52 protein-coding genes, 7 tRNA genes and 1 pseudogene (1 of these 60 running past the window's edge) are annotated in these 57104 nt (G+C 54.3%); 33 read left to right on the forward strand and 27 right to left on the reverse strand.

What is annotated here, in order from left to right; all coding sequences use genetic code 11:
- From APU11_RS28670 to pdxK, 7 genes and pseudogenes are all read left to right on the forward strand, one after another.
- Positions 1–200 (forward strand): annotated as a pseudogene (locus APU11_RS28670) (IS4 family transposase); the annotation flags it as partial.
- Between the two features lie 179 nt (positions 201–379).
- Positions 380–1393, forward strand: a complete 1014-nt coding sequence (locus APU11_RS15705) for a sulfate ABC transporter substrate-binding protein (RefSeq protein WP_058651776.1) — start codon at positions 380–382, stop codon at positions 1391–1393.
- Entirely contained in the window at positions 1393–2226 is an 834-nt protein-coding gene (gene cysT / locus APU11_RS15710) for a sulfate/thiosulfate ABC transporter permease CysT (protein WP_038420316.1), read from the forward strand. The genes APU11_RS15705 and cysT overlap by 1 nt, the downstream gene beginning before the upstream one ends.
- The gene (gene cysW / locus APU11_RS15715; RefSeq protein WP_013098203.1) at positions 2226–3101 is read left to right on the forward strand and encodes a sulfate/thiosulfate ABC transporter permease CysW; all 876 of its coding nucleotides are present in this window, start codon (positions 2226–2228) and stop codon (positions 3099–3101) included. Before cysT ends, cysW begins: the two co-directional genes overlap by 1 nt.
- Positions 3091–4185, forward strand: a complete 1095-nt coding sequence (cysA, locus tag APU11_RS15720; RefSeq protein ID WP_013098202.1) for a sulfate/thiosulfate ABC transporter ATP-binding protein CysA — start codon at positions 3091–3093, stop codon at positions 4183–4185. Before cysW ends, cysA begins: the two co-directional genes overlap by 11 nt.
- A 118-nt stretch (positions 4186–4303) precedes the next feature.
- Positions 4304–5215 (forward strand): cysteine synthase CysM, encoded by a 912-nt coding sequence (cysM, locus tag APU11_RS15725; protein ID WP_038984271.1) that lies wholly within the window; start codon positions 4304–4306, stop codon positions 5213–5215.
- A 5-nt stretch (positions 5216–5220) separates the two neighbouring features.
- Positions 5221–6057, forward strand: coding sequence for a pyridoxine/pyridoxal/pyridoxamine kinase (gene pdxK / locus APU11_RS15730; RefSeq protein ID WP_038420313.1), 837 nt, complete (start codon positions 5221–5223; stop codon positions 6055–6057).
- A 44-nt stretch (positions 6058–6101) separates the two neighbouring features.
- Here the strand turns inward: pdxK and crr are convergent, their stop codons facing one another.
- The 5 genes from crr to cysZ form a co-directional block, all read right to left on the reverse strand.
- On the reverse strand, positions 6102–6611 hold the full coding sequence (gene crr, locus APU11_RS15735) for a PTS glucose transporter subunit IIA (RefSeq protein ID WP_003861316.1): 510 nt from the start codon (positions 6609–6611) through the stop codon (positions 6102–6104).
- Between the two features lie 40 nt (positions 6612–6651).
- Positions 6652–8379, reverse strand: a complete 1728-nt coding sequence (gene ptsI / locus APU11_RS15740; protein ID WP_013098199.1) for a phosphoenolpyruvate-protein phosphotransferase PtsI — start codon at positions 8377–8379, stop codon at positions 6652–6654.
- A gap of 44 nt (positions 8380–8423) precedes the next feature.
- Positions 8424–8681, reverse strand: coding sequence for a phosphocarrier protein Hpr (gene ptsH / locus APU11_RS15745; protein WP_000487600.1), 258 nt, complete (start codon positions 8679–8681; stop codon positions 8424–8426).
- Positions 8682–8998: 317 nt separating this feature from the next.
- Positions 8999–9970, reverse strand: a complete 972-nt coding sequence (gene cysK / locus APU11_RS15750) for a cysteine synthase A (RefSeq protein ID WP_013098198.1) — start codon at positions 9968–9970, stop codon at positions 8999–9001.
- Positions 9971–10133: 163 nt separating this feature from the next.
- Positions 10134–10895 (reverse strand): sulfate transporter CysZ, encoded by a 762-nt coding sequence (gene cysZ, locus APU11_RS15755; RefSeq protein WP_058651775.1) that lies wholly within the window; start codon positions 10893–10895, stop codon positions 10134–10136.
- A gap of 230 nt (positions 10896–11125) precedes the next feature.
- On the opposite strand from cysZ, the gene zipA reads away from it, so the two are divergent.
- The 3 genes from zipA to APU11_RS15770 all read left to right on the forward strand — a co-directional run bounded on the left by zipA (position 11126) and on the right by APU11_RS15770 (position 14414).
- Positions 11126–12112 (forward strand): cell division protein ZipA, encoded by a 987-nt coding sequence (zipA, locus tag APU11_RS15760; RefSeq protein ID WP_040022324.1) that lies wholly within the window; start codon positions 11126–11128, stop codon positions 12110–12112.
- Positions 12113–12181: 69 nt separating this feature from the next.
- The gene (gene ligA / locus APU11_RS15765; RefSeq protein WP_013098195.1) at positions 12182–14197 is read left to right on the forward strand and encodes an NAD-dependent DNA ligase LigA; all 2016 of its coding nucleotides are present in this window, start codon (positions 12182–12184) and stop codon (positions 14195–14197) included.
- Between the two features lies 1 nt (position 14198).
- Positions 14199–14414, forward strand: coding sequence for a DUF3820 family protein (locus APU11_RS15770; protein WP_003861328.1), 216 nt, complete (start codon positions 14199–14201; stop codon positions 14412–14414).
- On the opposite strand, the gene APU11_RS15775 is transcribed toward APU11_RS15770, so the two are convergent.
- Positions 14411–15406, reverse strand: coding sequence for a bile acid:sodium symporter family protein (locus APU11_RS15775; protein ID WP_029883927.1), 996 nt, complete (start codon positions 15404–15406; stop codon positions 14411–14413). The genes APU11_RS15770 and APU11_RS15775 overlap by 4 nt on opposite strands.
- 89 nt (positions 15407–15495) lie before the next feature.
- Between APU11_RS15775 and APU11_RS15780 the strand changes: the two genes are divergently transcribed.
- Positions 15496–16431 (forward strand): LysR family transcriptional regulator, encoded by a 936-nt coding sequence (locus tag APU11_RS15780; protein WP_013098193.1) that lies wholly within the window; start codon positions 15496–15498, stop codon positions 16429–16431.
- Here the strand turns inward: APU11_RS15780 and APU11_RS15785 are convergent.
- The 5 genes from APU11_RS15785 to APU11_RS15805 all read right to left on the reverse strand — a co-directional run bounded on the left by APU11_RS15785 (position 16428) and on the right by APU11_RS15805 (position 17328).
- Positions 16428–16769, reverse strand: coding sequence for a FlxA-like family protein (locus tag APU11_RS15785; RefSeq protein WP_013098192.1), 342 nt, complete (start codon positions 16767–16769; stop codon positions 16428–16430). The genes APU11_RS15780 and APU11_RS15785 overlap by 4 nt on opposite strands.
- A gap of 180 nt (positions 16770–16949) precedes the next feature.
- A tRNA-Lys gene (locus APU11_RS15790) sits at positions 16950–17025 on the reverse strand.
- Between the two features lie 4 nt (positions 17026–17029).
- Positions 17030–17105 (reverse strand) — tRNA-Val (locus APU11_RS15795).
- Positions 17106–17134: 29 nt separating this feature from the next.
- A tRNA-Val gene (locus tag APU11_RS15800) sits at positions 17135–17210 on the reverse strand.
- Between the two features lie 42 nt (positions 17211–17252).
- A tRNA-Val gene (locus APU11_RS15805) sits at positions 17253–17328 on the reverse strand.
- Positions 17329–17586: 258 nt separating this feature from the next.
- Here APU11_RS15805 and gltX point away from each other — a divergent pair.
- Complete coding sequence (gene gltX / locus APU11_RS15810; protein ID WP_038420306.1) at positions 17587–19002, forward strand: glutamate--tRNA ligase; 1416 nt, start codon at positions 17587–17589, stop codon at positions 19000–19002.
- Positions 19003–19045: 43 nt separating this feature from the next.
- Here the strand turns inward: gltX and APU11_RS15815 are convergent, their stop codons facing one another.
- Together APU11_RS15815 and APU11_RS15820 are read right to left on the reverse strand one after the other, a co-directional pair.
- Positions 19046–19441 (reverse strand): YfeC-like transcriptional regulator, encoded by a 396-nt coding sequence (locus APU11_RS15815; RefSeq protein ID WP_013098190.1) that lies wholly within the window; start codon positions 19439–19441, stop codon positions 19046–19048.
- 1 nt (position 19442) lies between these two features.
- Positions 19443–19805 carry a YfeC-like transcriptional regulator gene (locus tag APU11_RS15820; RefSeq protein WP_020690601.1) on the reverse strand — a complete coding sequence of 121 codons (363 nt, stop codon included), beginning with the start codon at positions 19803–19805 and terminating at the stop codon, positions 19443–19445.
- Between the two features lie 217 nt (positions 19806–20022).
- Here APU11_RS15820 and APU11_RS15825 point away from each other — a divergent pair.
- From APU11_RS15825 to APU11_RS15835, 3 genes are all read left to right on the forward strand, one after another.
- A tRNA-Ala gene (locus APU11_RS15825) sits at positions 20023–20098 on the forward strand.
- A gap of 41 nt (positions 20099–20139) precedes the next feature.
- Positions 20140–20215 (forward strand) — tRNA-Ala (locus tag APU11_RS15830).
- A 214-nt stretch (positions 20216–20429) separates the two neighbouring features.
- Complete coding sequence (locus APU11_RS15835) at positions 20430–22619, forward strand: EAL domain-containing protein (RefSeq protein WP_058651774.1); 2190 nt, start codon at positions 20430–20432, stop codon at positions 22617–22619.
- A gap of 45 nt (positions 22620–22664) precedes the next feature.
- Here APU11_RS15835 and APU11_RS15840 read toward each other — a convergent pair whose 3' ends face one another.
- Positions 22665–23852, reverse strand: a complete 1188-nt coding sequence (locus tag APU11_RS15840; protein ID WP_013098187.1) for a NupC/NupG family nucleoside CNT transporter — start codon at positions 23850–23852, stop codon at positions 22665–22667.
- Between the two features lie 349 nt (positions 23853–24201).
- On the opposite strand from APU11_RS15840, the gene APU11_RS15845 reads away from it, so the two are divergent.
- Complete coding sequence (locus APU11_RS15845; RefSeq protein WP_038984362.1) at positions 24202–25440, forward strand: Nramp family divalent metal transporter; 1239 nt, start codon at positions 24202–24204, stop codon at positions 25438–25440.
- A 33-nt stretch (positions 25441–25473) separates the two neighbouring features.
- Here the strand turns inward: APU11_RS15845 and APU11_RS15850 are convergent, their stop codons facing one another.
- Positions 25474–25830, reverse strand: coding sequence for a DUF2502 domain-containing protein (locus APU11_RS15850; RefSeq protein WP_013098185.1), 357 nt, complete (start codon positions 25828–25830; stop codon positions 25474–25476).
- Between the two features lie 125 nt (positions 25831–25955).
- Positions 25956–26954 carry an L-glyceraldehyde 3-phosphate reductase gene (mgrA, locus tag APU11_RS15855; RefSeq protein ID WP_038984364.1) on the reverse strand — a complete coding sequence of 333 codons (999 nt, stop codon included), beginning with the start codon at positions 26952–26954 and terminating at the stop codon, positions 25956–25958.
- 184 nt (positions 26955–27138) lie between these two features.
- On the opposite strand from mgrA, the gene ipdC reads away from it, so the two are divergent.
- Complete coding sequence (gene ipdC, locus APU11_RS15860) at positions 27139–28797, forward strand: indolepyruvate decarboxylase (RefSeq protein ID WP_048972273.1); 1659 nt, start codon at positions 27139–27141, stop codon at positions 28795–28797.
- Here the strand turns inward: ipdC and APU11_RS15865 are convergent, their stop codons facing one another.
- Positions 28798–30033 carry an ion channel protein gene (locus APU11_RS15865; protein ID WP_013098182.1) on the reverse strand — a complete coding sequence of 412 codons (1236 nt, stop codon included), beginning with the start codon at positions 30031–30033 and terminating at the stop codon, positions 28798–28800. It abuts the gene before it with no gap.
- Positions 30034–30238: 205 nt separating this feature from the next.
- Between APU11_RS15865 and glk the strand changes: the two genes are divergently transcribed.
- Positions 30239–31204, forward strand: a complete 966-nt coding sequence (gene glk / locus APU11_RS15870) for a glucokinase (protein WP_038420298.1) — start codon at positions 30239–30241, stop codon at positions 31202–31204.
- A gap of 31 nt (positions 31205–31235) precedes the next feature.
- Here the strand turns inward: glk and APU11_RS15875 are convergent, their stop codons facing one another.
- Both APU11_RS15875 and APU11_RS15880 read right to left on the reverse strand, forming a co-directional pair.
- Complete coding sequence (locus tag APU11_RS15875) at positions 31236–31967, reverse strand: LytTR family DNA-binding domain-containing protein (protein ID WP_013098180.1); 732 nt, start codon at positions 31965–31967, stop codon at positions 31236–31238.
- Between the two features lie 13 nt (positions 31968–31980).
- The gene (locus APU11_RS15880) at positions 31981–33678 is read right to left on the reverse strand and encodes a sensor histidine kinase (RefSeq protein ID WP_032618314.1); all 1698 of its coding nucleotides are present in this window, start codon (positions 33676–33678) and stop codon (positions 31981–31983) included.
- A gap of 387 nt (positions 33679–34065) precedes the next feature.
- Here APU11_RS15880 and alaC point away from each other — a divergent pair, with 387 nt between their 5' ends.
- A complete protein-coding gene (gene alaC, locus APU11_RS15885) occupies positions 34066–35301 on the forward strand; it encodes an alanine transaminase (RefSeq protein ID WP_058651773.1) in 1236 nt (411 codons plus the stop codon).
- A 55-nt stretch (positions 35302–35356) separates the two neighbouring features.
- Here the strand turns inward: alaC and ypdK are convergent, their stop codons facing one another.
- Together ypdK and lpxP are read right to left on the reverse strand one after the other, a co-directional pair.
- Positions 35357–35428: a membrane protein YpdK gene (gene ypdK, locus APU11_RS28105; protein WP_099458937.1), complete on the reverse strand. Its 72-nt coding sequence runs from the start codon at positions 35426–35428 to the stop codon at positions 35357–35359.
- Between the two features lie 357 nt (positions 35429–35785).
- On the reverse strand, positions 35786–36706 hold the full coding sequence (lpxP, locus tag APU11_RS15895) for a kdo(2)-lipid IV(A) palmitoleoyltransferase (protein ID WP_170955155.1): 921 nt from the start codon (positions 36704–36706) through the stop codon (positions 35786–35788).
- A gap of 311 nt (positions 36707–37017) precedes the next feature.
- Between lpxP and APU11_RS15900 the strand changes: the two genes are divergently transcribed.
- On the forward strand, positions 37018–38397 hold the full coding sequence (locus APU11_RS15900; protein WP_013098174.1) for a diguanylate cyclase: 1380 nt from the start codon (positions 37018–37020) through the stop codon (positions 38395–38397).
- A gap of 15 nt (positions 38398–38412) precedes the next feature.
- On the opposite strand, the gene APU11_RS15905 is transcribed toward APU11_RS15900, so the two are convergent.
- Together APU11_RS15905 and APU11_RS15910 are read right to left on the reverse strand one after the other, a co-directional pair.
- A tRNA-Arg gene (locus tag APU11_RS15905) sits at positions 38413–38484 on the reverse strand.
- A 75-nt stretch (positions 38485–38559) separates the two neighbouring features.
- Positions 38560–39489, reverse strand: a complete 930-nt coding sequence (locus tag APU11_RS15910; RefSeq protein ID WP_058651771.1) for a formate/nitrite transporter family protein — start codon at positions 39487–39489, stop codon at positions 38560–38562.
- 315 nt (positions 39490–39804) lie between these two features.
- On the opposite strand from APU11_RS15910, the gene mlaA reads away from it, so the two are divergent.
- Positions 39805–40557 carry a phospholipid-binding lipoprotein MlaA gene (mlaA, locus tag APU11_RS15915; protein ID WP_013098159.1) on the forward strand — a complete coding sequence of 251 codons (753 nt, stop codon included), beginning with the start codon at positions 39805–39807 and terminating at the stop codon, positions 40555–40557.
- Between the two features lie 45 nt (positions 40558–40602).
- Here the strand turns inward: mlaA and fadL are convergent, their stop codons facing one another.
- Positions 40603–41925, reverse strand: a complete 1323-nt coding sequence (fadL, locus tag APU11_RS15920) for a long-chain fatty acid transporter FadL (RefSeq protein ID WP_014832806.1) — start codon at positions 41923–41925, stop codon at positions 40603–40605.
- 372 nt (positions 41926–42297) lie between these two features.
- On the opposite strand from fadL, the gene APU11_RS15925 reads away from it, so the two are divergent.
- From APU11_RS15925 to sixA, 4 genes are all read left to right on the forward strand, one after another.
- Positions 42298–42582, forward strand: a complete 285-nt coding sequence (locus APU11_RS15925) for a YfcZ/YiiS family protein (protein WP_013098157.1) — start codon at positions 42298–42300, stop codon at positions 42580–42582.
- A 226-nt stretch (positions 42583–42808) separates the two neighbouring features.
- Positions 42809–44119: an acetyl-CoA C-acyltransferase FadI gene (gene fadI / locus APU11_RS15930; RefSeq protein ID WP_020690612.1), complete on the forward strand. Its 1311-nt coding sequence runs from the start codon at positions 42809–42811 to the stop codon at positions 44117–44119.
- Positions 44119–46266: a fatty acid oxidation complex subunit alpha FadJ gene (gene fadJ / locus APU11_RS15935; protein WP_060578645.1), complete on the forward strand. Its 2148-nt coding sequence runs from the start codon at positions 44119–44121 to the stop codon at positions 46264–46266. Before fadI ends, fadJ begins: the two co-directional genes overlap by 1 nt.
- A gap of 208 nt (positions 46267–46474) precedes the next feature.
- Positions 46475–46960 carry a phosphohistidine phosphatase SixA gene (gene sixA / locus APU11_RS15940; RefSeq protein WP_014832802.1) on the forward strand — a complete coding sequence of 162 codons (486 nt, stop codon included), beginning with the start codon at positions 46475–46477 and terminating at the stop codon, positions 46958–46960.
- A gap of 46 nt (positions 46961–47006) precedes the next feature.
- Here sixA and smrB read toward each other — a convergent pair whose 3' ends face one another.
- Positions 47007–47558 carry an endonuclease SmrB gene (gene smrB / locus APU11_RS15945; RefSeq protein WP_013098153.1) on the reverse strand — a complete coding sequence of 184 codons (552 nt, stop codon included), beginning with the start codon at positions 47556–47558 and terminating at the stop codon, positions 47007–47009.
- Positions 47559–47703: 145 nt separating this feature from the next.
- On the opposite strand from smrB, the gene prmB reads away from it, so the two are divergent.
- Genes prmB through APU11_RS15975 form a run of 6 tightly spaced genes read left to right on the forward strand, consistent with a single transcriptional unit; the run spans position 47704 to position 52255 of the window.
- On the forward strand, positions 47704–48636 hold the full coding sequence (gene prmB / locus APU11_RS15950; RefSeq protein ID WP_013098152.1) for a 50S ribosomal protein L3 N(5)-glutamine methyltransferase: 933 nt from the start codon (positions 47704–47706) through the stop codon (positions 48634–48636).
- Between the two features lie 60 nt (positions 48637–48696).
- Positions 48697–49782, forward strand: coding sequence for a chorismate synthase (aroC, locus tag APU11_RS15955; RefSeq protein ID WP_023619788.1), 1086 nt, complete (start codon positions 48697–48699; stop codon positions 49780–49782).
- 2 nt (positions 49783–49784) lie between these two features.
- Positions 49785–50609 (forward strand): penicillin-insensitive murein endopeptidase, encoded by an 825-nt coding sequence (gene mepA, locus APU11_RS15960; protein WP_020690615.1) that lies wholly within the window; start codon positions 49785–49787, stop codon positions 50607–50609.
- Positions 50609–51421: a sulfite exporter TauE/SafE family protein gene (locus APU11_RS15965; protein ID WP_057071653.1), complete on the forward strand. Its 813-nt coding sequence runs from the start codon at positions 50609–50611 to the stop codon at positions 51419–51421. Before mepA ends, APU11_RS15965 begins: the two co-directional genes overlap by 1 nt.
- Entirely contained in the window at positions 51418–51963 is a 546-nt protein-coding gene (locus APU11_RS15970; protein ID WP_013098148.1) for an elongation factor P hydroxylase, read from the forward strand. Before APU11_RS15965 ends, APU11_RS15970 begins: the two co-directional genes overlap by 4 nt.
- 13 nt (positions 51964–51976) lie before the next feature.
- Positions 51977–52255, forward strand: a complete 279-nt coding sequence (locus APU11_RS15975; RefSeq protein ID WP_013098147.1) for a YfcL family protein — start codon at positions 51977–51979, stop codon at positions 52253–52255.
- 36 nt (positions 52256–52291) lie between these two features.
- On the opposite strand, the gene mnmC is transcribed toward APU11_RS15975, so the two are convergent.
- The gene (mnmC, locus tag APU11_RS15980; RefSeq protein WP_058651769.1) at positions 52292–54289 is read right to left on the reverse strand and encodes a bifunctional tRNA (5-methylaminomethyl-2-thiouridine)(34)-methyltransferase MnmD/FAD-dependent 5-carboxymethylaminomethyl-2-thiouridine(34) oxidoreductase MnmC; all 1998 of its coding nucleotides are present in this window, start codon (positions 54287–54289) and stop codon (positions 52292–52294) included.
- Between the two features lie 158 nt (positions 54290–54447).
- On the opposite strand from mnmC, the gene fabB reads away from it, so the two are divergent.
- Together fabB and APU11_RS15990 are read left to right on the forward strand one after the other, a co-directional pair.
- On the forward strand, positions 54448–55665 hold the full coding sequence (fabB, locus tag APU11_RS15985; protein ID WP_013098145.1) for a beta-ketoacyl-ACP synthase I: 1218 nt from the start codon (positions 54448–54450) through the stop codon (positions 55663–55665).
- A gap of 68 nt (positions 55666–55733) precedes the next feature.
- Positions 55734–56912, forward strand: a complete 1179-nt coding sequence (locus APU11_RS15990) for an MFS transporter (RefSeq protein ID WP_058651768.1) — start codon at positions 55734–55736, stop codon at positions 56910–56912.
- A gap of 90 nt (positions 56913–57002) precedes the next feature.
- On the opposite strand, the gene flk is transcribed toward APU11_RS15990, so the two are convergent.
- A protein-coding gene (flk, locus tag APU11_RS15995) for a flagella biosynthesis regulator Flk (protein WP_029881743.1) crosses the window boundary here: on the reverse strand, positions 57003–57104 show its 3' portion. 903 nt of this gene lie beyond the right edge of the window; 102 of the gene's 1005 nt are visible here — the last part of the coding sequence; its start codon lies off the right edge, out of view; its stop codon occupies positions 57003–57005.

A 57104-nucleotide genomic window follows, 5' to 3' on the forward strand; every position in this document is an offset into this window, starting at 1 on the left:
TGGCAGGTTACAGGGCAGAAAGGCAGTGTTTACACTGGCACTATCAGGCAAGCAGCATCAGGCACAGACGGGTTCTGTCATACCTGAGTCTGGCAGAAGAAGTCATCCGGCATGAGCCCGGGAAAGTGAGACGGCTGAATATAGTTAACGAGATGAAAAAGCTGGGAAAAGAGTACAGTAATATGGTCATGGTGGCATGACCATATTACTGGGGATCCCTCAGCCCTTTGGGAGAGGGTTGGGGTGAGGACAACAGGCCACACCCTTATTCCCTTTTCTGCTTGTAAATCACCAAACGGTATATAAAACCGTTACTCCTTTCGACCTCGTTATAAATATTATGACAATAAGATAGTCATCACATTTATAAGGGTGCGCAATGGCCGTTACTGTACTGAAAAAAGGATCCCTGGCACTGGCAGGTTTACTGCTGGTGGCACAGGCGCAGGCGACTGAGCTGCTGAACAGTTCATATGACGTCTCCCGCGAGCTGTTTGCCGCCCTTAACCCGCCGTTTGAGCAGCAGTGGGCGAAAGACAATAACGGCGACAAGCTGACCATTAAACAGTCTCACGCCGGTTCGTCCAAACAGGCGCTGGCGATCCTCCAGGGGCTTAAAGCGGACGTGGTGACCTATAACCAGGTGACCGATGTGCAGATCCTGCATGACAAAGGCAAGCTCATCCCGGCCGACTGGCAGAGCCGTCTACCAAACAACAGTTCGCCGTTCTACTCCACCATGGGCTTCCTGGTGCGTAAAGGCAATCCGAAGAATATCCACGACTGGAGCGATCTGGTTCGTTCTGACGTAAAGCTGATTTTCCCGAACCCTAAAACTTCCGGTAATGCGCGTTATACCTGGCTGGCGGCGTGGGGTGCAGCGGACAAAGCAGACGGTAACGATAAAGCCAAAACCGAGCAGTTCATGACCCAGTTCCTGAAAAACGTCGAAGTGTTTGATACCGGCGGTCGCGGAGCAACCACGACTTTCGCAGAACGCGGTCTGGGCGATGTGCTGATTAGCTTTGAATCGGAAGTGAATAACATCCGCAAACAATATGAAGCGCAGGGCTTTGAAGTCGTTATCCCGAAAACCAACATCCTGGCCGAGTTCCCGGTGGCGTGGGTGGATAAAAACGTGCAGGCAAACGGCACTGAGAAAGCGGCAAAAGCCTATCTCAACTACCTGTACAGCCCACAGGCGCAGACCGTCATTACTGATTACTATTATCGCGTGAACAACCCTGACGTGATGAACAAACTGAAAGATAAATTCCCCCAGACCGCGCTGTTCCGCGTGGAGGATCATTTCGGCTCCTGGCCTGAGGTGATGAAAACGCATTTTGCCAGCGGCGGTGAATTAGACAAATTGCTGGCGGCGGGGCGTAAGTAATGTTTGCCCTCTCGACTAAACGCGTGCTGCCGGGGTTTACCTTAAGCCTCGGAACCAGCCTGCTGTTCGTCTGCCTGATTTTGTTGTTGCCGCTCAGCGCGCTGGTGATGCAGCTTGCGCAGATGAGCTGGTCCCAGTACTGGGACGTGGTCACCAACCCACAGGTCGTTGCGGCCTATAAAGTGACGCTGCTGTCGGCGTTTGTGGCCTCGCTTTTTAACGGCGTGTTTGGCCTGCTGATGGCGTGGATTTTAACCCGCTATCGTTTTCCGGGCCGCACGCTGCTCGACGCGTTAATGGATTTACCGTTCGCACTGCCGACGGCCGTTGCCGGTTTAACGCTGGCGTCACTTTTCTCTGTAAACGGTCTGTACGGCGAGTGGCTGGCGAAGTTTGACATCAAAGTGACCTATACCTGGCTCGGTATCGCGGTGGCGATGGCCTTTACCAGTATTCCGTTCGTGGTGCGTACCGTACAGCCGGTGCTGGAAGAGTTAGGCCCGGAATATGAAGAAGCGGCAGAAACGCTGGGGGCTACGCGCTGGCAGAGCTTCCGTAAAGTTGTCCTGCCTGAGCTTTCGCCTGCGCTGATGGCGGGAGTGGCGCTGTCGTTTACCCGTAGCCTCGGCGAGTTCGGTGCGGTCATTTTTATCGCCGGTAATATTGCGTGGAAAACGGAAGTGACGTCGCTGATGATTTTTATCCGTTTGCAGGAGTTTGATTACCCGGCAGCAAGCGCCATTGCCTCGGTCATTCTTGCCGCATCGTTGCTGCTGCTCTACACAATCAACACTCTGCAAAGTCGCTTTGGTCGACGTGTGGTAGGTCACTGATGGCGGAAGTTACTCAATTGAAGCGATACGATGCGCCCCGCATCAACTGGGGTAAATGGTTTTTGATTGGTACGGGCGTGCTGGTTTCTGCTCTCATCCTCGTGGTACCGACAATCTATATTTTCGTGCAGGCGTTCAGCAAAGGGATTATGCCCGCGCTGGAAAACCTGGCGGACCCGGATATGCTACACGCCATTTGGCTGACGGTGCTGATTGCGCTGATCACCGTGCCGGTCAACCTGGTATTCGGTACGCTGCTGGCCTGGCTGGTGACGCGCTTTACCTTCCCGGGGCGTCAGATGCTGCTGACGCTGCTGGATATCCCGTTTGCCGTCTCACCGGTGGTGGCGGGTCTGGTCTATCTGCTCTTTTACGGCTCTAACGGCCCGCTGGGTGGCTGGCTGGATGAGCACAACCTGCAGGTGATGTTTGCCTGGCCGGGTATGGTGCTGGTGACTATCTTTGTAACCTGTCCGTTTGTGGTACGCGAACTGGTACCGGTGATGTTAAGCCAGGGGAGCAACGAAGACGAAGCGGCTGTGCTGCTGGGCGCGTCAGGCTGGCAGATGTTCCGCCGCGTCACGCTGCCGAATATTCGCTGGGCACTGCTCTATGGGGTGGTGCTGACCAACGCCCGCGCAATTGGCGAGTTTGGGGCGGTGTCGGTTGTATCCGGTTCCATTCGAGGTGAAACCCTGTCGCTGCCGTTACAGATTGAACTGCTGCAGCAGGACTATAACACCATCGGCTCCTTTACCGCCGCAGCGTTGCTGACGCTGATGGCTATTTTGACCCTGTTTTTGAAGAGTGTGGTGCAGTGGCGTTTAGAAAATCAGGAAAAACGTCAGCATCAGGAGGGAAATCATGAGCATTGAGATTGCCAATATTAAGAAGTCTTTTGGTCGCACCCAGGTGCTGAATGATATCTCGCTGGATATCCCTTCCGGACAAATGGTGGCGCTGCTGGGGCCGTCTGGCTCGGGTAAAACCACGCTGCTGCGTATCATCGCCGGTCTTGAACATCAGACCAGCGGACATATCCGTTTTCACGGCACCGACGTGAGCCGCCTGCATGCCCGCGATCGTAAAGTCGGCTTCGTGTTCCAGCATTACGCGCTGTTTCGCCACATGACGGTGTTCGACAACATTGCGTTTGGCCTGACCGTGCTGCCGCGTCGCGAACGCCCGGATGCGGCTACCATCAAAGCGAAAGTGACCAAACTGCTGGAAATGGTGCAGCTGGCCCACCTGGCTGACCGTTTCCCGGCGCAGCTTTCGGGCGGCCAGAAACAGCGTGTCGCACTGGCGCGCGCGCTGGCCGTGGAGCCACAAATACTGCTGCTTGATGAGCCGTTTGGCGCGCTGGATGCGCAGGTGCGTAAAGAGCTGCGCCGCTGGCTGCGTCAGCTGCATGAAGAGCTGAAATTCACCAGCGTCTTCGTCACCCACGACCAGGAAGAGGCGATGGAAGTCGCGGACCGCGTGGTGGTCATGAGCCAGGGGAACATCGAACAGGTGGACGAGCCAGAGCAGCTCTGGCGTGAACCTGCCACCCGTTTTGTCCTGGAATTTATGGGCGAAGTTAACCGTCTGCAGGGCACCGTACGCGGCGGACAATTCCACGTTGGCGCACACCGCTGGCCGCTGGGATACACGCCTGCCCATCAGGGGCCAGTGGACCTGTTCCTGCGCCCGTGGGAAGTGGATGTCAGCCGTCGTACCAGCCTGGATTCACCGCTGCCGGTGCAGGTACTGGAAGCTAGCCCTAAAGGTCACTACACACAAATGGTGGTACAACCGCTGGGCTGGTATACCGAGCCGCTGACGGTGGTAATGCGCGATGAAGAGGCGCCACACCGGGGTGAACGCCTGTTTGTGGGGCTGCAGCATGCCCGTATTTATCACGGTAACCAGCGCATCGAGACGCGCGAGGATATTGCTCTGGCGGAGTCAGCCTGATAGGTTATTAGGATGTTTATCGCCCGGTGGCGCTGCGCTGACCGGGCCTACAGCTAAAACTGCGTCTTGTAGGCCGGGTAAGCGAAGCGCCACCCGGCTTTTTTATTGAGTAAAAATCGTGAATACACTCGAACACACCATCGGCAACACTCCACTGGTCAAGCTTCAGCGCATGGGGCCTGACAACGGCAGCGAAATCTGGGTCAAACTCGAAGGCAATAACCCGGCGGGGTCGGTCAAAGACCGCGCGGCGCTGTCGATGATTGTCCAGGCTGAGAAGCGCGGTGAAATTAAGCCAGGCGACGTGCTCATTGAGGCCACAAGCGGGAATACCGGCATTGCGCTGGCGATGATTGCCGCGCTGAAAGGCTACCGCATGAAGCTGCTGATGCCGGACAACATGAGTCAGGAGCGCCGCGCCGCGATGCGCGCTTACGGTGCTGAACTGATACTGGTGACCAAAGAGCAGGGAATGGAAGGGGCGCGCGACCTGGCGCTGGCGATGGCTGAGCGCGGTGAAGGCAAACTGCTGGATCAGTTCAATAATCCGGATAATCCCTACGCCCACTACACGACCACTGGCCCGGAAATCTGGCAACAAACCGACGGGCGTATCACCCATTTTGTCTCCAGCATGGGCACCACCGGCACCATCACCGGCGTGTCGCGTTTTCTGCGCGAGCAGGAAAAACCGGTCGCCATTGTCGGCCTGCAGCCGGAAGAGGGGAGCAGCATTCCGGGTATTCGTCGCTGGCCTGCGGAATACATGCCGGGCATTTTTAATGCTCAGCTGGTGGATCAGGTGCTGGATATTCATCAGCGCGAGGCGGAAAATACCATGCGCGAGCTGGCGGTACGCGAAGGCATCTTCTGCGGGGTTAGCTCGGGTGGCGCGGTAGCAGGTGCGATGCGTGTGGCGCAGGATAATCCTGGTGCAGTGGTGGTGGCGATTATCTGCGATCGCGGCGATCGTTATCTGTCTACCGGCGTCTTTGGCGAAGAGAGTTATTCGCAGGGGGCGGGGATTTAAGCGTCATGGAGATGATTTTATTCCGGGATAAAACCCGGGCGCAGCAAACCGATATTGTCGCGGTGCAGTCGCAGGTGGTGTACGGCAGCGTGGGGAACAGCATTGCGGTACCCAATATTCGTACCCACCGGCTTAACGTGACCGCCGTGCCGACGGTGCTGTTCAGCAACACGCCGCACTATGACACCTTTTACGGCGGGGTGATCCCCGATGAGTGGTTCAGCGGCTACCTGAAGGCGCTGGAAGAGCGCGAGATCCTGCGCGAGCTTAAGGCGGTCACCACTGGCTACATGGGCAGCGCCAGCCAGATCGTTCTGCTGGCGCAGTGGCTGAAGGCGATCAAAGTGCAGCACCCGGAGCTGCTGGTGCTGGTTGACCCGGTGATCGGGGATATCGACAGCGGTATGTACGTTAAACCTGATATTCCTGAGGCGTATCGTGAGCATCTGCTGCCGCTGGCGCAGGGCATTACGCCCAACGTATTCGAACTGGAAGTGTTAAGCGGTAAACCGTGCCGCACGCCAGAGAGCGCCATCGCCGCCGCGCAGGGGCTGCTTTCCGATACGCTGAAATGGGTGGCGATAACCAGTGCGCCAGTGGCCGACGACCCGCAGAATATTCACGTCGTGCTGGTGAGTAAAGAGGGCGTTACCGTAAGCGCGCACCCGCGCGTCGAGACGGATCTGAAAGGAACGGGCGATCTGTTCTGTTCAGAACTGGTCAGCGGTATCGTGGGGGGGAAAACCGTTGCTGACGCCATACGCATGGCAGGCGATCGGGTGACTGACGTCATGATCTATACGCAGTCGAAAGGTTACGACGAGCTTATCCTCCCCGCATAAACAAAAATGGCGCCCGAAGGCGCCATTTTTCTGTGCTGCAAGAATTACTTCTTGATGCGGATAACCGGGGTTTCACCCACGGTGACGCTGCCAGACAGTTTGATCAGCTCTTTGATTTCGTCCATGTTGGAGATAACAACCGGCGTCAGGGTAGACTTGGCTTTTTCTTCCAGCAGTGGCAGATCGAATTCAATCACCGGGTCGCCAACTTTAACACGCTGGCCTTCTTCTGCGATACGTTTGAAGCCTTCGCCTTTCAGTTCAACGGTGTCGATACCGAAGTGAACGAACAGTTCGATACCGCTATCAGATTCGATAGAGAACGCATGGTTGGTTTCAAAAATTTTACCGATGGTGCCGTCAACTGGAGCAACCATTTTGTTGCCAGTTGGTTTGATAGCAATGCCATCACCAACGATTTTCTCAGCAAACACTACATCCGGCACGTCTTCGATGTTGACGATCTCGCCGGAGAGCGGAGCAACAATCTCAATAGTTCCGGAGTCTTTCTTATCATCAGAAACCAGAGATTTCAGTTTATCGAACAAACCCATGATCTTCTCCTAAGCAGTAATTTGGGCCGCATCTCGTGGATTAGCAGATTGTTTTTTCTTCAATGAACTTGTTAACCAGCGTCATTAACTCGTCCGTTGTCGGTTGAGCAAGAGCCTGCTCTGCTAACACCTTCGCATCTTCGAAGTTCGTGTTACGGATAATCTTCTTAATGCGCGGGATGGAAATGGCGCTCATAGAGAATTCGTCCAGACCCATACCCAGCAACAGAAGTGTAGCACGTTCGTCGCCTGCAAGCTCACCACACATGCCAGTCCATTTACCTTCTGCATGAGAAGCATCAATAACTTGCTTGATCAAGTTCAGTACGGACGGTGACATTGGCTGGTAGAGATGTGAAATCATATCATTACCACGGTCAACTGCCAGGGTGTACTGCGTTAAATCATTGGTGCCGATACTAAAGAAATCAACTTCTTTGGCTAAATGACGCGCAATGGTCGCGGCTGCTGGTGTTTCCACCATTACGCCGATCTCAATTGACTCGTCAAATGCTTTACCTTCGTCACGCAGTTCCTGTTTGTAAATCTCGATCTCTTTCTTCAGTGCACGCACTTCTTCAACAGAGATGATCATCGGGAACATAATGCGCAGCTTACCGAAAGCAGAGGCACGCAGAATCGCACGCACCTGGTCACGCAGGATCTCTTTACGATCCATGGCGATACGCACTGCACGCCAGCCCAGGAATGGGTTCTCTTCTTTCGGGAAGTTCATGTACGGCAGCTCTTTGTCGCCACCGATGTCCATGGTACGGACGATAACGGCCTGAGAGCCACAGGCTTCAGCCACCGCTTTGTACGCCGCAAACTGCTCTTCTTCAGTTGGCAGGGCGTCACGGTCCATGAACAGGAATTCAGTACGATACAGACCCACACCTTCCGCGCCGTTGCGCTCAGCGCCATCGACGTCGCGTACGGTACCGATGTTAGCGCACACTTCTACCTGATGGCCGTCCAGCGTGATGGCTGGCAGGTCTTTCAGTTTAGCGAGTTCCGCTTTCTCGGTGGCAACCTGCTCCTGAACGGTACGCAGTTGCTCGATCACATCGTTAGTTGGGTTGACGTAAACCACGTTGTTTACGGCATCCAGAATCAGATAGTCGTCGTTTTTCACCTGAGTGGTGACGTTACCGGTACCCACGATGGCAGGCAGTTCCAGAGAACGCGCCATGATTGAGGTGTGGGAGGTACGGCCACCGGCGTCGGTGATGAAACCCAGCACCTTGTTAAGGTTCAGCTGTGCGGTTTCAGACGGGGTCAGATCAGCGGCAACCAGGATCACTTCGTCCTGAATCGCGCTCAGATCGATGATGGCCAGACCCAGGATGTTGCGCAGCAGGCGCTTACCGATGTCACGTACGTCAGCCGCACGCTCTTTCAGGTATTCATCGTCCAGCTCTTCCAGGGCAGATGCCTGACCTTCGATAACTTCATGCGCAGCCGCGTCGGCCGTCATGCCTTTATCTTTAATCAGGGCTATGATTTCCTGCTCCAGCTCCTCATCTTCGAGCAGCATGATGTGCCCTTCGAAGATAGCTTCTTTTTCTTCACCGAAAGTTTCGCCAGCTTTAGTTTTGATTGCTTCCAGTTGCGCAGATGCCTTGGCACGACCGCTCAGAAAACGTTCAACTTCCTGATCAACCTTGTCGGCAGAAATTTTTTTCCGGTCGATGACGATCTCGTCTTCTTTCAGCAGCAATGCTTTGCCGAAAGCGATACCCGGGGATGCTAAAATGCCTGAAATCATAACCCTACCTTACTTGTGACTGATATTTAAAAGAACCCGGAAACTTACTCGAGCTCAGCCATCAGTTTTACCAGATGCTCAACTGCTTTCTGCTCGTCTTCACCTTCAGCAGAGATAGTGACAACGGTGCCCTGAGTCAGGCCCAGAGTCTGCAGTTTGAACAGGCTTTTTGCGCTAGCGCTTTTGCCGTTGGAAGTCACAGTGATTTCAGAAGTGAAGCCTTTCGCTTCTTTAACAAACTGAGCAGCAGGGCGGGTGTGCAGACCGTTCGGAGCGGTAATGGTAACTTCTTGCTGGAACATTGTATTTCCCCAACTTATAGGTTTAGTGTTGTGGAACTAAAGTCTAGCCTGGCGACTGAACTTTAGCCTGTATTGTTAGCGCTGACGTTTCGATCGTCATTAAACATTATGCAGCGAAAGCAAGACTTGAACCAAATCATAAAATCGATTCAGCAAGGGTATTTCGTTCGCTGATTAATTTCACGCATCAAAATAATTGCTGGTTTAAATACCAGACCCAACGGGGTGAATCAATGCCAGGAGGGGTAAAACTTTGAAGCAGTCCACAAAAAAGCACCTAAAAAGGTGCTTTTTTACGCGTTATTAACATACTGGCATTACTGTTGCAGTTCTTTCTCGGTAAACAGATCGGCAAACAGTGCAGTGCTTAAGTAACGCTCACCTGATGAAGGTAGGATAACCACAATATTCTTGTTGGTAAAGGACTCATCTTCCTGAAGTTTGAGCGCCGCCGCAACGGCCGCGCCGGAAGAGATACCGGCCAGAATACCTTCTTCATCCATCAGGCGGCGTGCCGTCGAGATGGCTTCTTCGTTCGTGATCGTGACGACTTTATCGATAAGCTTCAGATCCAGGTTACCCGGAATAAAGCCTGCGCCGATACCCTGAATCTTGTGCGGGCCCGGCTTGAGCTCTTCACCCGCCAGCGCCTGGGTGATAACCGGCGAGTCGGTCGGCTCAACGGCCACGGTGATCAGGTCTTTTTTACCTTTCGTGCCTTTAATATAGCGTGACACACCGGTCAGCGTACCGCCGGTACCCACGCCGGAGATAAACACATCAACCTGGCCATCGGTATCTTCCCAGATTTCAGGCCCGGTGGTTTTCTCGTGGATTTCCGGGTTTGCCGGGTTGCTGAACTGCTGAAGCAGCAGGTATTTCGCCGGATCGCTGGCAACAATCTCTTCGGCTTTCTGAATGGCACCTTTCATGCCTTTCGCGCCTTCGGTCAACACCAGGTTTGCACCCAGCGCTTTTAGCAGCTTGCGGCGTTCGATGCTCATGGTTTCAGGCATGGTCAGCGTCAGCTTATAGCCACGCGCCGCAGCCACATAGGCCAGCGCAATACCGGTGTTGCCGCTGGTAGGCTCCACCAGCTCAACGCCTGGCTTGAGCACGCCACGTTTTTCGGCATCCCAAATCATATTTGCACCGATACGGCATTTTACGCTGAAGCTCGGGTTGCGGGATTCGACCTTCGCCAGAATGCGTCCATTACCGATACGGTTCAGTCGAACCAGGGGCGTATGACCGATAGTCAGCGAGTTGTCTTCATAAATCTTACTCATGGCCTGTCCTTAACTGTATGAAATTGGGATACCGACCCAGCATACCTGCTAAGCAGGTAGGGGGAAGTAAGGAATTCGCATATCTATATACTGCAAGGAAATAATGGGGATCAGTATGGAATAAGGGATAGCATAAGCCATCCCTTGTTTACACATTTTTGCATTACTTCCATAACGCGTGCTTAGCACGGTAGCAGTCGACCCACATTGCCGTTGCGCCGCACACCGCAACGGGCATGATGAAAAGATTAAGGAAGGGGATCAAGGTGAACAGGCTGGTAAGCGCGCCAAACTGCATATTGGCCACTTTCTGCGTGCGCAGCGCGGTACGCATCTCTTTAAAGGGCACCTTGTGGTTATCAAAAGGGTAGTCGCAGTACTGAATAGCCAGCATCCAGGCGCTGAACAGGAACCACAGCACAGGCGCCACCGTCTGGCCGATACCGGGCACCAGATAAAGGAGAAGCAGTACAATTGCACGGGGGAGATACCAGGCGAATTTTTGCCATTCGCGCTTCATGATGCGCGGAATATCTTTCATGATCCCCAGTACGCCCGTGTCCGGTGGCGTGGCACCTGTCAGACGCGCTTCGAGCTGTTCCGCCAGCAGGCCGTTAAACGGCGCCGCAATCCAGTTGGCGATCGTTGAGAAGAAATAGCCGAACACCAACAGCACAGAAATCACCGCGAGTGGCCACAGCAGATAGCTCAGCCACTGCAGCCAGTCAGGCACATAGCTCATCATGGCCGGGACCCAGCTTTCAAGCTTCGTGAAAAGCCACCAGAAGGCGCCGCCCATAAGAATAATGTTGATCAGCAAGGGCAGAATGACGAAACGTCGAATACCCGGCAGGGAGACCAGTTTCCAGCCCTGAGAAAAATACCAGACGCCGCTGCGTGGGGGAGAAGAAAATGTTGAAACCATAACCAGGCTGTACTCCTTTTTTCACAACCAGTGGAATTGCCCGCCTATATTATCCAGTTACGGACCAATGACCAGTTCGGAAATGTTCGAAAAAACAGCAAAAAGCACGATTTAGTTCATCTTTATGCTGTGAATGCTCTGCACACACTTGCACTTGACGTAAACGGCAAATACTCTTAGTGAGTAAATGTTTGCCGTGGTGGCAAGGTGTTAGAACAACAGAGAATATAATGATGCAGGATTTGCGTCTGATATTAATCATTGTTGGCGCGATCGCCATAATCGCTTTACTGGTACATGGTTTCTGGACCAGCCGTAAAGAGCGTTCTTCTATGTTTCGCGATCGCCCACTGAAGCGCATGAAGTCCAGTCGTGACGACGATGACAGTGAATATGACATCGACGATCGCGATGACGACGGCGTGGGTGAAGTTCGTGTTCATCGGGTCAATACTGCGCCCGGCGCGGCTCATGGGGAGCATGAAGCCCCCCGTACTGCGCAGCACCAGTATCAACCGCCGTATGCTTCTGCACAGCCGCGCCAGCCTGCGCCGCAGCCTGTGGAAGAGCCGGTGCGTCAGCCGCCGCAGCAGCCTGTTCAACAGCGGCCAGCTGCGCCGCAGCCGGTTCCACAGCAACCCGTGCAGCAGCCTGTACAACCGCAGCCTGCTCAGCCGGTACAGCAACCGCCGCAACAGCCTGTTCAGGCGCAGCCTGCACCACAGCCAGCCCCGGCACCGCAGGTTGAGCCAGAGCCCGTTGTAGAGCCAGAACCGGTTGTTGAAAAACCGCAGCGTAAAGAAGCAGTGATCATCATGAACGTGGCCGCCCATCACGGCAGCCATCTGAACGGTGACGTGCTGCTTAACAGTATTCAACAGGCTGGCTTCAAGTTTGGCGACATGAATATTTTCCATCGCCACCTGAGCCCGGACGGTAGCGGCCCGGCGCTGTTTAGCCTGGCCAACATGGTTAACCCTGGCACCTTCGACCCTGAAATGACGGGCGATTTCGTGACGCCGGGCGTGACGATCTTTATGCAGGTTCCGTCATACGGTGATGAACTGCAAAACTTTAAGCTGATGCTGCAGTCCGCTCAGCACATCGCTGACGAAGTCGGTGGTGTGGTGCTCGACGACCAGCGTCGCATGATGACGCCGCAGAAACTGCGCGAGTATCAGGACCGCATCCGCGAAGTTAAGGAAGCCAACGCGTAATCGACGCGTTTTCTTCAACTCCTCCTCAACCCCCGCCTGTCGGGGGTTTTTTCTCATTGATGGTGCGATATGGACTCAATCGAACAACAAATCACTGAACTGCGAACCACGCTTCGCCATCATGAATACCTTTATCATGTGATGGACGCACCGGAAGTGCCGGATGCGGAGTACGATCGCCTGATGCGTGAACTGCGCGATTTAGAGGCGCAGCACCCGGAGTTGATCACCCCGGACTCGCCAACCCAACGTGTCGGCGCTGAACCGCTAGGTGCGTTCAGCCAGGTACGTCATGAAGTGCCGATGCTCTCTCTGGATAACGTCTTCGATGAAGAGAGCTTTCTCGCCTTTAATAAGCGTGTGCAGGATCGACTCAAAAGCAGCGACGCCCTGACCTGGTGCTGTGAGCTGAAGCTGGATGGCCTGGCCGTCAGCATCCTCTACGAAAACGGCGTGCTGGTCCGTGCCGCAACGCGCGGTGATGGCACCACCGGGGAAGACATCACCACCAACGTGCGTACCATCCGCGCGATCCCGCTGAAGTTGCACGGCGACAATATTCCTGCTCGTCTGGAAGTGCGCGGTGAAGTTTTCCTGCCGCAGGCGGGCTTCGAGAAAATCAACGAAGAGGCGCGTCGCACCGGTGGGAAGGTGTTTGCGAACCCGCGCAATGCGGCGGCAGGCTCTTTACGCCAGCTGGACCCGCGTATTACCGCGAAGCGACCGCTTACTTTCTTCTGCTATGGCGTCGGTATTCTGGAAGGAGGGGAGCTGCCGGACACCCACCTCGGGCGTTTGCTGCAGTTTAAAGCGTGGGGCTTGCCGGTCAGCAACCGCGTGCAGCTTTGCGACTCACCGGAGGCGGTTCTTGCGTTTTATCGCAAGGTTGAAGAAGACCGCCCGACGCTCGGTTTTGATATCGATGGTGTGGTGATCAAGGTTAACTCGCTTGCGCTTCAGGAGCAGCTAGGCTTTGTGGCGCGAGCACCGCGCTGGGCTGTGGCGTTTAAATTCCCGGCCCAGGAGCAGATGACCTTTGTCCGCGATGTGGAGTTCCAGGTGGGTCGTACCGGAGCCATCACGCCGGTTGCACGTCTGGAGCCGGTGCACGTGGCCGGTGTGCTGGTGAGCAACGCCACGCTGCATAACGCGGATGAAATCGATCGTCTTGGCCTGCGTATTGGTGACAAAGTGGTGATTCGCCGGGCGGGAGATGTGATCCCGCAGGTCGTCAACGTGGTTCAGTCAGAGCGCCCTGATGATACGCGCGCCATCGTGTTTCCGACGCATTGCCCGGTATGTGGCTCAGACGTAGAGCGTGTGGAAGGCGAAGCGGTGGCTCGCTGTACCGGGGGATTAATCTGTGGCGCGCAGCGTAAAGAGTCACTCAAGCACTTCGTTTCCCGACGGGCAATGGACGTTGACGGCATGGGCGACAAAATTATCGACCAGTTGGTTGAGAAAGAGTATGTCCATACGCCTGCGGATCTTTTCAAACTGACGGCGGGTAAGCTGACCGGTCTTGACCGCATGGGGCCGAAGTCGGCTCAGAATGTAGTGAATGCGCTGGAAGCCGCCAAAGAGACCACGTTTGCCCGTTTCCTCTATGCGCTTGGTATTCGTGAGGTGGGTGAAGCCACCGCAGCAGGTCTGGCGGCGTACTTTGGCACGCTGGACGCGCTGGAGAAAGCGAGCATTGAGGAGCTGCAAAAAGTGCCTGATGTTGGCATTGTGGTGGCCACGCACGTCTTTAACTTCTTTGCCGAAGAGAGCAACCGCGACGTCATCGGAAAACTGCTGGAGCAGGGCATTAAATGGCCTGCGCCGGTCGTCGTCAATGCCGAAGAGATCGACAGCCCGTTTGCCGGTAAAACGGTAGTACTGACCGGCAGTCTCAGCCAGCTTTCACGGGATGATGCGAAGGCGCGTCTGGTGGCACTGGGGGCAAAAGTGGCGGGCAGCGTGTCGAAGAAAACGGATCTGGTGATCGCCGGGGAAGCCGCCGGTTCCAAGCTTGCAAAAGCGCAGGAGCTCGGGATTGAGGTAATCGATGAAGCAGAAATGATGCGTCTGCTGGGAGAGTAACGTGGAAAAAGAGCAGCTCGTCGAGATCGCCAATACAGAGATGCCGTTCGGTAAATATAAGGGCCGCAGGCTGATTGATTTGCCGGAAGAGTACCTTCTGTGGTTTGCCCGAAAGGATGAATTCCCGGCGGGACGACTGGGCGAGCTGATGGCCATCACGCTATTGATTAAAACCGAGGGGCTGACCCAGCTGGTTCAGCCCCTGAAACGTCCTTAAGCCTTCGCGGCGCGGGTCTCTTCCTGCGCCAGTTTTTCCGTCTGACGTTTATAACGACGCGCCAGTACTGCACAGACCATCAGCTGGATCTGATGGAAAATCATCAGCGGCAGTACCATCATCCCAATCACCGAGGTCGGGAACAGAATGTTGGCCATCGGGATGCCGTTTGCCAGGCTTTTCTTCGAGCCGCAGAACACAATGGTGATTTCGTCTGCTTTGTTGAAGCCACATTTGCGTGCCACAAAGACGTTTACCGCAATGACAATCGCCAGCAGGACGATACTGACCACCACGATAAACAGCAGCGAGCCTGCGCCCACCTTATGCCAGATACCATTCACCACGGCTTCGCTGAAGGCGGAGTAAACCACCAGCAGGATCGACGTCTGATCGGTTTTTGAGATCCATTTCTTGTGCTTCGCCACAAACGCCCCCGTCCACGGACGAGAAAGATGACCAAGGACAAATGGCAGAAGCAGCTGCAGACAGATTTTCCCGACCTGCTCCAGATTACCGCCTGCACCGTGCATATTCATCAGTAGGCCAACCAGCAGCGGCGAGACGAAAATCCCTAACAGGCTTGATGCCGATGCCGAGCAAACAGCGGCCGCGACGTTGCCGCCTGCCAGCGAAGTAAAGGCAATCGCGGACTGGACGGTGGCTGGCAAAATACAGAGGTAGAGGAAACCGGTATAGAGCGCCGGGTCAACATTGACCGGAGCCCACCACGCAAACAGCACGCCGAGTATTGGGAAAAGAATAAAGGTGCTGCACATGACCCACAGGTGGAGTCGCCAGTGGCTTCCCCCTGCGATAATGGCTTCGCGGGAGAGTTTGGCGCCGTGCATAAAGAACAGCAGCGCGATGGCCGCGGTAGTGAGTCCTTCAAAGAACGGCACAAAACCGCCGCGCGCGGGGAAGAAGGAGGCCAGTAAAACGGTGACGACCAGGGTAAGTGTAAACGGATCAAGAATACGAAATAGTTTCATAATGACTCCTGAAAACAGATGTCGCTATTGTGCTTTGTTCCCTTTGAGAAATAAAATTGATTTATTGCATCTATTCATGAATTAAACAGATGAATTATTCCTTACGTCAGCTTCGAGTTTTTGTCACCGTGGCCCATGCTCGCAGCTTCAGCCGGGCAGGGGAGATCATTGGCCTGAGCCAGTCGGCCGTCAGCCACAGTGTGAAAGAACTGGAACTCCAGACAGGTGTGCGTCTACTCGACCGCACCACGCGTGAAGTGGTATTAACCGAAGCCGGACAGCAGCTGGCGCTGCGACTGGAGCGGTTACTGGATGAACTGAACAGCACGCTCAGGGATGTCGGGAGACTGGGGCAGCAGCTTTCTGGCACCGTACGGGTGGCAGCAAGCCAGACGATTTCGGCGCATCTTATTCCGCAGTGTATTGCTGAGGGTAACCAGCGCTATCCGGATATCGATTTTGTGCTGCACGACAGGCCGCAACAGTGGGTGCTGGAGAGCATCCGCCAGGGCGATGTGGATTTTGGCATCGTCATCGATCCCGGCCAGGTGAGTGACCTGGAGTGTGAGATTGTGCTTTCTGAGCCTTTTTTGCTGCTCTGTCGGGACGACGATCCGCTGGCAATGCTGCCTCATGTTAGCTGGCAGACGCTGCAGGGCGCGAAACTGGTTTTACAGGATTATGCATCGGGCAGCCGTCCGTTGATTGACTCCGCGCTGAATGCTCAGGGGGTAAAAGCAACCATCGTGCAGGAGATTGGTCATCCGGCTACGCTGTTTCCTATGGTTGAGGCAGGCATTGGGATCAGCGTATTGCCTGCCCTGGCGCTGCCGTTGCCACAGGGGAGCCGGCTGGCTGTAAGACGGTTGACCCCGGTGGTTGACAGAAAGCTGATGCTGGTTCGACGAAAAAATCGTTCTCTTTCGGGGGCGGCACAGGCTATCTGGGAAGTGGTGCGTATCCAGGCGCAACGGTTAACCGAAGCCCGCATACGCGACCCACTGTTTAATGCTGCAGATGATTAGATGTAAATATCGATCTGATTGACATCTGATGGGTTGTTTACGCCTTCCACTTTGCCCTGCTTCTGGTCTTGTTTCTTCTGGGCCTCTTCCGCCTGCTGGCGCAATAGTTGTGCAAGCTGTGTCTGCAGCACTTTAAGCTGTGCCTGAATGAGCTCCTGCTGTTTTTTCTTCTCTTCCGGGCTGCCGGCACTCTCTGGCAGCTCTTTTAGCTGTTGAGTCAGTTTGGTGATTTGCTCCGTAATGCGGCTGATTTGGGCAGCAATATCGTTGCCACTGGAAGCACTCCCACCACTGTTACTGGTTTGAATAGGGTGGGTTGATGTCTGAATGGTCGTCATAGTCTTTCCTCTTACCATAAAACAGAGATATCGGCACCGATGGTGGGAGCTTGAGGAAAACTGCTATATCTGGCAGGGCGTTAGGCTGGCTGGAGCGGCTACAGGAAGTTTCTGTGCAAAAGATTCGAACCGTCCATATCGCAGATAGCAAAAAAGCGCCTTTAGGGCGCTTTTTTACATTGGTGGGTCGTGCAGGATTCGAACCTGCGACCAATTGATTAAAAGTCAACTGCTCTACCAACTGAGCTAACGACCCGAAATGGTGGGCGATGACGGGCTCGAACCGCCGACCCCCTCCGTGTAAAGGAGATGCTCTACCAACTGAGCTAATCGCCCATTTCGGAACTGCTGCGATAAGGTGAGAATGGTGGGCGATGACGGGCTCGAACCGCCGACCCCCTCCGTGTAAAGGAGATGCTCTACCAACTGAGCTAATCGCCCAATCTCAATTCTTATCTACACTGCGAGTCTACGTGAAGTAGATGGTGGGTGATGACGGGCTCGAACCGCCGACCCCCTCCGTGTAAAGGAGATGCTCTACCAACTGAGCTAATCACCCCCGCTGTGTGGAGTCGCATTATAGGGAGAGTTGAAAATGAGTCAACGCATTTTCTAAAGTTTTTATTCGTTCGTCGTAAAATTAAACAAAACGATCGTGAAATGGGCTGTGGCGCATGATTTCTAAACAAAAACAGCAAACTCGGTCACGATAAAGGGATCGACATTGAGGAATCGCCGCACAGTGATAGAATATTGCCCATCGTTTTTTCCCCAGGATTTGCCGATTGCCGGCATCTTTATAACGTAAGGCCATTTCATGAAAATCAAAACTCGCTTCGCGCCCAGCCCGACAGGCTACCTGCACGTCGGTGGTGCACGTACTGCTCTCTATTCCTGGCTTTTTGCACGCCACAACAAAGGTGAGTTCGTGCTGCGTATTGAAGACACCGATCTCGAGCGCTCCACGCCGGAAGCAATTGAAGCCATTATGGATGGGATGAACTGGCTGAATCTGCAGTGGGATGAAGGTCCTTACTTCCAGACCAAACGTTTTGACCGTTATAACGCGGTAATTGACGAGATGCTGGTCGCGGGTACGGCATACAAATGCTATTGCTCTAAAGAGCGCCTGGATGCGCTACGTGAAGAGCAGATGGCGAACGGCGAAAAGCCGCGTTACGACGGCCGCTGCCGCCATGACCACAGCGAGCATGCCGCTGATGAACCTTGCGTGGTGCGTTTTGCTAACCCACAAGACGGCTCTGTTATTTTTGACGACCAGATCCGTGGCCCAATCGAATTCAGCAACCAGGAGCTGGACGATCTGATCATCCGCCGTACCGACGGTTCTCCAACCTATAACTTCTGCGTGGTGGTTGACGACTGGGACATGGAAATCACCCACGTTATCCGTGGCGAAGACCATATCAATAACACCCCGCGCCAGATCAACATTCTGAAAGCGTTAAATGCCCCTGTTCCGGTCTATGCGCACGTTTCAATGATCAACGGTGACGACGGTAAAAAGCTGTCTAAACGTCACGGTGCGGTCAGCGTTATGCAGTATCGCGACGACGGCTATCTGCCGGAAGCGCTGCTGAACTACCTGGTGCGTCTGGGCTGGGCTCATGGTGATCAGGAAATTTTCAGCCGCGAAGAGATGATCGATCTGTTCTCTCTGAACTCTGTGAGCAAATCCGCTAGTGCATTTAACACTGACAAGCTGCTGTGGCTGAACCACCACTACATTAATACCATGCCGCCGGAATATGTGGCGACTTACCTGCAGTGGCACATTGAGCAGGCCAATATTGATACCCGTACTGGCCCTGAGCTGGCGGACCTGGTGAAACTGCTCGGCGAGCGTTGCAAAACGCTGAAAGAGATCGCCGAAAGCTGCCGCTACTTCTATGAAGAGTTTGATGAGTTCGATGCGGATGCCGCGAAGAAACATCTGCGTCCTGTTGCGCGTCAGCCGCTGGAAGTGGTACGTGACAAACTGGCTGCCCTCACTGAGTGGACCGCCGAGAATGTGCATCATGCGATTCAGGCTACCGCTGACGAACTGGAAGTCGGTATGGGTAAAGTAGGTATGCCACTGCGCGTAGCGGTGACCGGTGCGGGTCAGTCTCCGGCGCTGGATGTTACCGTTCACGCGATCGGTAAGTCTCGCAGCGTGGCGCGCATTAACAAGGCTCTGGGATTTATTGCTGAACGCGAAAACCAGCAGTAAAACAGCCTGAGATGCAAAAACGGCAGGGTAACCTGCCGTTTTTTTATGCGTGTAATTCAGCAATACCCAGGCGCGTAAGAAAACCACTGATGCCTTCGCGTTTTAGCAACACGTGCAGTCGTTCCTGTTCCAGCTGCGTCATGTTTTCAAGCGTGTCGACAATCTGCACGAGCAGATTCGACGACGCAGGATCGCCATAGGGCATCGTTGCTTCTGCCAGGTGGTAAACCGCCTGACGGTTGCGAATGGCCGGGAGGTTCATGATATGCTCCTTCACCCGAGCATCAATGTGGATCAGCCGCGCCCGTCCCCCTTTCACGCCATTGATGCCTTCGGTTTTCCAGCCCTGCTGACGAATCCAGCGGTTAACGGTTTGCCGGGCAACACCCAGGCTGTTCGCCAGCTCTTCCGTGGTCATTTTGCTGCGTAATCTTTTCATATCAGTTATGGTCGCGAATCCCTAAACGTTGCAACAATCCGGTAATCCCTTCCCGCAGTAACAGCGATGTCATCTGCTTTTGCTCTTCCGGCGTCATTTCATTCGCCAGCGTCAGAAGTAATGTGTGCAGAGAACCGTTTTGCAACGCATTTTCCGGCATATCTGCGGTTTCCGTTGCCCGGCGCGCGCTGCGGATAAAGTCACGCACTTTCTCGTTCACATGTACCAGGCGCGCTTTCCCGCCCTGAACTCCCGGTTTTGGCGATGTAATCCAACCCTCTTTGCGTACCCATTTATTGATGGTCTGGCGGCTATAGCCAGTGAGGAGGGCTAACTCTTCTGGCGTCATTCGTTCCTTGATCATACAATTTCCTGAATATTTGTGGGGTCAATTAACGGTTCATTTTATAGCACCGTTTTAGGTGAAAACGTGACAGGCTTAACTCCTGACTGCGAGGCGGCTCGCAAAGTGGTTCATTTGCATGATTTTTCGGCGATTGAACGGCAGTGAATGATTTTGCCGTTGACACTCCGCAGCGGAATTCATATTATGCCGCCCGTCAACATGACAGCTTTACGATGGGGCTATAGCTCAGCTGGGAGAGCGCTTGCATGGCATGCAAGAGGTCAGCGGTTCGATCCCGCTTAGCTCCACCAAACTCTGAACCCAACAGAGTAGGGTAAGTAAAGTAACATGTGGGGCTATAGCTCAGCTGGGAGAGCGCTTGCATGGCATGCAAGAGGTCAGCGGTTCGATCCCGCTTAGCTCCACCAAAATTTGAACCCTCGTCGAAAGACGGGGGTTTTTTTATGTCTTTGTAACGACCTTCACCCTCTTTTGTTGCCAAATTAGCAGCGTTCCTATACCTCGCCTCAATCCAAATCAATAAACGAGTCTATAAATGGACTTCAACTTGATTCGAGCAATTAATAAACCTATTATCCGTCCGGCCAATAATTTGCATGGTAAAACAGATTATCCAACTTAATGAATAGAAAAACTTACAATAATGTAAAGATATTTATGATTGCTCTGGCGCTGTGTTTGATTACGGTGCCCTTTTCCCGTTATATCTCTCCACGCGCTATAGTAAATGGTCATGATGTTTATCTGGCATGGCTGCCGTTAAGCGTTATGCTGGCCGTGATTTTGTTATTTGGGCGTCGGGCAATCATTCCCATTCTTTTAAGTTTCACTATTGCTAACATCTACAATATTAATTTAGCACCACTACAATATTTAGTATTATTGATCTGTCAGACGTTTTCTGTTTTTGCTGCCTGTGGCGTCCTGCGCCTTGTGCTGGGCAAGCGCTGGCGTCACTGCGTGCCGAACAAACACATTGGGCAACGTATATTCTGGCTGGGCTTTATGGTGCCGATAGGCATTAAAGGGTTGATGTATCTGGCTGGCTTTTTATTTGATTTTCCCGTGACTATCTCAACATTCTTTGGCGAAGGCACCGTAATTTATAACATCGTTGATATTCAAAGCTTGATATGCGCAGCGTTGATTTTCACCATGATGTTCTATTATCCATTAAGAATGATAATTAATCCCCGCTATGTCAGAACCTTCTGGCTGCGGAGCGTGAAGCCAGTGTTTTTTCATAAAAAATCTTTGTATGTATTCATCTGGCTGGCTTTTTTAATTTTCACCCTTGCCGTGTTATGTGCGCCATTTGAGTCACCGGTTATTGCTGGCTATTTAATGCCAGTCATTTTTATTCTCTTTACGCTAGGCATCAGTCGCCTCAGCTATGCGCTCATCTCTTTACTGTGGGCGGCATCCGCTCTGCTGCTGTTGACCTATAACTACAACTTCCTTAATGGCGTCGAATCTGGGCATTCACTCTCCTTTATCCTGTCTGTGCTGATCTCTTTCGCTATCTGTCTGCTTTACATGTCGCGGCTCTACCAGCGAAGCAACTGGTTGAAGCAGGACTGGCAGGACAGGGCGCTGACCGACCCGCTGACCGGTTTACCGAATATTCGGGCGCTGGAAGAGTTTCTTCAGGTTCACCCGGATGCAAAAATCTGCTGCCTGCGGATGGACAACCTGGAATTTTTAAGTCGCCACTACGGCATTCTCATGCGGGTGCATTGCAAACGTAGGGTAACCACCTCCCTGCAGCCGCTGTTGCAGAAAGATGAGAAGCTCTTCCAGTTGCCAGGCAGCGAGCTGGTCATTGTATTGCTGGGGCCTGAAACCGCTGAACGGCTGCAGCATATGGTCGATCAATTAAACAGCCGAAAAATTTACTGGAATAACACGGGGCTGGATATCGAGTTTGGCGCTTCCTGGGGAATGGTCGAAAACGGCGAGAACTTGCACCATACGCTGGGCCAACTGAGCTGGCTGGCCGAGCAGTCATGCGGAGCGCATAACGTACTCGCGCTCACCAATAGCCTGGAGGCCGCGTCGGGGCAAACCACAGAACGGGTGCTGATGTTAGCGCGTATCAAACATGCCCTGGATGCCGGTCAGTTTCATTTATATGCCCAGCCAATCCAGAAAGCGGACGGCAGCGGTTATTACGAAATACTGGCGCGCATGGAAAGCGAGGGTGAGATTATCACGCCTGACCGCTTCATCCCGCTGATTGCCCAGTTTAACCTGAGCCACCGGTTTGATATGTGCGTGCTGGAAAAACTGCTGTTGTGGTTGCGCGCTCATCCTGCGTCACAGGGTGGCACTCGCTTTTCTGTCAACCTGATGCCTCTGACGCTGATGCAAAAAGAGGTAGCTACCGAGATTAGCGCGTTGTTCGAACACTATGGTATCGCGCCGCAGGACGTTGTACTTGAGATCACGGAAGAGCAGGCCTTCTCGAACTCTGGCAGCAGCATCAAAAACCTTCAGCAGCTGCGGGATCGTGGGTTCCGTATCGCGATTGATGATTTTGGTACCGGCTATGCCAACTACGAACGACTCAGACGCCTTCAGGCGGATATCATTAAAATAGATGGCTGCTTTGTTAAAGATATCTGTACCGACGACATGGACGCGATGATTGTGCAGTCGATTTGTAATCTGGCAAAAACCAAATCACTGTGTGTGGTGGCTGAATATGTGGAGACACCGGCGCAACGTGACATGCTGCTGCGCTTTGGTGTGGATTACCTGCAGGGATACCTGATAGGCAAACCGACGCCGCTTGACGCACTGCAGGCATAAAAAAAACCGGGAGCCAGGCTCCCGGTTCTCATATAACGTGACGGGTTACAGTACCAGTGCTGCGATAGACGCTGACAGTACGCTCACCAGCGTTGAGCCGTAAACCAGTTTCAGACCGAAGCGAGAAACAACGTTACCCTGTTCTTCGTTCAGACCTTTAATCGCACCGGCGATGATACCGATGGACGAGAAGTTCGCGAAGGAAACCAGGAACACGGACAGGATGCCTTCCGCACGTGGAGAGAGCGTGCTGGCGATTTTCTGCAGATCCATCATTGCAACGAATTCGTTAGAAACCAGTTTGGTCGCCATGATACTACCAACCTGCAGCGCTTCGTGAGCAGGGACACCCATCACCCAGGCAACAGGATAGAAGATGTAGCCCAGGATGCCCTGGAAGGAGATGCCCAGAACTGCGGCGAACAGGGCGTTCAGGGCAGAGATCAGGGCGATGAAGCCGATCAGCATCGCGGCAACGATAATCGCCACTTTAAAGCCCGCCAGAATATATTCACCCAGCATTTCAAAGAAGCTCTGACCTTCGTGCAGATTTGCCATCTGCAGGTTCTCTTCACCTTCCTCAACACGGTATGGGTTGATCAGTGACAGCACGATAAAGGTACTGAACATATTCAGCACCAGAGCAGCAACCACATATTTTGGTTCCAGCATGGTCATATACGCGCCCACGATAGACATGGAAACGGTGGACATTGCTGTTGCGGCCATGGTGTACATACGGTTACGGGACATCTTGCCGAGAATATCTTTATACGCGATAAAGTTCTCTGACTGGCCCAGAATCAGGGAGCTGACGGCGTTGAATGATTCCAGCTTACCCATACCGTTAACTTTGGACAGTACGGTACCAATGGCGCGGATCACAATCGGCAGAACACGGATGTGTTGCAGAATACCAATCAGCGCAGAGATGAAGACGATTGGGCAAAGTACTTTCAGGAAGAAGAACGCCAGCCCTTCGTCGTTCATTTTACCGAAGACAAAGTTCGTCCCTTCGTTGGCGAATCCGAGCAGTTTTTCGAACATTTCGGAGAAGCCTTTTACGAAGCCAAGCCCCACGTTGGAGTTCAGGAAGAACCACGCGAGCAAAACTTCAATAACGAGAAGCTGAACAACAAAGCGAATGCGGATTTTTTTACGGTCATGGCTGACCAGCAACGCAAGCGCAGTAACGACAACGAGTGCCAGGACAAAGTGAAGGACGCGGTCCATATTTGCTCCAAATATGAGGCAGGTTTAATTTTCGTGCACATTCTATGTAACAACCGAAAAGAAAACGAGATCAAGGACACACTATAGTTACATCCTGTGACGAGTCTCAAAAATAGTGATCCACAATACATTTTTGTTATGTTAGGTAAATGAGTGAAAAGTTAAGTTTGTGTGCTAGTCTTCACAAAAGAGCGCGCGATTTCGGTTTCTGTTAGAGCGCCCCCGCTTACCCGCCTGTCTATCGTTCAAAGCTATCAGAGAAATCACTGCAACCGTTACAAATGATCTTGATAATCATTCTCATTTTGATAGCATTAAACATAGCAAAGGCTATATTTCAGAGGCAGAAATGACAAACAGTCGCGTAGAGGGTAGCAGTGGCAGAGCAGCGCGCAAGTTGCGGTTCGCATTAATGGGACCTGCGTTCATCGCTGCCATTGGCTATATCGATCCAGGCAATTTTGCGACCAATATTCAGGCCGGGGCCAGCTTTGGCTATAAGCTTCTGTGGGTGGTTGTCTGGGCTAACCTGATGGCTATGCTGATTCAGATGCTTTCCGCGAAACTGGGTATTGCCACCGGTAAAAACCTGGCGGAACAGATCCGTGATCATTACCCGCGCCCGGCGGTATGGTTGTACTGGATCCAGGCGGAAATCATTGCGATGGCAACCGATCTCGCCGAATTCATTGGTGCGGCAATTGGTTTCAAGCTGATCCTTGGCGTATCGCTGCTGCAGGGGGCGGTGCTTACCGGCATTGCCACCTTCCTTATTCTGATGCTGCAGCGTCGGGGGCAAAAACCGCTGGAAAAAGTCATCGGCGGCCTGCTGCTGTTTGTCGCTGCGGCCTATATTGTCGAACTGATTTTCTCGCAGCCTAACCTGGCGCAGCTCGGTAAAGGGATGGTTATCCCAAGCCTGCCAACCTCTGAAGCGGTGTTCCTCGCCGCCGGGGTGCTGGGGGCGACCATCATGCCGCATGTGATTTACCTTCACTCCTCGCTAACCCAGCACCTGCACGGGGGGACGCGCAAAGAACGCTATTCGGCAACCAAATGGGATGTGGCTATCGCCATGACGATTGCCGGTTTTGTGAATCTGGCGATGATGGCAACCGCTGCCGCTGCGTTCCACTTTAACGGTCACACCGGCATTGCCGATCTCGACCAGGCCTATCTGACGCTGGAGCCGTTACTGAGCCACGCGGCTGCGACCATATTTGGCTTAAGCCTGGTGGCGGCAGGTCTCTCCTCTACGGTGGTAGGAACACTGGCCGGGCAGGTGGTCATGCAGGGGTTCGTCCGCTTCCATATACCGCTGTGGGTACGTCGCACCGTCACAATGTTGCCGTCATTTGTGGTGATCCTGATGGGGCTGGATCCAACACGCATTCTGGTCATGAGCCAGGTGCTGCTGAGCTTCGGAATCGCACTTGCGCTGGTGCCGCTGCTGATCTTTACCAGCAACAAACATCTGATGGGCGAACTGGTTAACACCACGCTGGTGAAACGGACCGGATGGGTCATCGTGGTTGTGGTAGTGGCGCTGAACCTGTGGTTACTGATAGGCACGGCATTGGGGTTATAAAAGAAAAAGGAGCCGGGAGGCTCCTTTTTTAGATTAGTGACGACCGTGGCCGTGACCATGTCCACCGCGACCTTTACCGCCGCGATCCCAGCCGCCACGGCGGTCATCACGGTCGTTCCAGCCTTCGCGATAACCACGCTCGTAGGCGTTGTTTTTGTACCAGCCGCGGTGCAAACCATTATCATGTTTCCACCAGCGGTCGCCGCGCCACTCATAGTGACGGTGCCAGTAGTCACGGTCGCGCCAGTAGCCACCGTCCCAGTATCTGCCGTAGTCGTCACGATCGCCAATTTGTAATTTTACTGATGGCAACAGGGTGATTTCGCCAGCAGTGGCGACCAGCGGGGCCGAAGCCAGTAATACCGCTGCAAGAATCAGTGACCTGAACATACTCTTCTCCTTCACGATCGGGGCCTTAGGGGGCCTGTTAACGCAATTTTACGAGTTGGGAAAGCCTCGTTTCATCGCCTCAACTCCGAATTCAGACGTGATAGCACTTTTTGCTAAAACAGGATTTATTTTGAGCTATTCAGGATCCCGTCAATGGTGGCAAGCTCTTCCGCCGTGAAATGGCGGTTCTCCAGCATGCCCACTGCATCGTCTATTTGCCCGGTTTTACTGGCGCCAATCAGTACGGAAGTTACCGCCTCGTGGCGCAAAATCCAGGCCAGCGCCATCTGAGACAGCTTCTGTCCCCGGCTTTCTGCCAGCGCGTTCAGTCTTCTGACTTTTTCCAGTTTCTCCTGGGTTATCTGATCCGGGTTCAGGAACTTACTCCCGCTCGCGGCGCGGGAGTCCGCCGGAATGCCGTTCAGATAACGATCGGTCAGTTGACCACCCGCCAGCGGCGAGAATGGAATGCAGCCGACACCTTTTTCCTGCAAAACGTCCAGCAAGCCCGCTTCCGGCGCACGTTCAAACATTGAATATTTCGGCTGATGGATCAGACACGGCGTGCCGAGGTCATGGAGTATGTCGATAGCCTGCCGTGCAAGCTCGGCCGGGTAATTGGACAAACCGACATACAGGGCTTTCCCCTGACGCACCAGATGGTCAAGCGCTTTCATTGTCTCCTGCAGCGGCGTTTCCGGGTCAGGACGGTGGTGATAGAAGATATCAACATACTCCAGCCCCATACGTTTCAGACTTTGATTCAGGCTTGCGATGAGATATTTGCGCGATCCCCAGTCACCGTAAGGGCCGTCCCACATGGTATAGCCCGCTTTCGTCGAGATGATCAGCTCATCGCGCCACGGCAGAAAATCTTCCTGCAAAATGCGGCCGAAATTGCGCTCGGCGGAACCGGGAGGCGGACCATAGTTATTGGCAAGGTCGAAGTGTGTAATACCAAGATCAAACGCGCGCTGTAAAAGTTGACGGCTGTTTTCGATAAGCGTGGCGTCACCGAAGTTGTGCCAGAGCCCAAGAGAGACGGCGGGTAATTTAACGCCACTTTGCCCACAGCGACGATACAGCATTGTCTGATAACGGTTTTTATCTGGCTGATAGTGCATTCTCATGACCTCTGGCGCTAAAAAGTAAGAACAGTGTATGCGTTTACACTGATGTGAAAAAACAGAGCATAGCGCAGCCTTTTTTGTAAAGCATTCTTTCCATACTCTTCTTTTTGCCATTTCTGGACAGTCATCACGCTTATTTAATACTCAAAGTGAGGTCAACGTCAGAAGGACACCTGTTATGCGAACCCCGTACTGCGTCGCCGATTACCTGCTGGACCGTCTTACAGATTGTGGTGCCGATCATCTGTTTGGCGTGCCGGGCGACTATAACCTGCAGTTTCTCGATCATGTCATCGACAGCCCGGATATCTGTTGGGTGGGCTGTGCCAATGAGCTAAACGCATCTTATGCCGCTGACGGATATGCCCGATGTAAGGGCTTCGCCGCGCTGCTGACAACATTTGGCGTAGGGGAATTAAGTGCCATGAACGGCATGGCCGGCAGCTTTGCCGAGCATGTTCCGGTGTTACACATTGTGGGGGCACCGGGTACGGCCTCACAGCAAAAAGGGGAGCTGCTGCACCACACGCTGGGTGATGGTGAGTTCCGTCACTTTTACCATATGAGTGAACCGATCACGGTCGCGCAGGCGATCCTGACCGAACAAAACGCCTGCTACGAAATCGACAGAGTATTAACAACCATGCTGCGGGAGCGACGTCCAGGCTACCTGATGCTGCCAGCCGATGTGGCTAAAAAATCAGCCACGCCGCCTGTAAACGCTCTCACGTTTAAGACCGCGCATGCCGATCACGCCTGCCTGAAAGCGTTCCGAGACGCCGCCGAGAGCAGGCTGAAAACAAGCAAGCGTACCGCGCTGTTGGCCGATTTCCTGGTCATGCGCCACGGCATGAAACATGCCCTGCAGAAGTGGGTGAAAGAGGTGCCCATTGCCCACGCCACCATGCTGATGGGCAAGGGCATTTTTGACGAACGCCAGCCCGGTTTTTATGGCACGTACAGTGGTTCTGCAAGCGTCGGGGCGGTAAAAGAGGCCATCGAAGGGGCGGATACGGTACTGTGCATTGGCACGCGTTTTACCGATACCCTGACGGCGGGGTTTACCCATCAACTGACGCAGGCGCAAACGATAGAAGTGCAGCCACATGCCGCACGGGTGGGGGATGTCTGGTTTACCGGTATCCCTATGTCTGACGCGATCGAGACGCTGGTGGCTCTCTGCAAACAGTATGTCCACGATACCCTGGCGCCAGTCTCTCACAGCGGTATCGCCTTCCCGCAATCCGAGGGCTCGCTCACTCAGGAGAATTTCTGGAGCACCCTGCAAACCTTTATTCGCCCGGGTGACATTATTCTTGCCGACCAAGGGACGTCAGCCTTTGGTGCGATCGATTTGCGTCTGCCGGCAGATGTGAATTTTATCGTCCAGCCGCTGTGGGGCTCCATTGGCTACACCCTGGCCGCGGCGTATGGTGCCCAAACCGCCTGTCCAGACCGGCGCGTCATTGTGCTCACGGGGGATGGCGCCGCGCAGTTGACCATTCAGGAACTGGGCTCGATGCTGCGTGATAAACAGCACCCCATTATCCTGGTGCTCAACAATGAAGGGTACACCGTAGAGAGGGCCATTCACGGACCGGAACAGCGCTATAACGACATTGCCTTATGGAACTGGACGCAAATTCCGCAGGCACTGAGCCTGGATCCTCAGGCACAGTGCTGGCGGGTCAGTGAAGCGGAACAGCTGGCGGAGGTGCTCGAAAAAGTGGCACACCACGAGCGGCTATCACTGATTGAAGTGATGCTACCCAAAGCGGATATCCCGCCGCTGTTAGGGGCGATTACCAAAGCGCTGGAAGCGCGTAACAACGCCTGATCACTTGTCGTTACGCCAGGCCATCATCATCGGTTTGCCCGCCAGCAGGAGCCAGGCGGGCAACATCACGATGCAAAGTAACGGGATGAGAGTAGTATCCGGAACCACCACCGCGGCCATAAACAGGCTCAGCCAGGCATCACGCGTCACCACCAATACCAGCCCCAGAATAGAGCAAGAGACGGTTATCGCCGCCGGAACGGCATCCACATGTTCATGCAGCATCAGCCCCAACGCGACGCCAACAAAGACCGCCGGGAAGATCCGTCCGCCACGGAAACCGCACGCTGCCGCCACCACCAGCGCAGCCAGCTTTATGAGCGCAAACAGCAAATAATCGGACACGCTAAATACCTGACTGAAGGCCAGCTGTTGCATCTCATCCAGACCTTTAAACAGCGTTACCTTACCGCCGATGGCCCCTAAAATGCCGAGGATCAATCCGCCAACCCCGAGGATAAGCACCGGATGTTTGAGCTTATGCACCAGCCGGTGCAGACGCGGCAGACACCATACGGCGATCATCCCCAGCGCAATGGCAATAGCGACCACAACCGCACCGCTGAATATATCGGCTATCTGCATCTGGCCGTAGTGGGGAAGGGAGAGCGAGAAGTGTGGATTGAAAAACAGACTGGTGGTGAGCGCACCGGCCGCGGCGGCCATCAGTGGCGCAAAGAGTTTATCCCAGAGCGGCACGTCGTTATTGCTGGAAAGCGTCTGCGAGAAAATCAGCGCGGCCGCGACCGGCGTACCGAAGAGCGCGCCAATGGTGCCAGCCGATGCCAGAATCGTCCAGTCCAGGGCCCCGACGCGGGGTAAAATGCGTGAACCGAGATACACCGCCAGACCGATGTTGACCGCCATGATCGGGTGTTCCGGCCCCAGGCTAACGCCGCCCGCCAGACCGATAATCAACGCGATAATAAGTCCTGGCAGCGCTGCAGGTGCGACCGGAGCACCAATCAGCGGTTCCAGCGCCGGATCTGGCCCGGCGTGCCCTGGGCTAAAGCGGATCACCAGACCCACCGCAATCCCCGTCAGGGTCAGCATCATAATGATCCACGCCGGCGAATCAACGCTGATACCCACCTGAGCCGGAAGCGCAGTCCATAACATCGTTTGCAGCACCGAGGCGACTTTCATCACGACGATAAGCACCAGGCTTGAGACAATACCAATAATTAAGGCCGGGATTGCCAGCAACAGCATGGTTCTGGCTCGCGGGTGGAGCATGATAATTTCCTTGTACAAAAAGGTATTACGTTACTTTGCACAATCAGCATTGTGGCAATAGTGCAAAAGGTGCTGAAACGGTAAAGTTATTCTGTGACGAAGATCGATAATCCCGGGGCATTCACCTTCCGGTCGTTGTTGTTATCACGCCTTGAATTTACAGTGTTCCAAAGATTTATTCTGACTTTAGCGGAGCAGTAGAAGAATGACAAAGTATGCTTTGGTAGGAGATGTGGGCGGCACTAACGCGCGCCTGGCATTATGCGATGTAAGTAGCGGTGAAATTTCCCAGGCGAAAACCTATTCAGGGCTGGATTACCCCAGCCTTGAGGCCGTTGTACGCGTCTATCTGGAAGAGCACAAGGTCAGCGTTGAAGATGGCTGTATCGCGATTGCCTGCCCGATTACCGGCGACTGGGTCGCGATGACCAACCATACCTGGGCATTTTCCATTGCCGAGATGAAAAAGAACCTCGGCTTTGCACATCTGGAAATCATCAACGACTTTACTGCGGTGTCGATGGCCATCCCGATGCTGAAGCCAGAGCACCTGACTCAGTTTGGCGGTACTGCCCCGGTAGAAGGCAAGCCGATTGCCGTTTACGGTGCCGGTACAGGGCTGGGCGTTTCGCATCTGGTTCATGTTGATAAGCGCTGGGTGAGTCTGCCGGGTGAAGGTGGCCACGTGGACTTTGCACCGAACAGCGAAGAAGAGGGCATTATTCTGGAAGAGCTACGCGCTGAGATCGGCCACGTGTCGGCTGAGCGCGTGCTTTCCGGCCCGGGGCTGGTAAACCTGTATCGTGCCATTGTGAAGTCTGACGGCCGTCTGCCGGAAAATCTGCAGCCGAAAGACGTGACCGAGCGCGCACTGGCAGACAGCTGCATCGACTGCCGTCGCGCACTGTCGCTGTTCTGCGTGATCATGGGGCGTTTTGGTGGCAACCTGGCGCTTACGCTCGGCACCTTTGGTGGCGTTTACATTGCCGGTGGCATTGTGCCGCGCTTCCTGGAGTTCTTCAAAGCGTCAGGCTTCCGCGGCGGGTTTGAAGACAAAGGACGTTTTAAAAGCTACGTGCAGGACATTCCTGTTTACCTGATTGTGCACGACAACCCGGGTTTACTTGGCTCGGGCGCCCACCTGCGTCAGGTGCTCGGCCAGATCCTCTAAAACCCAGCCCCTCTCTTGCGGGAGAGGGGATTTACAGGTGCATTAACTGGCGGAACTCTTTGACCTTGCTGCGGCTCACTGGCACCTGAAAATCAAGATCCTTCAGGCGCAAAATGTAGGTATTGTTAAACCACGGCTCGATCTCGCGGATCTTGTTTAAATTCACACAAAACGAGCGGTGACAGCGGAAGAAATGCGCTGTCGGCAGCTTGCTGCAAAACTCGGTAATGTTCATCGCCATCACGTACGATTCCCGCCGGGTATAGACAAACGTCATCTTTTCATGGGCTTCGGCATAGTAGATATCGTTAACCGGCGTCACGATGATACGTTCATCCTTCACCAGGTTAATCGTGTCATTCTCACGTACTGCGGGGCTTGCGGTGACAGGGGCGTTCTGCTGTTGCCACGCGGCCTCCAGCTTTTGCAGCATGGTGACGATGCGCGACTCCTGGTAAGGCTTAAGGATATAGTCAAACGCCTCCAGCTCGAAGGCTTCAACTGCGTGCTCCTTCCAGGCGGTGACGAAGACAATAAACGGCTTATGGGCAAATTGATTGATGTTTTGCGCCAGTAATACGCCATCCAGCGACGGAATGTTGATATCAAGAAAAATGGCATCAACGCGGTTATGCTGCAAAAACTTCAGCACGTCCAGACCATCGTCAAACGTGCCCACGATCTCCATCTGACTGTGCGTTTTGATGAGCCAGCTCAGCTCCTGTTGAGCCAGAAACTCATCTTCTACAATGATCACTTTCACGGGTTACTCCGGCCTAAGGCAACAGGGATGTAGACGCATGAACGGGAGAGCGTTCATTCGGGATATAAAAGGCGATCTCGGTGCCCGGTTCAAGGCGCTGAATATGCAGCCCGTCGCCGTACAGCAGTTTGACCCGGTGGTGGACATTCAGCAGCCCAATCTTATTCCCCGGCATCTCGTTGGCCTCAACGCGCTCAATGACTTTAGGATCAATTCCGTGGCCGGTATCGCGCACGGCAATCCGCACGCGGTTGCCGCTTTCGGTCACGCTGATGGTCACCACCCCTTTCCCTTTACACGGCTGAATCCCGTGGACGATAGCGTTCTCAACCAGCGGCTGGATCAGCAGGCTTGGGATCACACAGTTGACCTCTTCATCAATATCGTAAATGACCGTGAGTTTGTCACCAAAGCGCGCCTGCTCAATCGCAATGTAATCCTTGATCTGATAAAGCTCTTTTTTAATGTCGATCTGCTCGTCATCTTTTAGCTCAATGTTGTAGCGCAGATAGCGTGACAGATTGAAAATCAGCTGACGTGCGGTATCCGGATTAAGTCGAATGGACGAGGAGATCGCATTCAGCGCGTTAAACAGAAAATGAGGATTAATTTTACTCTGCAGCGCGCGCAGCTCTGCCTTATTTGCCATCTCGCGCAGCTGTTCCGCGCGTGAGACCTCCAGCTGGGTAGAGATAATCTGCGACAGCCCGATGGCCATCTCCTGCAGGGAGGAGGTGATCTGGTGCGCGTGGCAGTAGTAAATTTTCAGGGTTCCCGTCACCACGCCTTTCTCCCACAGCGGGATCACCAGCATGGAGTGAATTTCTGGGGTTCTGTGGGCTTCATCATTGTTTTTAATGATGATTTTACCGTAATTGATCGCCTGCCTGGTGGTGGGGCTGATGGTGTCATCGCTGTCCTGATAGTTATGCTCACCTACGCCAACATAGGCCAGGACGTGGTCGATATTGGTAATAGCCACGGCATCGGCATGAATATCGCGACGGATGATATCGCAGACCTGACGTAAGGATTCGGCGTTAACATGGCGGAAGAGCGGCAGCGTTTTGTTGGCGATATCCAGCGCCAGCTTGGCCTGACGTGCGGCGCTGGCCTCTTTTTCCCCTTCAACGCTTTGCACCAGCAGCACGATAAAACCGATACAGACGCTGCCGAGGATCATCGGAATACCGATTTTAGAGACAATATCCAGCCCCAGCGCAATGGTGGGAGCCCAGACGACCACCAGAACCATGGTCAGCGTTTCGCACAGCATGCCCGCGATGATCCCGGCGCGCCAGTGCTGCTTTTTCGGTATTTTGCGGTTAATCCAGCCGGAAAGGACACCGGCGATGATGCTGGTGATAAAACACGGCACCGCCGTCACGCCGCCGATATCTATCAGGTAACGATGTGTCCCGGCGATGAGACCCGTAATAATGCCCACCCAGGGGCCAAACAAGATCCCACCGGACATCACGGCGATAACACGCACGTTGACCAGCGACCCTTCTACCGGCACCCCGGACCAGGTGCTGAACAGGGCGAACAGTGAAAAGATGGCGGTAACGGCCAGTAGCTCTTTTGCCGAGTGGGCGGACTTGTGCAAAAGCTCGCGGAACAGGCGAATACGAATGAGGAAAAACAGGCAAATCAGCATTAATGCCGCACGGTCAAAAACCGCCAGCAGCATATCGAATATTTCGTGCACGAGTCGACCAGCGAAAAGAGGAAAGCCCAATGATAAAAAACCTGACGCCTGTTGACCAGCTATCCGTCGGGTTTATCAAATGAGGAAAAACCATAATCTTCAAAGGGGATTGAGAGTGGCTTCCTGAAGATGCCAGTTTTTTTACTCCTGGAGAACGACAAGGTAACAGTTTTGATATCATCATGTTAAAGACTGGGTATTAAAATTGCACAATAAGCAGGAACGCTTCCGCTTTCGGTATCTGAAGGTTCCCGTTTTTAACGCGACATCTTTTTTTTTGCTTAACCCCTCGACAGCATGTTTTTTTTCAGGTTATTTTCTAAACACGCCACATAAGTGGCAGCGTCGCTCGGACGGTCCGGGCGCTAACGTTAATCTGAGGAATCTATGGCTGAATTCAGTCCTGAACGCCGTTTTACGCGTATCGATCGTCTCCCCCCTTATGTTTTCAATATCACTGCTGAACTGAAGATGGCTGCGCGTCGTCGCGGCGAAGATATTATCGATTTCAGTATGGGTAACCCTGACGGCCCAACGCCTGCGCATATTGTTGAGAAGCTCTGCACGGTCGCCCAGCGCCCGGATACGCACGGTTACTCCACCTCTCGCGGCATTCCTCGATTACGTCGTGCGATCTCTCGCTGGTATCAGGATCGCTATCAGGTTGATATCGATCCGGAAAGTGAAGCCATTGTCACCATTGGCTCGAAAGAGGGGCTGGCGCACCTGATGCTGGCTACGCTGGATCATGGTGATACGGTGCTGGTGCCTAATCCAAGCTACCCCATCCATATTTACGGCGCGGTGATTGCCGGCGCGCAGGTTCGCTCTGTGCCGCTGGTGGAAGGGGTCGATTTCTTTAACGAGCTGGAACGTGCGATTCGTGAAAGCTATCCGAAACCGAAGATGATGATCCTCGGCTTCCCGTCTAACCCTACGGCGCAGTGTGTAGAACTCGACTTCTTTGAGAAAGTCGTCGCACTGGCGAAGCGTTACGATGTGCTGGTGGTACACGACTTAGCCTACGCCGATATTGTGTACGACGGCTGGAAAGCGCCTTCCATTATGCAGGTTCCGGGCGCACGTGATGTGGCGGTGGAGTTCTTTACCCTGTCGAAAAGCTACAACATGGCGGGGTGGCGTATTGGCTTTATGGTGGGTAATAAAACGCTGGTGAGTGCACTGGCGCGTATTAAGAGTTACCACGATTACGGCACCTTTACCCCACTGCAGGTGGCCGCTATCGCCGCGCTGGAAGGCGATCAGCAGTGTGTTCATGATATTGCCGCCCAGTATAAACGCCGTCGCGATGTGCTGGTGAAAGGGCTGCATGAGGCTGGCTGGATGGTGGACATGCCGAAAGCGTCAATGTATGTCTGGGCAAAAATCCCTGAGCCTTACGCGGCGATGGGGTCACTGGAGTTTGCCAAAAAGCTGTTGCAGGACGCGAAAGTCTGCGTCTCGCCGGGTATTGGCTTCGGTGATTATGGCGATACCCATGTACGGTTCGCGCTGATTGAAAACAGCGACCGTATTCGTCAGGCGGTGAGGGGCATTAAGAGTATGTTCCGCGCCGACGGGCTTCTCGCATCAAAGAGTGCCGTTGAACAGCACGAATCTTAATGACATAAAAAAACAGGAGCCAACGGCTCCTGTTTTTTTGACTGCATGTTCTTCGCTAGATCATCAGGGCGAAGGTTCCGGCCCACACTAAAACAATCACCGAAATGCCCATAAAGAAATATTTCACGTTTCATCGCTCCGCGTATCTTCTGGTACGCACTTAAAAACAGAGTCCACCTGATTATAGAGAACTGACATTTGCCTGAGACGGAAATGAGAATTATCCCGTTACGATGCAAACTCCAGCTCAGAATTCTGTGCTTTCCTGTTGCCAGACGGCGCTAATGTACGCCTAAAAATGAGGGGTGACAAGAGGCATTTTTTTAAATACTTTCCGTAACTTACGGGTGTCGTGGAACGGCGACAGTTTGATTTCAGAGCGCAATAAATCCACGTTGAGCGACGGCAAGAAAAGACAATTACTCAGGGTGATTACAGGTGATTGAAAAGGTTAGTTTCTTAGCGAAACTAACCTTTCTCCACATTAAATATAGAGAGACGCTTCGCCATGCGGCCGCGTTTTGAAACGGCGATGCATCCACAGATACTGCTCCGGCGCGCGCATAATTTCGGTCTCGATAACTTTATTGATGAACGCTGCGGCTTCGCATTCATTTTCCGGATAGTTTGCCATCTCCGGTGAGATGTGCAGACGATAGCCAGATTTATCAACCTTTCTCACCATTGTCACGGTCAGCATTGCGGCGCCTGACAGACGCGAAATCACGAACGTGCCGTTGGTGGTGGCAACACTTTTAACCGCAAAGAAGGGCGCAAAACTGCTGCCTTTACGTCCGTAGTCCTGATCGGGTGCAAACCAGACGGCTTCGCCTTTCTTCAGGGCGCCGACCATACCGCGCAGATTGTTACGGCTGATCATCGCCTTATTGGAACGCATGCGACCACGGGTTTGTACCCACTCCATCAGCGGACTGTTGTGCGGGCGGTAGGTGGCCATCATCGGCTGACAAAGCCCCATTACTCGGCCGCCCAGCTCCAGCGACATAAAGTGGACACCAACCACCATCACGCCACGGTTTTGCATTTGCGCGCGTTTCAGGTTTTCGAGACCTTCCACGTCAAACCATTTGCGGACGCGCTCATCAGGCCAGAACCAGGCCATGCCGGTTTCAAGCAACGCCATGCCGATAGATTTAAAGTTCTCGGCAATCAGTGTTTCGCGCTGCTGCGCATTATACTGGGGAAAGCACAGTTCGAGATTTTTACGGGCAATAGATTCACGACGTTTGAGGAAGTGGCGGGATGCGCTGCCGAGCCTGGAGCCCAGTACGCGGATCACAGGATAAGGAAGTTGAACCAGAAGCCAGAGTACGCCAAGACCAAACCATGTAAACCAGTAACGCGGGTGTAAAAACGCACGTTTGAAGTGGGATTGAGACAAAATAGTGAACCTATGTAAAGCCTTTGAAAGTAACGCATAAAGCGATACCACGTGCCAATTAGACCGTTGGACAAGGTCATGGTTGCAGGCTTTACCGATCTTTACGGCGTTGCCTGACCACTGCTGACGTTGGGTGGGCGGCGTAATGTAGCACCGTTATACGATATGTGCTATTACTCGTTTTTGATTAAAAAAGCGGCACCTGGAAAGGGTGTTGATTTTGTTGCTGTTGTTGATTATCACGCATGCCAGACGGTGAATCCGGGCGCTTAATTCCCGTCGGACAAGCTAACGATCTCCCCTGGAGGGTGTAAATGGAAACCTATTTACAAACCGTAAGGGATGAGTGGATTCAGTTAATCAATGAAACGGATCCCCTCGTTCATCAACTTACTGCGCAACTGGCCAGCGATCATGCTTCTGGTCTGATTACGGAGTTTTATCGTGTGGTCCTGGCCGACCCTCATGCAGCGGAGTTTCTGACCACTGAGCAGGTTGAAAGGCAGCTGCAGGAAGCGCTGCGCCGTTGGCTTGTTGATGTTCTCTCATGCCGGGTTGAACAGGTTGATGAACAGATGCGGGCTCAGCAGCGCGCCGCCGATGTTCACGCCCGAATAGGTATATCAGTCGACCTGGTTGAGATGGGTTTTCGGATCCTGAAAAAGCTGTTGTTACCCCTTATTAATGCCACACCACACCCTTCTGAGACCAAGTTAAGCATCTATCACTACGCCATTAACAGCATTGATCTGGCAATGGAGGTGATGTCGCGCGCGTATGTCTTCAGCGAGAACAATGCGGCAAAAGAGGACGAGAACTATCGAATCTTCTCGCTGATGGAAAATGCGGAAGTCGAGAAGGAACGGCAGACCGCCGCATTACTGACGTGGGAACTGTCGCTGCTTTATAAAGTGATGCTGGACTCCAGCATCGACAATAGCCGGCCGCTCGGGCAGTCCGACTTTGGGCTGTGGTTCAGTCATAAGGGACGTCACTACTTCAGTGGTATTGCCGAAGCAGGGCATATCTCTCGTCTTATCCAGGAGTTCGACGCGGCTTTTCATGACGTTCGTCAGACAGACGATGCCCTTCACGACAGACTGCGGCAGGTGCAATTTTTGCGGCTGACGCGAACGACCTTCTCGCAAATCGTGACCCTGCTGCATGAGCTGTTTGATGAGGTAGCCCGGCACGAGGTGGGCGTGGATGTGCTCACGCGTCTGCTCAACCGTCGCTTCCTGCCAACCATTTTTAAACGTGAAATTACCCAGGCAAGTCGTTCTGGTACGCCGCTGTCGGTGTTGCTTATTGATGTCGATAAGTTCAAGCAAATCAACGATACCTGGGGGCACAACACGGGAGATGAAATATTAAGAAAGGTTGCCGGGGCATTTTATGACAACGTTCGCACCTGTGACTATGTCTTCCGCTACGGCGGAGATGAGTTTTTGATTGTGCTAACGGAAATCACCGAAGCCGATACCCTGCGCATTGCCGAGCGGATCCGCCGACGCGTGGAAAAAATTAAGGTTCATTCCCCGACAGGCGAGCCAATACCGTTGTCGCTTTCGATTGGGGCGGCCATGTTTAATGGTCATCCTGACTACGAACGTCTGATTCAGGCTGCGGATGAGGCGTTGTATGGGGCAAAACGACGGGGGCGAAACTGCGTGGAGTTATGGAAAGCGCAGTGATGTTTACTATCAAAGTGTCCCCTGCAGGAATCGAACCTGCAACTAGCCCTTAGGAGGGGCTCGTTATATCCATTTAACTAAGGGGACGAGGCGGCACGAGTATACCGTTATTTACACTTTGCGTTAAGCGCATTGCCGCCCGACTGCTCAAAGAGTCACCATTCAGGCCGATTTATTTGCCGACTTTTCATCATTTTCCTGCGCTTTCAGCTCGGCTTTACGCTTATTAGACATGTCATTACGGATCTGGGCATGACTCAACAGCGCAAAAATAAAGGTTCCGCCGCAGATGTTGCCCGCAAGCGTAGGCAGTGCGAATGGCCAGAAGAAATCGCTCCAGTGAAGCGTGCCGTTAAACACCAGATAGAGGATTTCTACAGTACCTACCACGATATGGGTGGTGTCGGCCAGCGCAATCAGCCACGTCATTAATATGATTACCACAATTTTGGCGCTGCCTGCGGAAGGGAACATCCAGACCATTGTCGCGATAATCCAGCCAGAGATAATGGCGTTAGAGAACATCTCCACGGGCGTGTTTTTCATCACATCCATACCGATTTTCACAAACGCATCCCGGGTGGGGTCATCAAATATCGGCATATATTCAAACGCCCAGGCGGCGATACCCGTGCCGATGAGGTTGCCCAGCAGGACCACGCTCCACAGACGCATCAGTAAGCCAAAGTTACCCAGAGTCGGGTTTTGCATGACAGGCAGAACGGCGGTGACCGTGTTTTCAGTAAAAAGCTGCTGGCGGGCCATAATGACGATGATAAAGCCGAAGGTGTAGCCCAGATTCTCCAGCAAAAAGCCACCGGGTACACCTTCAAGCTGCACATGGAAAATGCCCTTCGCAAGTAGCGATGCCCCCATTGAGAGGCCGGCCGCGATAGCGGACCACAGCAGGGCCATGGCATCGCGCTCCATCTCCTTTTCCCCATCCTGACGGATATGTTCATGGATCGCCATCGCGCGGGAGGGAAGGCGATCTTCATCAATCTCTATCTTTTCACCGCGCTCTTTTTCCTCGCTCTCAATTTCAAGTTCTTCATTGCTCTCGCCAATTTTCTCTTCGCCCACGTCTTTCATAACCGCTCCAGTTGGGTGTTCTTTCTTTTAAGCGTAGCGGCTTTTAACAAAATGCCCGTGGGGATGCTCTTAAAGTGAGGGTAATGGCAACAAAGGTGAGACATCTCATTCAAAGCCATTATAAAATTGCCAGCGAAACGAATTCTAAAAGCCAGGCTATGCTGAGATCAGAGTGACGGTGGTTACTGCCCGTAATTGTGCTCATAGACATCGGTAAACGTGCTGATACAATCACTTGCACGTTTACAGACGGAGCATCAAATGCTCCGTTACGGATGGCAATCAACGATAGCCATACTGAACAGGGAGAATTTTATGAAACTTCGGCTGTCGGCGCTTGCGCTGGGCGCGACGATGCTTGTGGGCTGCGCCAGCTCCGGGGAGCAAACGGGACGCTCCGATCCTCTCGAAGGATTTAACCGCTCAATGTATAGCTTCAACTATAACGTGCTGGATCCGTATGTGGTTCGCCCGGTGGCGGTTGCATGGCGTGATTATGTTCCCCAGCCTGCGCGTAACGGGTTGAGCAATTTCACCAGTAACCTTGAAGAGCCAGCGGTGATGGTCAACTACTTCCTGCAAGGCGATCCGTATCAGGGGATGGTGCACTTTACTCGCTTCTTCCTGAACTCCCTGCTGGGGATGGGGGGCTTTATCGATGTCGCCGGCATGGCGAACCCGAAACTGCAGCGTGAACAGCCGCACCGCTTCGGGAGTACGCTGGGTCATTATGGCGTCGGTTACGGCCCGTACGTTCATCTGCCGTTCTATGGCAGCTTTACCGTGCGTGATGATGGCGGTGATATGGTGGATACGCTGTATCCGGTTCTTTCGTGGCTGACCTGGCCGCTGTCGATTGGTAAATGGACGGTAGAAGGAATTGAAACACGTGCGCAACTGCTCGATTCCGACGGTCTGCTGCGTCAGTCTTCCGATCCATATATCATGGTGCGTGAAGCTTACTTCCAGAATCATGACTTTATTGCCAATGGTGGCAAGCTGAAGCCGGAAGAGAATCCAAACGCGAAGGCAATCGAGAACGAATTAAAAGATATCGATTCGGAATAAATAAAAAAGGTGAGCGATGCTCACCTTTTTTGATCCCTGCGCGAATTAGAACGCGTAGTTGAAGTTCAGGCCATACAGCCAGGCTTTACCTTCGGAAGAGAACTCATACGGACCTTCCTTGAAGCTGACTTTTTGACCGTGCATATACGAAACACCCGCATCGACAGAGGCATCTTTGTTGAATGCATAGGTCGCACCGGCGCTCAGCCAGAAGCGGTCCTGATCCGGAATGGAGATAGAACGTTTGTCAGCCGGAACCGGGCTATCATCGAAGGCAATACCGGTACGGAACGTCCAGTTGTCATCCATATAGTAGGTGGTACCCAGTGCGATGCGGTAGGCATCACGGAAGCTTTCATCTTTATAGAACAGCGTGTCGCCTTTGCTGTTGGTCGCTTTCAGCTCCTGGAACTGGCTCCAGCTGGTGTAGGTCAGGCTATAGTGAATCGCCCACTGTGGTGCCACGCGGTTATAACCGGACAATTCCCACATTTCCGGTAAGTGCAGACTCAGAGAACCGCCAGTGGTACGGCCATCGGTGCCCATTGGCAGGCCGAAGGTGCCGAGGATCTGGTTATAAGCAGAAGGCAGGCTGCTCTTGTAGTCGCCGTCAAAGTCGATTTTCACTTCGGAACGGTAGGTGAAACCGTAACGGTTGTTTTTATCGAGTTCATAAAGGATACCGGCGTTCCAGCCAAAGCCCCACTCGTCACCCTTCAGATAGGCGATCTGGGTGTCTGCCGGGATCCCTGCAACCTGTTGTGCCAGAGGCGGCGGCAGTGCGCCGGAGCCCGCAACGATTTTGCCGAGATCGCCCGCGTAACGTTCGATTTTCGCTTTAGCATAAACGGCATCAAAGCCAACGCCGAAGCTCCAGTTACTGTTCAGACGGTAAGCACCGCTCAGGTTCAGGTTCAGAGTCTCAAGGTCGGTTTTACCGCCATAGGCTCCTGCTGCGTAGTCGTTATTAAACTCGGTCGCTAAACCATAGTTAGAGGTTACGGATGCACCCCAGCCAAACTGGTCGTTGATTGGCGCGACGAAGTGCAGGTTTGGCACCCATGCCGTTGGTGCGATGTTATCGGAATTCAGGCTGGCTCCGCTCGGGGAACGGCCCGTAATATCCACACCCGGATCAACAAAGATGGCGCCCGCTGAGAACGTTGGGCGATCAAACATCATGATCAGCGCAGGGTTACGACTGGCGTTTCCTGCATCATCAGCAATTGCACCTTCCCCGGAATACGCACGGCCAAGGCCAGAGGAAGAAAATTCGTTTAACTGGAAGCCCGCTGACCAGGCGGACGTAGAGACGATTGCCACTGCGACTGCCAGCGCAGTCTTGTTGAACAGGGTTTTCTGGCTCATGACCATAACCTCATTGAGTTATTTTTATTCAATAATTGTTACATACCGTAACAGGAGCGCGAAGTGTAGGGTCTGAGGTATGACATACAAATCAGACCAGTGGCCAGAGTATAGGTCTGACCAGCTAGAATGTTGCAAGTTTGTTTATTAATATTTTCAAACATGTTTCTTGAAACGAGATCTGGTTGGCAAAAATGTGACCATCACGACTCACCCAAAAGGGCGAATTTTGTTTTAGATCATTTTTTAGTGTGATATTGGTCACTTATCCCGTTTTGCGCCATTAACGGCTGGAGAGCGTCTGCATCGGGGCGTAAAATATCAGCATCGTGTTTGTCTCGCGTCCTGCGCGAATACAGAGGAAATTGAGATATGAGTAAATGCAGTGCTGATGAAACCCCGGTTTGCTGCTGTATGGATGTTGGTACCATCATGGACAACTCCGATTGCACCGCCTCTTACAGCCGCGTGTTCACCAACCGTGCCGAAGCGGAAGAAACCCTGGCGGCGCTGAGCAAGCGCGCGCGCGACGTAGAATCCGATCCGTGTGAAATCAAGTCCACCTACACGGAAGTGGACGGCGGCGTGAAGCTGGATATCGACTTTATCTTCGCCTGCGAAGCTGAAACGCTGATTTTCCAACTCGGTCTGCGTTAATCTCCGCGGCCTGATGCCCTCTCCTACGGGTGAGGGTGCAAACACTCAAAACGGTAACCTCTGGGTTACCGTTTTGTTTTTACCTCGGGGCATTTTCTTTTTTCTTCTCTGTGTTTTAGTTCGCATTTTTTCGTTTCCCCAATTGGCTGAATGTAAAAAAATGGTTAAGACTATTTATCAGGTCAGACCACTTTATGTTTGCAAAAAATTTTTACAGGGGAATGTTATGAGTCAGGCATTACCGCTTATCACCCGACAAGGTGACCGCATTGCCATTGTCAGTGGATTGCGTACGCCGTTTGCGCGTCAGGCGACAGCGTTTCACGGCATACCGGCCGTCGATCTGGGGAAAATGGTGGTGGGGGAGATGCTGGCTCGCAGCGAAATACCGCCTGACGTCATTGAGCAGCTGGTTTTTGGCCAGGTTGTTCAGATGCCAGAAGCCCCGAACATTGCACGAGAAATTGTCCTTGGCACCGGAATGAACGTGCATACGGATGCTTACAGCGTCAGCCGTGCGTGTGCAACCAGCTTTCAGGCGGTGGCAAACGTGGCCGAAAGCCTGATGGCGGGCACCATCCGCGCCGGGATCGCCGGCGGGGCAGACTCGTCCTCCGTGCTGCCGATAGGGGTCAGTAAAAAGCTGGCCCGCATTCTGGTGGATGCAAATAAAGCGCGCACCGCCGGGCAAAAACTCAAGCTCTTCTCGCGTTTACGCCTTCGTGACCTGATGCCTGTTCCACCTGCGGTGGCTGAATACTCCACCGGCCTGCGCATGGGCGACACCGCCGAGCAGATGGCCAAAACCTACGGCATTACCCGGGAGCAGCAGGATGCGCTGGCTCACCGTTCCCATCAGTTGGCGGCGAAAGCCTGGTCGGAAGGCAAGCTGAACGACGAGGTGATGACCGCGTATATCCCGCCTTACCGCGAACCGCTGGTGGAAGATAACAACATTCGTGGCACCTCGACGCTGGCGGACTACGCCAGACTGCGTCCGGCATTCGACCGCAAACACGGCACCGTTACGGCCGCCAACAGTACTCCGCTGACGGATGGTGCTGCCGCGGTGATCCTGATGACCGAATCGCGAGCCAAAGAGCTGGGCCTTACTCCGCTCGGTTATCTGCGCAGCTACGCGTTCACGGCGATCGACGTCTGGCAGGACATGCTGTTAGGCCCGGCCTGGTCCACGCCCCTGGCGCTGGATCGTGCAGGGTTGACCCTCGCTGATTTAACGCTGATTGATATGCACGAGGCCTTTGCCGCACAAACCCTGGCCAACGTTCAGCTACTGGCCAGCGAACGTTTTGCTCGCGATGTGCTTGGCCGCGCCCATGCCACTGGAGAAGTGGATCAAAGCAAATTTAACGTACTGGGCGGCTCTATCGCCTACGGTCATCCGTTTGCGGCGACGGGGGCGAGGATGATCACCCAAACATTACATGAGTTACGTCGCCGTGGCGGCGGTTTTGGCCTCGTCACCGCCTGCGCGGCGGGCGGTCTTGGGGCAGCAATGGTTCTGGAGGCTGAATAATGGCAATGGCATCTGCATTTAATCTGACGGTTCGCCTCGATAACGTGGCTGTGATTACCATTGATGTCCCCGACGAAAAGATGAATACCCTGAAGGCGGAATTTGGCGTTCAGGTGCGCGAGATGTTAAAGCAGATCCGCGAGAACAAAGCGATTCGCGGCCTGGTGTTTATCTCGGCAAAGCCAGACAACTTTATTGCCGGGGCCGATATCAACATGATCGCCCGGGCGCAAAGCGCGCAGGAGGCGGAAGATCTGGCGCGTCAGGGGCAGCAGGTGATGGCGGAGATCCATTCGCTGCCGATCCCGGCGATCGCCGCGATCCACGGCGCATGCCTGGGCGGTGGGCTGGAGCTGGCGCTGGCCTGTCACAGTCGTATTTGTACTGACGACGCGAAAACCGTTCTTGGGTTGCCGGAAGTACAGCTTGGGCTGCTTCCCGGCTCCGGTGGAACGCAGCGTCTGCCGCGGCTGGTTGGCGTTAGTACAGCGCTGGAGATGATCTTAACCGGCAAACAGCTGCGCGCCCGTCAGGCGCTGAAAGCGGGGCTGGTTGATGACGTCGTTCCGCATTCCATTTTGCTGGAAGCCGCCGTAGAGCTGGCGCTGAAGGGACGTCAGGCAAGACGTGTTCTGCCGGTACGTGAGCGCGTCCTGGCCGGGCCGCTGGGGCGGGCGCTGCTGTTTAGCATGGTGGGCAAGAAAACCGAACAAAAGACCAAAGGCAACTATCCGGCGGCGAAGCGCATTCTTGAGGTGATTGAAACCGGGTTGTCGCAGGGCAGCAGCAGCGGTTATGCCGCGGAGGCAAAAGCCTTTGGTGAACTGGCGATGACGCCGCAATCGCAGGCGTTGCGCAGCATCTTCTTTGCCAGCACTGACGTTAAAAAAGATCCGGGTAGTGACGCTGAACCTGCGCCGCTCAACGCCGTTGGCGTTCTCGGGGGCGGACTGATGGGCGGCGGCATTGCGTTTGTCACAGCCAGCAAAGCCAAATTGCCCGTACGTATCAAAGACATCAACCCGAAAGGGATCAACCACGCACTGCAGTACAGCTGGCAGAACCTTGATCGGAAGGTTAAACGCCGCCATATCAAGGCAAGCGAGCGGGATAAAATCGTGGCCATGATCAGCGGCACTACGGACTACCGTGGTTTTGCCCATCGCGATCTGGTCATTGAAGCGGTGTTTGAAGACCTGGCGCTTAAGCAGCAGATGGTTGCGGACGTTGAGCAACATTGTGCGCCGCACACGATTTTCGCCTCGAACACCTCTTCATTACCGATCGGTGATATCGCAGCGAAAGCCGCGCGTCCTGAGCAGGTGATTGGCCTGCACTTTTTTAGTCCGGTTGAAAAAATGCCGCTGGTTGAAGTTATTCCACACGCGTCAACCAGCCCGCAGACTGTCGCTACGGTAGTGAAACTGGCGAAAAAGCAGGGCAAAACCCCGATCGTCGTGGCAGATAAAGCGGGTTTCTACGTCAACCGAATTCTGGCGCCGTATATCAACGAAGCGATGCGCCTGCTGGTGGAAGGGGAGAAGATCGAACACGTCGACGAGGCGCTGGTCAAGTTTGGTTTCCCCGTTGGCCCAATCCAACTTTTGGATGAGGTAGGAATAGACACTGGCACTAAAATTATACCTGTGCTGGAGGCCGCATATGGCGAGCGTTTTAGCCCGCCTGCAAACATTGTTTCTGCAATTTTGAAGGACGATCGCAAAGGCAGAAAAAATGAACGCGGTTTCTATCTTTACGGTGCAAAAGGGCGTAAAAGCAAGAAACAGGTCGACCCTTCGGTCTATGGGCTTATCCCAACAACCGGACAGGCGAAACTGTCTGCCGTTCAGTGTGCTGAACGCTGTGTGATGATGATGCTTAATGAAGCCGCACGCTGTTTTGGCGAGCAGGTGATTAAAAGCGCACGCGATGGCGATATTGGCGCCGTATTTGGTATTGGTTTCCCGCCGTTCCTTGGCGGCCCGTTCCGTTACATGGACACCCTCGGAGCGGGTGAAGTGGTTGCGATTCTGCAACGTCTTGCCACGCAGTATGGTCCCCGGTTTACACCCTGTGACGAATTATTGCAAATGGCGGAACGGGGCCAGACATTTTGGCCAGCAAGGGAAACTGTCCTCGTAAGTTGAGGTCAAAGAAGGGTAAATCCGGCGGTGAATGAATCTGATTTGGCGATTTTGTAAACAGAGATTGACTATACTTACGCCATTGAGGTAAAAAACAGCGTTTCATTCACCGAATGGATCAGGCACAATGCCCGGCCATCGGGTTTTCTACCTCAAGCATTAATCGCGGGTAGTTAACGCCGGTGATTCTGGTTAACAAAAGCGGTGCAATATGCAAGTTTTTATCATGCGTCACGGCGACGCGGCACTCGATGCCGCCAGTGACTCAGTACGTCCTTTAACCGTCTGCGGCTGCGACGAATCTCGTCAGATGGCGAACTGGCTTAAAGGTCAAAAAGTGGACATTGAACGCGTTCTGGTGAGTCCGTTCCTGCGTGCTGAACAGACGCTGGATGTGGTAGGGGAGTGTATGAACCTGCCGACCAGCGTCGATGTTCTCCCTGAACTCACGCCGTGTGGTGATGTCGGCCTTGTCAGTGCCTACCTACAGGCGCTGTGCAATGAAGGTGTCGCTTCTGCACTGGTCATTTCCCACCTGCCACTGGTTGGCTATCTGGTATCTGAACTGTGCCCGGGCGAGACGCCACCGATGTTTACAACCTCCGCCATTGCCAACGTCACCCTCGACGAAACCGGCAAAGGGGTCTTCAACTGGCAAATGAGTCCATGCAATCTCCGGATGGCGAAAGCAATCTGAGGTGACGTGCGATAAGGCGGGAGCCACTATGCCTCCCGCCATGTTTTCAGGGCAGTTCTGGCGGTTGCCACTCTTCAACTTCAATCAACACCAGCAAGGCGGCATCTCCGCCGTACTCTTTGGGCGCCTGATGAAACGCCATCACGTGTGGATGCTGAGCCAGCCACAGCGGCGTTTGTTGCTTAAGAACATGTTTACCGTGGCCGTGCATCACGCAGGCACAAAACACATGTTCGCGGCGACAGGCGGCAATCAACGCCCCCAGCTCCTGTTTCGCCTGCATCTGCGTCAAACCATGCAAATCGAGAAACAGCTCGGGTGAATAATCTCCCCGGCGTAATTTTTTCAGCTCAAAGTGGCTGACATCTTCGCGAACGTACTTGACCGCACCCTGCGTGTTAAGCAGCGGCTGAAACTCATCGGAAAAATAGTGGCTATTATCCGCCTGCTCCTGCAATAACCTTTTGACCGGTACTTCGCTGACTTTTTTGCGCATCGGCCGGTGGACAATGGTGTCCTGCTTGATTTGACGCGTCCCGGTCATGAGCTGACGGAAGAGCGCCTGATCCTCCTCGCTGAGCGATGTTTTCTTTTTCATTCGTCGTTCTCATCTCGTATTTCCGATAGTGTACCCGACTAAACGCATTTTTTAACCTCAAGCGGTATGCGTCATTGCTGATTTATCGCCGTCTTCATGGCAAACTAGCCGCCGAAAATTATGCGAGCATGCCCTGGAGGAAAGAGTGGATAAAATTTTTGTCGATGAAGCAGTAAACGAGCTGCATACCATACAGGACATGTTGCGCTGGTCGGTTAGCCGCTTCAGCGCCGCCAATATCTGGTACGGACACGGCACGGATAACCCGTGGGATGAAGCTGTTCAACTGGTGCTGCCTTCTCTCTACCTGCCGCTCGATATTCCGGAAGACATGCGCACCGCGCGTCTGACCTCCAGCGAAAAGCACCGCATCGTTGAGCGTGTGATCCGCCGCGTGAACGAGCGTATTCCGGTAGCCTATCTGACCAACAAAGCCTGGTTCTGCGGTCACGAATTCTATGTAGATGAACGCGTGCTGGTGCCGCGCTCGCCGATTGGTGAGCTGATCAACAACCACTTCGAAGGGCTGATTAACCGTCAACCACAGCACATTCTGGATATGTGTACCGGCAGCGGCTGCATTGCCATTGCCTGCGCTTATGCCTTCCCGGAAGCGGAAGTGGACGCGGTGGACATCTCCACCGACGCACTGGCGGTAACCGAGCACAACATTGAAGAACACGGGCTGATCCACCATGTTACGCCTATCCGCTCTGATCTGTTCCGTGACCTGCCGACGCTGCAGTACGATCTGATCGTAACCAACCCGCCGTACGTGGATGCGGAAGATATGTCCGATCTGCCGAACGAATATCGTCACGAGCCAGAATTGGGCCTGGCATCGGGTTCTGACGGCCTGAAGCTGACCCGCCGCATTCTGGCCTGCGCACCGGATTATCTGACCGACGACGGCGTTCTGATTTGTGAAGTGGGCAACAGCATGGTACATCTGATAGAGCAGTACCCGGATGTGCCGTTCACCTGGCTTGAGTTCGACAACGGCGGTGACGGCGTCTTTATGCTGACCAAAGCGCAGCTGCTCGACGCGCGCGAACATTTCAGCATCTACAAAGATTAATCCAGCGGGCTTCGGCCCGTTTCACAACGCTCACACACAAATAACGACATCGGAGCCGTGATGGCAGGAAACAGTATTGGACAAATATTCCGCGTGACCACCTTTGGTGAGTCGCACGGGCTGGCACTGGGCTGTATTGTTGACGGCGTACCGCCAGGCATCGAACTCACCGAAGCCGATTTACAGCACGACCTTGACCGTCGTCGTCCGGGCACCTCTCGCTACACCACGCAGCGTCGCGAGCCGGACCAGGTCAAAATTCTCTCAGGTGTTTTTGAAGGCCGCACCACCGGGACCAGTATTGGTCTGCTGATTGAAAACACCGACCAACGTTCTCAGGACTACGGTGCCATCAAGGATGTGTTCCGTCCAGGCCACGCTGACTACACCTACGAACAAAAGTACGGTTTTCGCGACTATCGCGGCGGTGGACGCTCCTCCGCGCGTGAAACTGCGATGCGCGTCGCCGCAGGGGCAATTGCCAAGAAATACCTGCAGCAGAAATTTGGCATCGTGATCCGCGGTTGCCTGACCCAGATGGGTGACATTCCGCTGGCCATTAAAGACTGGGAGCAGGTTGAACAAAACCCGTTCTTCTGTGCTGATGTCGAGAAGCTGGAGGCGCTGGACGAGCTGATGCGTGGCCTGAAAAAAGAGGGCGACTCTATAGGTGCAAAAGTGACCGTGGTGGCTGACGGCGTACCGCCAGGCTGGGGTGAGCCTGTATTTGACCGTCTGGACGCGGACATTGCCCACGCGCTGATGAGCATCAATGCGGTGAAGGGCGTCGAAATTGGCGACGGTTTTGACGTGGTTCAGCTTCGCGGCAGCCAGAACCGTGACGAAATTACAAAAGAGGGCTTCCAGAGCAACCATGCGGGTGGCATTCTTGGCGGCATCAGCAGCGGGCAGCAGATTATTGCCAATATCGCGCTGAAGCCAACGTCCAGTATTACCGTGCCGGGCCACACGATTAACCGCTCTGGTGAAGAAGTTGAGATGATCACCAAAGGACGTCACGATCCGTGTGTCGGGATCCGCGCGGTGCCAATCGCAGAAGCCATGCTGGCAATCGTTTTGATGGATCACTTCCTGCGCCAGCGTGCGCAGAATGCGGATGTGACGACCACCATTCCACGCTGGTAACTATGAAAAAAACCGCAATTGCTCTGCTGGCGCTACTCGCCAGTGGGGCCAGTCTGGCCGCCACGCCATGGCAAAAAATCACTCACCCGGTGGCGGGAAGCGCGCAGTCGATTGGTGCGTTCTCCAATGGCTGTATCGTTGGTGCGCAGGAACTTCCTCTGCAGTCGGATACTTATCAGGTGATGCGTACCGACCAGCGTCGTTACTTCGGCCACCCGGATCTGGTGCTGTTTATCCAGCGTCTGGGCAACCAGGTGCATAACCTGGGGCTGGGTACGATGCTGATTGGCGATATGGGTATGCCTGCTGGCGGTCGTTTCAACGGTGGGCACGCCAGTCACCAGACCGGGCTGGATGTGGATATTTTCCTGCAGTTGCCTAAAACGCGCTGGACCTCGGCCCAACTGCTGAAGCCGCAGGCGCTGGATCTGGTGGCGCGTGACGGCAAAAGCGTTGTGCCGTCGCTGTGGACACCGGATGTTTTCAGCCTGATTAAGCTGGCAGCGAAGGACAACGAGGTCACGCGGATCTTCGTTAACCCGGCCATCAAGCAGCAGCTCTGCCTGGATGAGGGAACCGATCGCGACTGGCTGCGCAAAGTGCGTCCGTGGTTCCAGCATCGTGCGCATATGCACGTACGTCTGCGCTGCCCGGCAAACAGTCTGGAATGTGAAGATCAGCCGCTACCACCGCCAGGCGATGGCTGCGGTGCGGAACTGCAAAGCTGGTTTGAACCGGCAAAACCTGGAACCTCTAAGCCTGAGAAGAAGACACCGCCTCCGTTGCCGCCTTCCTGCCAGGCGCTACTGGATGAGCATGTACTTTAATGGATAATTTCGTCGACCTGTTTATGGTGTCACCGCTGCTGCTGGTGGTGCTGTTCTTTGTGGCAATGCTGGCCGGTTTTATCGATGCCCTCGCGGGCGGTGGCGGGTTGCTTACCGTTCCGGCTCTGCTGGCGGCGGGCATGAGCCCGGCTCAGGCGCTTGCCACCAACAAGCTTCAGGCCTGCGGCGGGTCCCTTTCCGCGTCGCTCTATTTTATTCGCCGTAAGGTGGTTAATCTTGCCGACCAGAAGCTCAATATTCTGATGACCTTCATCGGCTCAACCTCCGGTGCGCTGTTGGTTCAGCACGTACAGTCTGACATTCTGCGTCAGATCCTGCCGGTGCTGGTCATCTGTATTGGTCTCTACTTTCTGCTGATGCCAAAGCTCGGTGAAGAGGACAGGCAGCGTCGGCTGCATGGTCTGCCGTTCGCGCTTATCGCAGGCGGCTGCGTCGGGTTTTACGATGGCTTCTTTGGCCCAGGCGCCGGGTCGTTCTATGCCCTGGCGTTTGTCACGCTGGCCGGATTTAACCTCGCCAAATCTACCGCCCACGCTAAAGTGCTGAATGCCACCTCGAACGTCGGCGGCCTGCTGCTGTTTATCATCGGCGGCAAGGTTATCTGGGCAACCGGGTTTGTGATGATGGCGGGGCAGTTTTTAGGCGCGCGCGCGGGCTCGCGTCTGGTATTAAGCAAAGGACAGAAGCTGATTCGCCCGATGATCGTCATCGTCTCGGCGGTGATGAGCGCCAAGCTTCTTTATGACAGCCATGGACCGGAGATCCTCACCTGGCTGGGGATGAATGCATGAACAGTACGCATAACTATGAACAGCTGATTGAGATTTTTGACGGCTGTTTTGCTGATGATTTTAATACCCGTCTGATTAAAGGCGACGACGAACCGATCTATCTTCCTGCTGATGCAGAGGTGCCCTATAACCGCATCGTGTTTGCGCATGGTTTTTACGCCAGTGGCCTGCATGAGATTTCACACTGGTGCATTGCGGGAAAAGCGCGTCGCGAGCTGGTGGACTTTGGTTACTGGTACTGTCCGGACGGACGTGACGCGGCCACGCAGGGTCAGTTTGAAGATGTGGAAGTCAAACCGCAGGCGCTGGAGTGGCTGTTCTGCGTGGCGGCGGGTTTCCCGTTCAACGTCAGTTGTGACAATCTCGAAGGGGATTTCGAGCCAGACCGTATTCTCTTCCAGCGCCGCGTACATGCGCAGGTGATGGAGTATCTTGAGAAAGGCATCCCGGAACGCCCGGCACGCCTGATCAAGGCTTTACAGAATTATTACCATACGCCGGAGATCACGGCGGAATGCTTCCCGTGGCCGGAAGATCTTTAACAGAGGAAAGAAGATGATCGCAGAATTTGAATCACGCATTCTGGCGTTAATTGATGACATGGTGGAACACGCCAGTGATGATGAGCTGTTCGCCAGCGGTTATCTGCGTGGTCACCTGACGCTGGCCGTTGCCGAGCTGGAAGCCGGGGACGATCACTCTGCCGAGGCCATTCATGATGAAGTGAGCCGCAGTCTGGAAAAAGCCATCCAGGCGGGCGAGCTTTCTCCCCGCGACCAGTCTCTGGTGCTGGGTATGTGGGACAACCTGTTCCAGCAGGCGAAAGCGAAGTAAGCGTTTCACCTCCCTCTCCCGGTGGGAGAGGGCACCCTATTTAACCTGTTTCCCCTTCAGCAATTTCCGCACCCACAAACGATTCGGATTCAGCCCTGCGAGCGTGGTGCTGTCCAGCGGAATGGGCTCATCGCTCATTTGCGCCGCTAACGCTTCAGCCAGCAGCGGTGCAGAACACAACCCGCGCGAGCCCAGCCCGCCCAGCATAAACAGCTCCGGATGAACCGGTGAGACCACAGCCGTCTCCTTGTGTTCAGCCAGATCCTGATACGCATCAAGCGTTGCCTCATAGTCCGGTACATTTCCCGCCATGGGCAGATGATCGCGGGTGGCGCAGCGTACGCCGCAGCGCGCTTCGCCCTCGCTGACGTCAACCTCTCTCGCCCACGCCGCGTCCGGGAAGCAGTCAATCAGGCGCTGGCGGTTCTGCTGCTGATCTTCCTCGCGGTAATGCGTGTCTGTTTCACCGCGATGGTAACTGGCACCAATGCAGTGATGAGCGTTAGACGGATTTTGCGGCGTCAGGTAGCCGTCATAGCACAGCACCTGGCGCAGTTGGCTCAGTGCAGGCGCGGTCGGAATATGGCTCACCTGGCCGCCAACCGGATAAACGGGCAATGTCTCTGTCTGGACAAACTGACTGATGTGATGTCCGTTTGCCAGCACAACGCTGGCATGCGTGGCCTCTTTGCCATCGGCAAAGCGCAGGGTCCAGTGGGCTGTCCGGCTAAGCGATGCAACCTTATGAGCATAATGCACCGTCAGCCCGCGTGACTGTGCCAGGGTAATCGCCGCAGTGGTCAGTTCGGCAGGGCACAGCCAGCCGCCGAGCGGATACTGAATACCGCCACAGCCCGTCTCAACGCCGGTGGTGTCTGTCACCGTTTGCGCACTTACCGCGCGGGCAATCTCTTCCGGCAGGCCCAGCGACAGCATCTGCGCGATTTTTTGCTGGCTCTTTTCATCCCAGCCGAGCTGCGTCACGCCGCACCAGTCATGATCGAACGCCACCGGAAGGGTGTCGTATACGCGACGGGCAAAGGTAAAGGCCGCGGGGAAAAACTGGAACAGTGCCGGGTCGTGCGCGCTTAAAAGCGGATAAAGGGCTCCCTGACGGTTGCCGGAGGCGCCGTTTGCCGGAGCCGGGTCAGCACAGTAGAGCGTCACCTGCCAGCCGCGGTGTAAAAGCGCGAGCGAAAGCAGGGCGCTGGCAATCCCTCCGCCGATTATCGCCACCTCACGGGAGGCGCTGGCGCGGCGTGCAAACCAGGGCGCCCGGGCGGGGATCGCCAGCGTCTGCTCCATCGTCCCGACCAGCATGTCGCGCTTGCGGCCAAACCCTTTGGTTTTTCGCATCGTAAAGCCTGCTTCCTGTAAGCCGCGGCGGACAAACCCCGCCGAGGTAAAGGTCGCGAGTGTTGCGCCAGGCCGCGCCAGACGCGCCATGGCGCTAAACAGATGCTGACTCCACATCTCCGGGTTTTTGGCTGGCGCAAACCCGTCAAGGAACCACGCGTCCACCTTCTGGTTCATCGAATCATCAAGCTTATCGGTCAGTTCGTTGATATCGCCGAGCCATAAGTCCAGCGTGACGCGTCCACCGTCCAGCAGCAGACGATGGCAACCGCCGATGGCGGGCGGCCACTGCGCCTGAAGCTGTTCAGCCCAAGGGGCAAGCTCCGGCCAGCGCTGGTGCGCCAGGTGTAGGTCGTGCGCGGTGAGCGGAAATTTTTCGAAACTGATGAAATGTAATCTTTGTAGCGTAGCCTCAGGATGGGCAGCGTGAAACTGGTCGAAAGCCTGCCAGAGGGTCAAAAAATTCAGGCCGGTACCGAACCCGCTCTCTGCGACGACAAACAGACTGCGCGGATGGGCGGGAAAGCGTGCGCTGAGCTGATTTCCGTCGAGGAAAACATAGCGGGTTTCTTCCAGTCCGTTATCATTAGAAAAATAGACGTCATCAAAATCTCGGGAAACAGGTGTACCCTCAGCGTTGAATTCGAGGTTGGCGGGTTGTATAGCGTTTTGTTTCACGTAAGTTACTCGTCTGACAGGCAGTGGCACGATCTTAACGATGTGAGTCCATCGGTGCAAATTTCCGCAGAAAATGTCTGATCGGACTTGTTCGGCGTACAAGTGTACGCTATTGTGCGACTCGAAACTTACTATAGTGCGACTTACAGAGGTATTGAATGAAACGTGCAGTGATTACTGGCCTGGGCATTGTTTCCAGCATCGGTAATAACCAGCAGGAAGTCCTGGCATCTCTGCGTGAAGGACGCTCCGGGATCACTTTCTCTGAAGAGTTTAAAGATTCAGGTATGCGTAGCCACGTATGGGGTAACGTCAAACTGGACACCACCGGTTTGATTGACCGTAAAGTGGTTCGTTTCATGAACGATGCCTCTATTTATGCTTATCTCTCCATGCAGGAAGCGATCAAAGATTCTGGCCTGAGCGAAGAGGTTTACCAGAACAACCCGCGCGTGGGTCTGATTGCCGGTTCCGGTGGTTCATCCAAAGCGCAGGTATTCGGTGCTGACGCCATGCGTAGCCCGCGTGGTCTGAAAGCAGTAGGTCCGTACGTGGTAACCAAAGCCATGGGTTCTGCGGTCTCCGCGTGCCTGGCAACCCCATTCAAAATTCATGGTGTGAACTACTCCATCAGCTCTGCATGTGCGACGTCCGCACACTGCATCGGTAATGCTGTTGAGCAGATCCAACTGGGTAAACAGGACATCGTATTTGCTGGCGGCGGCGAAGAGCTGGGCTGGGAAATGGCCTGTGAATTCGACGCGATGGGTGCCCTGTCTACCAAATACAATGAAACCCCGGCTAAAGCATCCCGTACCTATGATGCGCACCGTGACGGTTTTGTTATCGCAGGCGGCGGCGGTATGGTTGTGGTTGAAGAGCTGGAACACGCTCTGGCACGTGGCGCGCACATCTACGCTGAGATCGTGGGCTACGGTGCAACGTCTGACGGCGCTGACATGGTTGCTCCATCCGGCGAAGGCGCGGTGCGCTGCATGAAGATGGCGATGCACGGTGTTGATACCCCAATCGACTACCTGAACTCCCACGGGACTTCTACGCCGGTAGGCGATGTGAAAGAACTGGGTGCGATCCGTGAAGTCTTCGGCGACAACAGCCCGGCAATCTCCGCGACCAAAGCCATGACCGGTCACTCTCTGGGTGCAGCTGGCGTGCAAGAAGCAATCTACTCTCTGCTGATGCTGGAAAATGGCTTTATCGCGCCAAGCATCAACATCGAAGAGATGGACGAGCAGGCAGCGGGCCTGAACATCGTGACCGAAACCACCGAACGTGAGCTGACGACCGTAATGTCCAACAGCTTCGGTTTTGGCGGCACCAACGCCACGCTGGTCATGCGCAAGCTGAAAGCGTAAGCGTTTGAAGGCATAGTAGAAGGGAGCCGCGAGGCTCCCTTTTTTTATGCCTGAACACGGAGTTACGCATGAAGGCCGTTATCCCTGAGAAGAGTACCCCTTCCGGGAACCTTTCCCTTTTCCGTATCGCCTTTGCGGTATTTCTGACCTACATGACCGTTGGCCTGCCGCTGCCGGTTATCCCGCTGTTTGTTCACCAGGAGCTGGGCTACGGCAATACCCTGGTTGGCATCGCCGTGGGTATTCAGTTTTTAGCTACCGTATTAACCCGCGGCTACGCCGGGCGTCTGGCGGACCAGCACGGTGCCAAACGCTCAGCGCTGCAGGGCATGTTTGCCTGCGGGCTGGCGGGCGCAGCGTGGCTGCTTGCCGCGCTTCTGCCGGTCGACGCGGCGTATAAATTTGCCCTGCTGGTGGTGGGACGTTTGATTCTCGGCTTTGGTGAAAGCCAGCTGCTGACCGGCACCCTGACCTGGGGAATGGGGCTGGTAGGCCCAGCGCGCTCGGGCAAGGTGATGTCCTGGAACGGTATGGCTATCTATGGAGCACTCGCGGCAGGTGCGCCGCTGGGGCTGTTGATCCACAGCCAGTTCGGTTTTGCCGCGCTGGCGGCCACCACCATGCTGTTACCGCTGCTGGCATGGGCATTTAACGGCTCGGTGCGCAAAGTACCTGCCCATAAAGGTGAGCGTCCTTCCCTGTGGAGCGTAATAGGTCAAATCTGGCAGCCGGGGCTGGGGCTGGCGCTACAGGGCGTGGGCTTCGCGGTGATTGGGACATTCGTTTCGCTGTACTTTATGAGCCGCGGCTGGGCGATGGCGGGCTTTACGCTAACCGCCTTTGGTGGTGCGTTTGTCCTGATGCGCGTGCTGTTCGGCTGGATGCCGGATCGCTTTGGTGGCGTGAAGGTGGCCGTGGCGTCGCTGGTGATTGAGACCCTCGGTTTGCTGCTGCTGTGGTATGCCCCTGTGGCCTCCGTTGCCCTTCTCGGAGCGGCACTGACCGGCTGCGGCTGTTCCCTGATCTTCCCGGCGCTGGGGGGTGAGGTGGTAAAACGCGTCGCGCCACAGGTGCGCGGTACGGCGTTGGGCGGTTATGCGGCGTTTCAGGACATCTCATACGGTGTCACCGGACCGCTGGCGGGGCTCCTGGCCACGTCGTTTGGCTATCCCTCTGTCTTCCTTGCGGGAGCCGTTTCAGCGGTGGTGGGGATTGTGGTGACGCTGGTGGCGTTTCGCAGGCCTTGAGCCGTTGTCGCCGGGTGGCGGCTTCGCCTTACCCGGCCTACGGTTCGGGTCGTTGTAGGCCCGGTAAGCGCAGCGCCACCGGGCAAAACATCAGGCAACCAGCCAGAAAATTGCCAGCGCAATCAGTAACGCAATAAACAGTAATCCCGGACGCGCAGAGAGGGTTCTGAAGGTCTCCACCACCGGCGCAAA

It is taken from the genome of Enterobacter sp. 50793107, assembly GCF_001463365.1.
Lineage (GTDB): Bacteria > Pseudomonadota > Gammaproteobacteria > Enterobacterales > Enterobacteriaceae > Enterobacter > Enterobacter cloacae.

What these genes read in the sequence shown, in the direction of transcription:
- mgrA (WP_038984364.1), bottom strand. Translation starts at nt 26,954, where the DNA reads ATGCACTATCAGCCAGATAAAAACCGTTATCAGACAATGCTGTATCGT.
- fadJ (WP_060578645.1), top strand. Translation starts at nt 44,119, where the DNA reads ATGGCAATGGCATCTGCATTTAATCTGACGGTTCGCCTCGATAACGTG.
- pdxK (WP_038420313.1), top strand. Translation starts at nt 5,221, where the DNA reads ATGGAGATGATTTTATTCCGGGATAAAACCCGGGCGCAGCAAACCGAT.
- APU11_RS15850 (WP_013098185.1), bottom strand. Translation starts at nt 25,830, where the DNA reads ATGTTCAGGTCACTGATTCTTGCAGCGGTATTACTGGCTTCGGCCCCG.
- APU11_RS15835 (WP_058651774.1), top strand. Translation starts at nt 20,430, where the DNA reads ATGAATAGAAAAACTTACAATAATGTAAAGATATTTATGATTGCTCTG.
- ptsI (WP_013098199.1), bottom strand. Translation starts at nt 8,379, where the DNA reads ATGATTTCAGGCATTTTAGCATCCCCGGGTATCGCTTTCGGCAAAGCA.
- APU11_RS15975 (WP_013098147.1), top strand. Translation starts at nt 51,977, where the DNA reads ATGATCGCAGAATTTGAATCACGCATTCTGGCGTTAATTGATGACATG.
- mepA (WP_020690615.1), top strand. Translation starts at nt 49,785, where the DNA reads ATGAAAAAAACCGCAATTGCTCTGCTGGCGCTACTCGCCAGTGGGGCC.
- APU11_RS15780 (WP_013098193.1), top strand. Translation starts at nt 15,496, where the DNA reads ATGAATTATTCCTTACGTCAGCTTCGAGTTTTTGTCACCGTGGCCCAT.
- cysW (WP_013098203.1), top strand. Translation starts at nt 2,226, where the DNA reads ATGGCGGAAGTTACTCAATTGAAGCGATACGATGCGCCCCGCATCAAC.
- crr (WP_003861316.1), bottom strand. Translation starts at nt 6,611, where the DNA reads ATGGGTTTGTTCGATAAACTGAAATCTCTGGTTTCTGATGATAAGAAA.
- APU11_RS15705 (WP_058651776.1), top strand. Translation starts at nt 380, where the DNA reads ATGGCCGTTACTGTACTGAAAAAAGGATCCCTGGCACTGGCAGGTTTA.
- APU11_RS15990 (WP_058651768.1), top strand. Translation starts at nt 55,734, where the DNA reads ATGAAGGCCGTTATCCCTGAGAAGAGTACCCCTTCCGGGAACCTTTCC.
- mlaA (WP_013098159.1), top strand. Translation starts at nt 39,805, where the DNA reads ATGAAACTTCGGCTGTCGGCGCTTGCGCTGGGCGCGACGATGCTTGTG.
- APU11_RS15845 (WP_038984362.1), top strand. Translation starts at nt 24,202, where the DNA reads ATGACAAACAGTCGCGTAGAGGGTAGCAGTGGCAGAGCAGCGCGCAAG.
- alaC (WP_058651773.1), top strand. Translation starts at nt 34,066, where the DNA reads ATGGCTGAATTCAGTCCTGAACGCCGTTTTACGCGTATCGATCGTCTC.
- cysZ (WP_058651775.1), bottom strand. Translation starts at nt 10,895, where the DNA reads ATGGTTTCAACATTTTCTTCTCCCCCACGCAGCGGCGTCTGGTATTTT.
- glk (WP_038420298.1), top strand. Translation starts at nt 30,239, where the DNA reads ATGACAAAGTATGCTTTGGTAGGAGATGTGGGCGGCACTAACGCGCGC.
- APU11_RS15910 (WP_058651771.1), bottom strand. Translation starts at nt 39,489, where the DNA reads ATGAAAGACGTGGGCGAAGAGAAAATTGGCGAGAGCAATGAAGAACTT.
- fadL (WP_014832806.1), bottom strand. Translation starts at nt 41,925, where the DNA reads ATGAGCCAGAAAACCCTGTTCAACAAGACTGCGCTGGCAGTCGCAGTG.
- APU11_RS15925 (WP_013098157.1), top strand. Translation starts at nt 42,298, where the DNA reads ATGAGTAAATGCAGTGCTGATGAAACCCCGGTTTGCTGCTGTATGGAT.
- APU11_RS15820 (WP_020690601.1), bottom strand. Translation starts at nt 19,805, where the DNA reads ATGATCAAGGAACGAATGACGCCAGAAGAGTTAGCCCTCCTCACTGGC.
- APU11_RS15900 (WP_013098174.1), top strand. Translation starts at nt 37,018, where the DNA reads ATGGAAACCTATTTACAAACCGTAAGGGATGAGTGGATTCAGTTAATC.
- ptsH (WP_000487600.1), bottom strand. Translation starts at nt 8,681, where the DNA reads ATGTTCCAGCAAGAAGTTACCATTACCGCTCCGAACGGTCTGCACACC.
- APU11_RS15970 (WP_013098148.1), top strand. Translation starts at nt 51,418, where the DNA reads ATGAACAGTACGCATAACTATGAACAGCTGATTGAGATTTTTGACGGC.
- gltX (WP_038420306.1), top strand. Translation starts at nt 17,587, where the DNA reads ATGAAAATCAAAACTCGCTTCGCGCCCAGCCCGACAGGCTACCTGCAC.
- cysT (WP_038420316.1), top strand. Translation starts at nt 1,393, where the DNA reads ATGTTTGCCCTCTCGACTAAACGCGTGCTGCCGGGGTTTACCTTAAGC.
- ligA (WP_013098195.1), top strand. Translation starts at nt 12,182, where the DNA reads ATGGACTCAATCGAACAACAAATCACTGAACTGCGAACCACGCTTCGC.
- APU11_RS15840 (WP_013098187.1), bottom strand. Translation starts at nt 23,852, where the DNA reads ATGGACCGCGTCCTTCACTTTGTCCTGGCACTCGTTGTCGTTACTGCG.
- sixA (WP_014832802.1), top strand. Translation starts at nt 46,475, where the DNA reads ATGCAAGTTTTTATCATGCGTCACGGCGACGCGGCACTCGATGCCGCC.
- fadI (WP_020690612.1), top strand. Translation starts at nt 42,809, where the DNA reads ATGAGTCAGGCATTACCGCTTATCACCCGACAAGGTGACCGCATTGCC.
- APU11_RS15965 (WP_057071653.1), top strand. Translation starts at nt 50,609, where the DNA reads ATGGATAATTTCGTCGACCTGTTTATGGTGTCACCGCTGCTGCTGGTG.
- cysK (WP_013098198.1), bottom strand. Translation starts at nt 9,970, where the DNA reads ATGAGTAAGATTTATGAAGACAACTCGCTGACTATCGGTCATACGCCC.
- APU11_RS15865 (WP_013098182.1), bottom strand. Translation starts at nt 30,033, where the DNA reads ATGCTCCACCCGCGAGCCAGAACCATGCTGTTGCTGGCAATCCCGGCC.
- ipdC (WP_048972273.1), top strand. Translation starts at nt 27,139, where the DNA reads ATGCGAACCCCGTACTGCGTCGCCGATTACCTGCTGGACCGTCTTACA.
- APU11_RS15775 (WP_029883927.1), bottom strand. Translation starts at nt 15,406, where the DNA reads ATGAAACTATTTCGTATTCTTGATCCGTTTACACTTACCCTGGTCGTC.
- APU11_RS15815 (WP_013098190.1), bottom strand. Translation starts at nt 19,441, where the DNA reads ATGAAAAGATTACGCAGCAAAATGACCACGGAAGAGCTGGCGAACAGC.
- cysA (WP_013098202.1), top strand. Translation starts at nt 3,091, where the DNA reads ATGAGCATTGAGATTGCCAATATTAAGAAGTCTTTTGGTCGCACCCAG.
- fabB (WP_013098145.1), top strand. Translation starts at nt 54,448, where the DNA reads ATGAAACGTGCAGTGATTACTGGCCTGGGCATTGTTTCCAGCATCGGT.
- smrB (WP_013098153.1), bottom strand. Translation starts at nt 47,558, where the DNA reads ATGAAAAAGAAAACATCGCTCAGCGAGGAGGATCAGGCGCTCTTCCGT.
- APU11_RS15785 (WP_013098192.1), bottom strand. Translation starts at nt 16,769, where the DNA reads ATGACGACCATTCAGACATCAACCCACCCTATTCAAACCAGTAACAGT.
- zipA (WP_040022324.1), top strand. Translation starts at nt 11,126, where the DNA reads ATGATGCAGGATTTGCGTCTGATATTAATCATTGTTGGCGCGATCGCC.
- aroC (WP_023619788.1), top strand. Translation starts at nt 48,697, where the DNA reads ATGGCAGGAAACAGTATTGGACAAATATTCCGCGTGACCACCTTTGGT.